This window comes from Filobacillus milosensis, from assembly GCF_004402015.1.
GTDB classification, from domain to species: Bacteria; Bacillota; Bacilli; order Bacillales; family Alkalibacillaceae; genus Filobacillus; species Filobacillus milosensis.
In genome coordinates this window covers 1-55,659 of the sequence record NZ_SOPW01000008.1, presented here as the reverse complement: position 1 = coordinate 55,659, position 55,659 = coordinate 1, and the positions used below count along the sequence as shown (strand labels likewise).

General features: G+C 36.9%; 66 protein-coding genes, 1 pseudogene and 1 riboswitch (1 of these 68 only partly in view). Of the genes and pseudogenes, 33 read left to right on the top strand and 34 right to left on the bottom strand.

Annotation, left to right across the window (positions count from 1 at the left end; all coding sequences use genetic code 11):
• Positions 1 to 653: the 5' portion of a phosphatidate cytidylyltransferase gene (locus E3U55_RS08720; protein WP_134340058.1), read on the bottom strand. Its footprint begins 277 nt before the window's first position; only the first 653 of its 930 coding nucleotides appear in the window; it begins with the start codon at positions 651 to 653; the stop codon falls past the left edge of the window.
• Between the two features lie 74 nt (positions 654 to 727).
• Here E3U55_RS08720 and E3U55_RS08715 point away from each other — a divergent pair, with 74 nt between their 5' ends.
• Together E3U55_RS08715 and E3U55_RS08710 are read left to right on the top strand one after the other, a co-directional pair.
• Complete coding sequence (locus tag E3U55_RS08715; protein ID WP_134340057.1) at positions 728 to 1,288, top strand: C40 family peptidase; 561 nt, start codon at positions 728 to 730, stop codon at positions 1,286 to 1,288.
• A gap of 161 nt (positions 1,289 to 1,449) precedes the next feature.
• On the top strand, positions 1,450 to 2,763 hold the full coding sequence (locus tag E3U55_RS08710) for a DUF2254 domain-containing protein (protein ID WP_134340056.1): 1,314 nt from the start codon (positions 1,450 to 1,452) through the stop codon (positions 2,761 to 2,763).
• Positions 2,764 to 2,810: 47 nt separating this feature from the next.
• Here the strand turns inward: E3U55_RS08710 and E3U55_RS08705 are convergent, their stop codons facing one another.
• Genes E3U55_RS08705 through E3U55_RS08695 form a run of 3 tightly spaced genes read right to left on the bottom strand, consistent with a single transcriptional unit; the run spans position 2,811 to position 6,252 of the window.
• Positions 2,811 to 3,377, bottom strand: coding sequence for an NADPH-dependent FMN reductase (locus E3U55_RS08705; protein WP_134340055.1), 567 nt, complete (start codon positions 3,375 to 3,377; stop codon positions 2,811 to 2,813).
• 12 nt (positions 3,378 to 3,389) lie between these two features.
• On the bottom strand, positions 3,390 to 4,448 hold the full coding sequence (locus E3U55_RS08700) for an LLM class flavin-dependent oxidoreductase (protein WP_134340054.1): 1,059 nt from the start codon (positions 4,446 to 4,448) through the stop codon (positions 3,390 to 3,392).
• A gap of 31 nt (positions 4,449 to 4,479) precedes the next feature.
• Positions 4,480 to 6,252, bottom strand: a complete 1,773-nt coding sequence (locus E3U55_RS08695; RefSeq protein ID WP_194840854.1) for an ABC transporter substrate-binding protein — start codon at positions 6,250 to 6,252, stop codon at positions 4,480 to 4,482.
• 138 nt (positions 6,253 to 6,390) lie between these two features.
• Here E3U55_RS08695 and E3U55_RS08690 point away from each other — a divergent pair, with 138 nt between their 5' ends.
• Together E3U55_RS08690 and E3U55_RS08685 are read left to right on the top strand one after the other, a co-directional pair.
• Positions 6,391 to 7,635, top strand: coding sequence for an MFS transporter (locus tag E3U55_RS08690; RefSeq protein ID WP_134340052.1), 1,245 nt, complete (start codon positions 6,391 to 6,393; stop codon positions 7,633 to 7,635).
• A gap of 378 nt (positions 7,636 to 8,013) precedes the next feature.
• Positions 8,014 to 8,325, top strand: a complete 312-nt coding sequence (locus E3U55_RS08685; protein WP_134340051.1) for an RNHCP domain-containing protein — start codon at positions 8,014 to 8,016, stop codon at positions 8,323 to 8,325.
• A 129-nt stretch (positions 8,326 to 8,454) separates the two neighbouring features.
• Here the strand turns inward: E3U55_RS08685 and E3U55_RS08680 are convergent, their stop codons facing one another.
• Positions 8,455 to 9,384 (bottom strand): manganese-dependent inorganic pyrophosphatase, encoded by a 930-nt coding sequence (locus tag E3U55_RS08680; RefSeq protein ID WP_134340050.1) that lies wholly within the window; start codon positions 9,382 to 9,384, stop codon positions 8,455 to 8,457.
• 165 nt (positions 9,385 to 9,549) lie between these two features.
• On the opposite strand from E3U55_RS08680, the gene E3U55_RS17820 reads away from it, so the two are divergent.
• From E3U55_RS17820 to E3U55_RS08660, 5 genes and pseudogenes are all read left to right on the top strand, one after another.
• Positions 9,550 to 9,681 carry a hypothetical protein gene (locus E3U55_RS17820; protein ID WP_267195386.1) on the top strand — a complete coding sequence of 44 codons (132 nt, stop codon included), beginning with the start codon at positions 9,550 to 9,552 and terminating at the stop codon, positions 9,679 to 9,681.
• A gap of 83 nt (positions 9,682 to 9,764) precedes the next feature.
• Positions 9,765 to 10,640: a hypothetical protein gene (locus E3U55_RS08675; RefSeq protein ID WP_134340049.1), complete on the top strand. Its 876-nt coding sequence runs from the start codon at positions 9,765 to 9,767 to the stop codon at positions 10,638 to 10,640.
• Complete coding sequence (locus E3U55_RS08670) at positions 10,637 to 11,614, top strand: quinone oxidoreductase family protein (protein WP_134340048.1); 978 nt, start codon at positions 10,637 to 10,639, stop codon at positions 11,612 to 11,614. Before E3U55_RS08675 ends, E3U55_RS08670 begins: the two co-directional genes overlap by 4 nt.
• A gap of 69 nt (positions 11,615 to 11,683) precedes the next feature.
• Positions 11,684 to 11,860 (top strand): annotated as a pseudogene (locus E3U55_RS08665) (DUF4025 domain-containing protein); the annotation flags it as partial.
• A 122-nt stretch (positions 11,861 to 11,982) separates the two neighbouring features.
• A complete protein-coding gene (locus E3U55_RS08660) occupies positions 11,983 to 12,960 on the top strand; it encodes an NAD(P)H-quinone oxidoreductase (protein ID WP_134340046.1) in 978 nt (325 codons plus the stop codon).
• 36 nt (positions 12,961 to 12,996) lie between these two features.
• On the opposite strand, the gene E3U55_RS08655 is transcribed toward E3U55_RS08660, so the two are convergent.
• The 3 genes from E3U55_RS08655 to E3U55_RS08645 all read right to left on the bottom strand — a co-directional run bounded on the left by E3U55_RS08655 (position 12,997) and on the right by E3U55_RS08645 (position 15,136).
• Entirely contained in the window at positions 12,997 to 13,326 is a 330-nt protein-coding gene (locus E3U55_RS08655) for a four-helix bundle copper-binding protein (protein WP_134340045.1), read from the bottom strand.
• 107 nt (positions 13,327 to 13,433) lie between these two features.
• Positions 13,434 to 14,654, bottom strand: a complete 1,221-nt coding sequence (locus E3U55_RS08650; RefSeq protein ID WP_134340044.1) for an MFS transporter — start codon at positions 14,652 to 14,654, stop codon at positions 13,434 to 13,436.
• Positions 14,655 to 14,671: 17 nt separating this feature from the next.
• On the bottom strand, positions 14,672 to 15,136 hold the full coding sequence (locus E3U55_RS08645) for a DinB family protein (RefSeq protein WP_134340043.1): 465 nt from the start codon (positions 15,134 to 15,136) through the stop codon (positions 14,672 to 14,674).
• A gap of 110 nt (positions 15,137 to 15,246) precedes the next feature.
• Here E3U55_RS08645 and E3U55_RS08640 point away from each other — a divergent pair, with 110 nt between their 5' ends.
• The 4 genes from E3U55_RS08640 to E3U55_RS17970 all read left to right on the top strand — a co-directional run bounded on the left by E3U55_RS08640 (position 15,247) and on the right by E3U55_RS17970 (position 16,849).
• A complete protein-coding gene (locus tag E3U55_RS08640) occupies positions 15,247 to 15,738 on the top strand; it encodes a GNAT family N-acetyltransferase (RefSeq protein ID WP_134340042.1) in 492 nt (163 codons plus the stop codon).
• Positions 15,728 to 16,129, top strand: coding sequence for an HI0074 family nucleotidyltransferase substrate-binding subunit (locus E3U55_RS08635; RefSeq protein ID WP_134340041.1), 402 nt, complete (start codon positions 15,728 to 15,730; stop codon positions 16,127 to 16,129). Before E3U55_RS08640 ends, E3U55_RS08635 begins: the two co-directional genes overlap by 11 nt.
• 80 nt (positions 16,130 to 16,209) lie before the next feature.
• Entirely contained in the window at positions 16,210 to 16,506 is a 297-nt protein-coding gene (locus E3U55_RS08630) for a hypothetical protein (RefSeq protein ID WP_194840862.1), read from the top strand.
• Between the two features lie 178 nt (positions 16,507 to 16,684).
• Complete coding sequence (locus E3U55_RS17970) at positions 16,685 to 16,849, top strand: DUF2680 domain-containing protein (protein ID WP_407644109.1); 165 nt, start codon at positions 16,685 to 16,687, stop codon at positions 16,847 to 16,849.
• 85 nt (positions 16,850 to 16,934) lie between these two features.
• On the opposite strand, the gene E3U55_RS08620 is transcribed toward E3U55_RS17970, so the two are convergent.
• Entirely contained in the window at positions 16,935 to 17,174 is a 240-nt protein-coding gene (locus tag E3U55_RS08620) for a DUF2164 domain-containing protein (RefSeq protein WP_134340039.1), read from the bottom strand.
• Between the two features lie 76 nt (positions 17,175 to 17,250).
• Here E3U55_RS08620 and E3U55_RS08615 point away from each other — a divergent pair, with 76 nt between their 5' ends.
• Complete coding sequence (locus E3U55_RS08615) at positions 17,251 to 18,057, top strand: hypothetical protein (RefSeq protein ID WP_134340038.1); 807 nt, start codon at positions 17,251 to 17,253, stop codon at positions 18,055 to 18,057.
• Between the two features lie 299 nt (positions 18,058 to 18,356).
• Here E3U55_RS08615 and E3U55_RS08610 read toward each other — a convergent pair whose 3' ends face one another.
• The 13 genes from E3U55_RS08610 to E3U55_RS08550 all read right to left on the bottom strand — a co-directional run bounded on the left by E3U55_RS08610 (position 18,357) and on the right by E3U55_RS08550 (position 28,597).
• Positions 18,357 to 18,758, bottom strand: a complete 402-nt coding sequence (locus E3U55_RS08610) for a secondary thiamine-phosphate synthase enzyme YjbQ (RefSeq protein WP_134340148.1) — start codon at positions 18,756 to 18,758, stop codon at positions 18,357 to 18,359.
• Positions 18,758 to 19,183, bottom strand: a complete 426-nt coding sequence (gene mce, locus E3U55_RS08605) for a methylmalonyl-CoA epimerase (protein ID WP_134340037.1) — start codon at positions 19,181 to 19,183, stop codon at positions 18,758 to 18,760. Before mce ends, E3U55_RS08610 begins: the two co-directional genes overlap by 1 nt.
• Before the next feature lie 13 nt (positions 19,184 to 19,196).
• Complete coding sequence (locus E3U55_RS08600; protein WP_134340036.1) at positions 19,197 to 19,511, bottom strand: hypothetical protein; 315 nt, start codon at positions 19,509 to 19,511, stop codon at positions 19,197 to 19,199.
• Positions 19,512 to 19,655: 144 nt separating this feature from the next.
• Positions 19,656 to 20,063: a hypothetical protein gene (locus tag E3U55_RS08595; protein WP_134340035.1), complete on the bottom strand. Its 408-nt coding sequence runs from the start codon at positions 20,061 to 20,063 to the stop codon at positions 19,656 to 19,658.
• Entirely contained in the window at positions 20,064 to 20,621 is a 558-nt protein-coding gene (locus E3U55_RS08590) for a hypothetical protein (protein WP_134340034.1), read from the bottom strand.
• Between the two features lie 22 nt (positions 20,622 to 20,643).
• On the bottom strand, positions 20,644 to 21,453 hold the full coding sequence (locus E3U55_RS08585; protein ID WP_134340033.1) for a 2-amino-3,7-dideoxy-D-threo-hept-6-ulosonate synthase: 810 nt from the start codon (positions 21,451 to 21,453) through the stop codon (positions 20,644 to 20,646).
• A 20-nt stretch (positions 21,454 to 21,473) separates the two neighbouring features.
• Positions 21,474 to 22,580, bottom strand: a complete 1,107-nt coding sequence (locus E3U55_RS08580; RefSeq protein WP_134340032.1) for a 3-dehydroquinate synthase II — start codon at positions 22,578 to 22,580, stop codon at positions 21,474 to 21,476.
• A 128-nt stretch (positions 22,581 to 22,708) separates the two neighbouring features.
• Positions 22,709 to 23,956, bottom strand: a complete 1,248-nt coding sequence (locus E3U55_RS08575) for a phenylacetate--CoA ligase family protein (protein ID WP_134340031.1) — start codon at positions 23,954 to 23,956, stop codon at positions 22,709 to 22,711.
• Positions 23,957 to 23,976: 20 nt separating this feature from the next.
• Positions 23,977 to 24,732 carry an amidohydrolase family protein gene (locus E3U55_RS08570; protein WP_134340030.1) on the bottom strand — a complete coding sequence of 252 codons (756 nt, stop codon included), beginning with the start codon at positions 24,730 to 24,732 and terminating at the stop codon, positions 23,977 to 23,979.
• Positions 24,729 to 26,072 carry a phenylacetate--CoA ligase family protein gene (locus E3U55_RS08565; protein WP_134340029.1) on the bottom strand — a complete coding sequence of 448 codons (1,344 nt, stop codon included), beginning with the start codon at positions 26,070 to 26,072 and terminating at the stop codon, positions 24,729 to 24,731. Before E3U55_RS08565 ends, E3U55_RS08570 begins: the two co-directional genes overlap by 4 nt.
• A 4-nt stretch (positions 26,073 to 26,076) precedes the next feature.
• Positions 26,077 to 27,180: a tetratricopeptide repeat protein gene (locus tag E3U55_RS08560; RefSeq protein ID WP_134340028.1), complete on the bottom strand. Its 1,104-nt coding sequence runs from the start codon at positions 27,178 to 27,180 to the stop codon at positions 26,077 to 26,079.
• On the bottom strand, positions 27,180 to 27,995 hold the full coding sequence (locus E3U55_RS08555) for a tetratricopeptide repeat protein (RefSeq protein ID WP_134340027.1): 816 nt from the start codon (positions 27,993 to 27,995) through the stop codon (positions 27,180 to 27,182). Before E3U55_RS08555 ends, E3U55_RS08560 begins: the two co-directional genes overlap by 1 nt.
• 20 nt (positions 27,996 to 28,015) lie before the next feature.
• Positions 28,016 to 28,597 carry a tetratricopeptide repeat protein gene (locus E3U55_RS08550; protein ID WP_134340026.1) on the bottom strand — a complete coding sequence of 194 codons (582 nt, stop codon included), beginning with the start codon at positions 28,595 to 28,597 and terminating at the stop codon, positions 28,016 to 28,018.
• A 248-nt stretch (positions 28,598 to 28,845) separates the two neighbouring features.
• Between E3U55_RS08550 and E3U55_RS08545 the strand changes: the two genes are divergently transcribed.
• From E3U55_RS08545 to E3U55_RS08525, 5 genes are all read left to right on the top strand, one after another.
• Entirely contained in the window at positions 28,846 to 29,661 is an 816-nt protein-coding gene (locus tag E3U55_RS08545; RefSeq protein WP_134340025.1) for a putative RNA methyltransferase, read from the top strand.
• Between the two features lie 68 nt (positions 29,662 to 29,729).
• Positions 29,730 to 30,482: an SIMPL domain-containing protein gene (locus E3U55_RS08540; protein ID WP_134340024.1), complete on the top strand. Its 753-nt coding sequence runs from the start codon at positions 29,730 to 29,732 to the stop codon at positions 30,480 to 30,482.
• A gap of 55 nt (positions 30,483 to 30,537) precedes the next feature.
• Complete coding sequence (locus tag E3U55_RS08535; protein ID WP_134340023.1) at positions 30,538 to 31,275, top strand: hypothetical protein; 738 nt, start codon at positions 30,538 to 30,540, stop codon at positions 31,273 to 31,275.
• A 13-nt stretch (positions 31,276 to 31,288) separates the two neighbouring features.
• On the top strand, positions 31,289 to 31,948 hold the full coding sequence (locus E3U55_RS08530) for an RNA polymerase sigma factor (protein ID WP_134340022.1): 660 nt from the start codon (positions 31,289 to 31,291) through the stop codon (positions 31,946 to 31,948).
• Positions 31,949 to 32,024: 76 nt separating this feature from the next.
• Positions 32,025 to 32,387, top strand: coding sequence for a VOC family protein (locus E3U55_RS08525; protein ID WP_134340021.1), 363 nt, complete (start codon positions 32,025 to 32,027; stop codon positions 32,385 to 32,387).
• Positions 32,388 to 32,427: 40 nt separating this feature from the next.
• Here E3U55_RS08525 and E3U55_RS08520 read toward each other — a convergent pair whose 3' ends face one another.
• Both E3U55_RS08520 and E3U55_RS08515 read right to left on the bottom strand, forming a co-directional pair.
• Positions 32,428 to 32,667 (bottom strand): indolepyruvate ferredoxin oxidoreductase subunit alpha, encoded by a 240-nt coding sequence (locus E3U55_RS08520; protein WP_134340020.1) that lies wholly within the window; start codon positions 32,665 to 32,667, stop codon positions 32,428 to 32,430.
• Between the two features lie 574 nt (positions 32,668 to 33,241).
• On the bottom strand, positions 33,242 to 33,613 hold the full coding sequence (locus tag E3U55_RS08515; protein WP_228547516.1) for a VOC family protein: 372 nt from the start codon (positions 33,611 to 33,613) through the stop codon (positions 33,242 to 33,244).
• 250 nt (positions 33,614 to 33,863) lie between these two features.
• Positions 33,864 to 33,974, top strand: a riboswitch (SAM riboswitch).
• Between the two features lie 95 nt (positions 33,975 to 34,069).
• Between E3U55_RS08515 and E3U55_RS08510 the strand changes: the two genes are divergently transcribed.
• Both E3U55_RS08510 and E3U55_RS08505 read left to right on the top strand, forming a co-directional pair.
• On the top strand, positions 34,070 to 35,125 hold the full coding sequence (locus tag E3U55_RS08510) for a homoserine O-acetyltransferase family protein (RefSeq protein ID WP_134340018.1): 1,056 nt from the start codon (positions 34,070 to 34,072) through the stop codon (positions 35,123 to 35,125).
• Positions 35,126 to 35,262: 137 nt separating this feature from the next.
• Positions 35,263 to 36,582: an O-acetylhomoserine aminocarboxypropyltransferase/cysteine synthase family protein gene (locus tag E3U55_RS08505; RefSeq protein WP_134340017.1), complete on the top strand. Its 1,320-nt coding sequence runs from the start codon at positions 35,263 to 35,265 to the stop codon at positions 36,580 to 36,582.
• A gap of 237 nt (positions 36,583 to 36,819) precedes the next feature.
• On the opposite strand, the gene recQ is transcribed toward E3U55_RS08505, so the two are convergent.
• Positions 36,820 to 38,964 carry a DNA helicase RecQ gene (gene recQ, locus E3U55_RS08500; RefSeq protein WP_134340016.1) on the bottom strand — a complete coding sequence of 715 codons (2,145 nt, stop codon included), beginning with the start codon at positions 38,962 to 38,964 and terminating at the stop codon, positions 36,820 to 36,822.
• A 189-nt stretch (positions 38,965 to 39,153) separates the two neighbouring features.
• Between recQ and trhO the strand changes: the two genes are divergently transcribed.
• Positions 39,154 to 40,131 carry an oxygen-dependent tRNA uridine(34) hydroxylase TrhO gene (trhO, locus tag E3U55_RS08495; protein WP_134340015.1) on the top strand — a complete coding sequence of 326 codons (978 nt, stop codon included), beginning with the start codon at positions 39,154 to 39,156 and terminating at the stop codon, positions 40,129 to 40,131.
• A 72-nt stretch (positions 40,132 to 40,203) separates the two neighbouring features.
• Here the strand turns inward: trhO and E3U55_RS08490 are convergent, their stop codons facing one another.
• The 4 genes from E3U55_RS08490 to E3U55_RS08475 all read right to left on the bottom strand — a co-directional run bounded on the left by E3U55_RS08490 (position 40,204) and on the right by E3U55_RS08475 (position 44,268).
• Positions 40,204 to 40,893 (bottom strand): phosphatase PAP2 family protein, encoded by a 690-nt coding sequence (locus tag E3U55_RS08490; protein WP_134340014.1) that lies wholly within the window; start codon positions 40,891 to 40,893, stop codon positions 40,204 to 40,206.
• A gap of 149 nt (positions 40,894 to 41,042) precedes the next feature.
• Entirely contained in the window at positions 41,043 to 42,479 is a 1,437-nt protein-coding gene (locus E3U55_RS08485; protein ID WP_134340013.1) for a PH domain-containing protein, read from the bottom strand.
• The gene (locus E3U55_RS08480; protein WP_134340012.1) at positions 42,469 to 42,951 is read right to left on the bottom strand and encodes a PH domain-containing protein; all 483 of its coding nucleotides are present in this window, start codon (positions 42,949 to 42,951) and stop codon (positions 42,469 to 42,471) included. Before E3U55_RS08480 ends, E3U55_RS08485 begins: the two co-directional genes overlap by 11 nt.
• 96 nt (positions 42,952 to 43,047) lie before the next feature.
• Positions 43,048 to 44,268: an MFS transporter gene (locus E3U55_RS08475; protein WP_134340011.1), complete on the bottom strand. Its 1,221-nt coding sequence runs from the start codon at positions 44,266 to 44,268 to the stop codon at positions 43,048 to 43,050.
• Between the two features lie 107 nt (positions 44,269 to 44,375).
• On the opposite strand from E3U55_RS08475, the gene E3U55_RS08470 reads away from it, so the two are divergent.
• The 5 genes from E3U55_RS08470 (at position 44,376) to E3U55_RS08450 (ending at position 46,799) form a co-directional block, all read left to right on the top strand.
• A complete protein-coding gene (locus E3U55_RS08470) occupies positions 44,376 to 44,735 on the top strand; it encodes a hypothetical protein (protein WP_134340010.1) in 360 nt (119 codons plus the stop codon).
• 76 nt (positions 44,736 to 44,811) lie between these two features.
• Positions 44,812 to 45,459: an SDR family oxidoreductase gene (locus E3U55_RS08465; protein ID WP_134340009.1), complete on the top strand. Its 648-nt coding sequence runs from the start codon at positions 44,812 to 44,814 to the stop codon at positions 45,457 to 45,459.
• 370 nt (positions 45,460 to 45,829) lie between these two features.
• Positions 45,830 to 45,916 carry a YjcZ family sporulation protein gene (locus tag E3U55_RS08460; RefSeq protein WP_134340147.1) on the top strand — a complete coding sequence of 29 codons (87 nt, stop codon included), beginning with the start codon at positions 45,830 to 45,832 and terminating at the stop codon, positions 45,914 to 45,916.
• Between the two features lie 161 nt (positions 45,917 to 46,077).
• Positions 46,078 to 46,530, top strand: a complete 453-nt coding sequence (locus E3U55_RS08455; protein ID WP_134340008.1) for a DinB family protein — start codon at positions 46,078 to 46,080, stop codon at positions 46,528 to 46,530.
• Between the two features lie 8 nt (positions 46,531 to 46,538).
• Positions 46,539 to 46,799, top strand: coding sequence for a hypothetical protein (locus E3U55_RS08450; RefSeq protein WP_134340007.1), 261 nt, complete (start codon positions 46,539 to 46,541; stop codon positions 46,797 to 46,799).
• Positions 46,800 to 46,846: 47 nt separating this feature from the next.
• Here the strand turns inward: E3U55_RS08450 and E3U55_RS08445 are convergent, their stop codons facing one another.
• Entirely contained in the window at positions 46,847 to 48,406 is a 1,560-nt protein-coding gene (locus tag E3U55_RS08445; protein ID WP_134340006.1) for a catalase, read from the bottom strand.
• A gap of 108 nt (positions 48,407 to 48,514) precedes the next feature.
• On the opposite strand from E3U55_RS08445, the gene E3U55_RS08440 reads away from it, so the two are divergent.
• Positions 48,515 to 48,859, top strand: coding sequence for a DUF3888 domain-containing protein (locus E3U55_RS08440; RefSeq protein WP_134340005.1), 345 nt, complete (start codon positions 48,515 to 48,517; stop codon positions 48,857 to 48,859).
• A 128-nt stretch (positions 48,860 to 48,987) separates the two neighbouring features.
• Positions 48,988 to 49,485: a GNAT family N-acetyltransferase gene (locus E3U55_RS08435; RefSeq protein ID WP_134340004.1), complete on the top strand. Its 498-nt coding sequence runs from the start codon at positions 48,988 to 48,990 to the stop codon at positions 49,483 to 49,485.
• A 27-nt stretch (positions 49,486 to 49,512) separates the two neighbouring features.
• Here E3U55_RS08435 and E3U55_RS08430 read toward each other — a convergent pair whose 3' ends face one another.
• The gene (locus E3U55_RS08430) at positions 49,513 to 50,613 is read right to left on the bottom strand and encodes a mechanosensitive ion channel family protein (protein WP_134340003.1); all 1,101 of its coding nucleotides are present in this window, start codon (positions 50,611 to 50,613) and stop codon (positions 49,513 to 49,515) included.
• Between the two features lie 31 nt (positions 50,614 to 50,644).
• Positions 50,645 to 51,148 carry a GNAT family N-acetyltransferase gene (locus E3U55_RS08425; RefSeq protein ID WP_134340002.1) on the bottom strand — a complete coding sequence of 168 codons (504 nt, stop codon included), beginning with the start codon at positions 51,146 to 51,148 and terminating at the stop codon, positions 50,645 to 50,647.
• A gap of 184 nt (positions 51,149 to 51,332) precedes the next feature.
• On the opposite strand from E3U55_RS08425, the gene E3U55_RS08420 reads away from it, so the two are divergent.
• Positions 51,333 to 52,169 carry a 3D domain-containing protein gene (locus E3U55_RS08420; RefSeq protein ID WP_134340001.1) on the top strand — a complete coding sequence of 279 codons (837 nt, stop codon included), beginning with the start codon at positions 51,333 to 51,335 and terminating at the stop codon, positions 52,167 to 52,169.
• A gap of 46 nt (positions 52,170 to 52,215) precedes the next feature.
• On the opposite strand, the gene E3U55_RS08415 is transcribed toward E3U55_RS08420, so the two are convergent.
• The gene (locus tag E3U55_RS08415) at positions 52,216 to 52,872 is read right to left on the bottom strand and encodes a type 1 glutamine amidotransferase domain-containing protein (RefSeq protein WP_134340000.1); all 657 of its coding nucleotides are present in this window, start codon (positions 52,870 to 52,872) and stop codon (positions 52,216 to 52,218) included.
• A 191-nt stretch (positions 52,873 to 53,063) separates the two neighbouring features.
• Here E3U55_RS08415 and E3U55_RS08410 point away from each other — a divergent pair, with 191 nt between their 5' ends.
• From E3U55_RS08410 to E3U55_RS08400, 3 genes are all read left to right on the top strand, one after another.
• Positions 53,064 to 54,188 carry an FAD-dependent oxidoreductase gene (locus tag E3U55_RS08410; protein ID WP_134339999.1) on the top strand — a complete coding sequence of 375 codons (1,125 nt, stop codon included), beginning with the start codon at positions 53,064 to 53,066 and terminating at the stop codon, positions 54,186 to 54,188.
• Between the two features lie 11 nt (positions 54,189 to 54,199).
• The gene (locus tag E3U55_RS08405) at positions 54,200 to 55,060 is read left to right on the top strand and encodes an RNA polymerase sigma-70 factor (protein ID WP_134339998.1); all 861 of its coding nucleotides are present in this window, start codon (positions 54,200 to 54,202) and stop codon (positions 55,058 to 55,060) included.
• A gap of 65 nt (positions 55,061 to 55,125) precedes the next feature.
• Positions 55,126 to 55,506, top strand: a complete 381-nt coding sequence (locus E3U55_RS08400; RefSeq protein WP_134339997.1) for a carbonic anhydrase — start codon at positions 55,126 to 55,128, stop codon at positions 55,504 to 55,506.
• Between the two features lie 68 nt (positions 55,507 to 55,574).
• Here E3U55_RS08400 and E3U55_RS17965 read toward each other — a convergent pair whose 3' ends face one another.
• Positions 55,575 to 55,655 carry a hypothetical protein gene (locus tag E3U55_RS17965; RefSeq protein WP_407644108.1) on the bottom strand — a complete coding sequence of 27 codons (81 nt, stop codon included), beginning with the start codon at positions 55,653 to 55,655 and terminating at the stop codon, positions 55,575 to 55,577.
• Positions 55,656 to 55,659 lie beyond the last annotated feature (4 nt).

Below are 55,659 nucleotides of genomic sequence, written 5' to 3'. Positions count from 1 at the left end.
AATCCTTCCCAGGTGATATTAGGGTTAGCAGTTGGAACAACTTTTCTCTTGCCTATATAAAGAGAAACGATAAACTGTATGACATCATTCAGTTGTGTTAAAACAATGAGATATAATACTAGATTCGGTCCATACTCTGGTGAAGCAATAGGGTAATAAGCTAAGTGGCTTAAACCAAACACCATAAGCATGAGACCCCATTGTGTAAAACTGACAGAGCGAAGAAAACCTAAGGTACCTTTTCCAATGATTCGTGGTAAGGGTAAAAATAAAAAGACATAAATAGGAATAAAGACAATAAACATGCCATACCATCCAATATAAATCCAGTAAAATTGAATCGGAATCATGAGATAGGACCATAAGAATAATCGGCGATCAGATTTTCTTGACTTCATCATCGAAAAATATTCTCTTAAAGCAAAGAGGCATAAAATCATAATAGAAAATAAAGAGACCAGTGGGTTAAACAAGGTTGCAAAACAAAACACGACAAACATGCCCCACCACGTTTTCACACGTGTTAATATATTCGTAAAGTCTTTGTTGGGCTGGCTTTTCTTAAGGACATAGAATACTAGAGTCGCTACGAGTAATACGAAAAAAATGATCGATAACGTCCAAATGGTTTGTGTGATCAGACTCACCTCCATTATTTATAAAACTGCATTCATTTTACAGTAAATAGGTTATAATGGAAAGAAAGATTTTAGGGAGAGGGGATTATATGGGAGAAACTCAAAGTGTATATATTATGTTGTCTGATACAGGCACGCTATTTACAAATCTAATAAAAACCTATACAAAAGCTCCGTATAATCATGCCTCCATCTCGTTTGATCAAGAACTAAAAGACATGTACAGTTTTGGGCGTAAAAATCCCAAGAACCCTTTGCATGGTGGGTTTGTGAAAGAAGATATTTTAACCGGTACATATAGTCGATACAAAAATACAACATGTGTTATATACAAATTAGAAGTGACTCCAAGAGAAGTTGAAAAAATGAAGCGGATTATGGATGTGTTTATTAGAAAAGATGATAAATTTTTATATAATATTTTAGGAGTTGTAGGCGTTTCTATTAAAGAACCTATCGAATTTAGCAATTCTTATTTTTGTTCGCAGTTTGTCTCTGAGGTTTTAAAGCGTTCAGGGATTAAATTGTGGGATAAACTCCCTGCAATGGTGACACCAGAGGACTTTCGCAAAAGTAATCAACTAGAGTTAATTTATGAAGGGAAGTTGTTTGATTTTGACCCGGTGAAAAAACAGATAATAAATCACTAAGTAATCAGGTGGCTATTGGTAGCTGCCTGTTTTTTATTGGGAGAAGTGTGCACAATAGGGTTAGTTCATGTGGAAAAAATTGCACTTAACATAAAGAGTTAAAAGTTAATGGTTAGAGGGTATACACCAACTATGTCAAAGACAAGAAAGAAGGACTTCTGATGAATAAAGGCAAAGTTTGGATTCAAGTAAGAGATAGTTTCTGGTTCTTACCAGCTATATATAGCATTTTTTCATTATTAGCTGTAGCGGTTATTAGTTATATGGATCAATGGGTTTTATCTGCAATAAAAAACGATATTCCAGCCATCTTTTTAACCGAAAAGGCAGTTGCTCAGACTATTTATGGCTCTATGGTTACAGCTATTTTAACAATGACAACGATCAGCTTCTCTACCATTATGGTCGTGTTGTCTACTTATAGCACGCAATTTTCGCCGCGTACGTTGCAAGACTTTATGAAAAGTCGCGTAACACAACACGTTTTAAGTGTTTTCTCATTCGGTTTTATTTTTTCACTCGTAAACTTGTTTTTATTAGGTAAAGATAAAAGTTCCGAATTGTTTAGTCCATTTTTCACGATATTAGTTTCAATTGTTTGTTTAGCGTTCTTCTTACTATTCATTCATCATTCATCTCGATTTTTGAAAGTTAATAATTTAATTGGTACGATTCGTTCAAGTACTTCCAATCTCATTCAGAAAACCTTTAAGGAAAAAGAGTATCACGAATATTGTGAGTGGAGCGATTCAGATCTAAATCAACTAGAGAAAGATGCAGCCAAAGTGATTAAAGCCAAAAAATCAGGTTATGTACAAAGTATTCAATTTAAATCTTTAATCGATTGGGCACAACAAAATGATGTGGTACTTGAGGCAAACATTTTCGTTGGTGAGTATATTCAAAATGGGATGGACTTATTTTATTATTGGGGCAAAGAAGATGATGAAAAAGTCGATTTAGATGGGTGTCTTCAATGCGTTCTGGTAGGTAATGAGAGAGTGGATACTCAAGATGTTGAATTTTCCATTCAGAAGCTGGTCGAAATTGCGGTCCGTGCAATTTCCCCGAGTTTAAATGACCCACACACTGCGACAAACTGTATTAATCGCATAGGGTCATTACTAATAGAGTTAGGCTCTGTATATGAACCCATCCGTTATTTCGCAGACGATGATGAGAATCTACGAATAATAGTGGAGCCATTAACTTTTCAAGAGTATTTATATAAGAGTTTTTATCAGATTCGACTCTATGGTTATCACGATATTTCAGTGATGAATAGTGTGATTGAAGTTCTTTATAAGATGGCGCATGTTCATGGTGAAAAAATCGAGAAAGACGTTTGGCGATTTGGCAAATATATGATTAAGGCTGTTGATGTTGAAAAGATGGACGAGTTAGATTTTAATCATTTTAATAATCAAGTTCAAAAATTAGCAACAGCCTGCGGTGAGGAAATTCAACTTAGATAAAGATAAAGTCAGATAACACTTAGAGGTTATCTGACTTTTTTTATATATTAAAAATCATATTTAGCATCTTCTTCTTCGCGAATGCGTTGGTAAGTCTGGGTCAGTACAACAGTATCCTCGACTAATCGCTCAATTCGGAAAAGAACATCGTGATTTATAATTTCCTTTCGCTGAAAGTCTTCTTCTTCAATAAAGACGTATGATTGAACGATTTGAGCTTTCATATAGCCCAGAATAGGCTTGAGTTGATTCTCTAATATTAAGTAATGCTTTGGTGAACCAGCAGTAGCTAACATGCTGACCACTTTATCTCGAAAAGCATTAACAGGTAGTAGATCAAAGATATTTTTTAATGTAGCTGGAATGGATGCCTGGAAAATAGGAGTGCCTATAATAATGGCATCAGCTTCCATGATCGTTTGAGTGACATACCCCGTATCCCCGTCATACTCCAGATAGTTTCTCCCATCACTGAATTGTATATCATAATCAGCGAGATCAATTAATGTAAAATTATGATCTGCATATTTATCTTTTATTGTGTTTGCCGTGTAGTCTATGGCCGTTCTTGTTTTAGAACCGACACGGGAACCCGATAAAGCAACAATGTTCATTTAAATGGCCTCCTATCCTTTTGCCGTATGTTTTTTAATCGCTGGTAAAATTTCTGTTCCAATAATATCGATATTACGTTTTAATTGGTCAAATGGCATACCACCGAAATCCATTTGAGCGATATAACGCTGATGGCCGAATAGTTCATGCTGATACAGAATCTTCTCAATGATCTCTTGAGGACTTCCGATATTCATGACATCACGAGGGTCTGCGCCTTGGGCAAAGTGTTGTTTCGGGAATCCTTGGCCATTTGTTTTCTTCATGCCTTCGTTAATATGAGGATATAGCTCTTTTAATGCCTGTTGAGACGTTTCAGCAGCATAGAAAAATCCAGCCGTAGACACAGGAAAGTCTGCGGGGTCATAACCACTGCCTTGTAATGCATCGCGATAAGCATCGATCGAACGCTTGAACACAGTTGCGGGTCCCCCTAAATGTGCTAAGTACATCGGTACTCCAGCATACCCTGCTTTTCTAGCGCTTGCAGGTGTCCCACCCACGGCACGCCATATTGGTAATGACCCGTCTTTTGGTCGAGGTAACACCTTGGCATTTCGAAGGGGAGCGCGATACTGACCTTCCCAGTTTACAATCTCGTTTTCGTTGATTTGCAGTAGAAGGTCAAACTTTTCTTCATATAGTTCTTCATAATCCCTTAAGCTATATCCGAGTAAATCAAAGTTTCCAACTCGAGATGCACGGCCAGCTACAATTTCTGCTCGACCTTTTGAAATCAGGTCCAGTGTTGCAAAATCTTCATATGCTCTTACCGGATCGAGTGTACTGATGATTGTAGATGAGCTTGAGATTTTAATTTTTTCAGTTGCCTGTGCAATCGCAGAAAGAACGACTGTGTGAGCTTGTGTGGTGAAATACTCCTGATGACTCTCACCGACACTAAAGAAATCAATGCCAGCCTGTTCAGCTAACTGAGCCAGTTCAATGATTTCATGAATACGCTGTTCGGCAGAAATACGTTCACCTGTTTGCGGGTTAGGCAAGTGATCGCCTAATGTATATAAACCAAATTCAAGTCCGTTGTTTGGATTGATGCGGAATTGTTCCATTATAGAGTCAACCTTTCTAGTTTTCTTGATATTAAGATTTGTACCATAATTTATGATAACGCAAGCGCGTATTTAAGTTAACTTCTACGCCTTGTAGTCTTTCATCTGCTTCAATACAAATATGATATTTACGTTGATATAAGAAGATCATGTAATAGTGATCAAGCAGATATTCTTCAACAATCCTTAAGTTATGGCAAGCTACTTCGGTATTAGGGCTGTTCCATACTGTTTCCAACATAGATTCTATATGTACTCTTACGTCTGTAGGTACTGTATTAAGAATAAAGCTGTTAGGGGAAGTGAAAGCATTCATTAAGGAAACAAGTCGGTCTTCACCTAATTCCATACCAGCTATGATGATATCTGTTTGTCGAAGATTTCTCTTATTAGCTAATTCTTTAATATCAACCACTTTAGTCTCTAAATGTATACCGATGTCTTTAAATACTTCCTTTAAAGCAGTTAGTTCATATTTAAAATACGCATTATGGCTTAGACAAGTAGACGTTAAGGTTAGCTTTTCTCCTTCGAACCCTTGTTTCTTAAACCATTCTTTAGCTTTTTGGGTGTCCGAACTCTGTCTTAGAACACCTGAGTTTTCATTGAAAAAACTATCAGGAAACCATACATCATGACTTGGATGTTCTTTAAAAAGCTTTGTTCGATCTAAAGCTTTTGATAACATTTCTGGAAAATCTGGATGCCTGTGCAATCCAGGTTTTTGGTGATTAATTGTTAGGTATACACCACCCATGGAAGGGCGAAACCAATCTAGCGTCTTAACTTTATTAGTATCATTATTTACAATACGGTAATAAACCTGTCTCCTGGAATGGTTAGGTCTCTTAGGGATACTGTAGAGTTCTATTTGGTCTAGCATCGGTCGGAAGCCATAATAGTGATCAAAAGCTTCTAATATAAGGTGACCTTCTTCATGCTTAATCATACGATAGGGGCCAGTTCCTACCGGTAACATACGAAATGCTTCAGGATTTTGTTTATAAGTTTGAACAGGTATAATACTCGCTTTATAACCTGTGAAAAGATGCAAGAATAATTGATTTGGTTTTGATAGTTTAAACTCTACAATATTAATCGTAGGGGTGTTGATGTCAGTGATTCCTTTAACCATGTCTTGCTTCCAATTCGCACTTTGTTTATGCTTCCACATTAGTACATTTTCTTTAATTGTATGAGAAGTTAAGGGCTCGCCGTTATGAAAATAAATCCCTTTTCTCAAATAAATTCTCCATACTCTTCCGTTTGAAGATGCTTCCCAATCATGAGCTAATTCGGGTATGAAAGATTGACTTTCAAAGTTGTAATCGACTAAACGATTGTATATATGTTCTGCAATATGGCTTTCATGCCTTGTAGTTGTCTCCCAAGGGATGAGTGAATTCATGGTGTAATAGTATGGATAGCTTAATACATCTAATCCTTTATTATGTTTATGAGCTGGTGTCCAGTGAAACTGATTTTCTAGCCATTGTACAAACGGTGTTTCAAGGTTAGATTGATTCTCCATCCATCTTAGAGCCTTAGAAATGTTACCTTGCTTAATCCAGTTCTGAACTTCTTGCTCTTCAATTTCTTTAGGCTTCTTGAGAAGTTTAATAGTGGAAGCTTTTCCTCGACCTGGATTAGGCGACCAATTAATCCATTCTTTCTCACTCAACTTTTTTATGATGGTTTTTGTGTGACGAACTGAACAATCCAACTCATTGGCTATCTCGGTTATGTAGATATCCTTTGCATCACAGCCCCATTTATTAAAAAGGGTGAAGTAATGTTCCTTCATTTTCATCCTCTTTTCATCCCTTTCTCATTAAAAGGTGAAGTAAGTCTTGGTTGAAATTCCGTTCTTTTAATTCCTGTTTTATCTTTGTAACATAGAATGAAAGATTAATCTACAATTTTGGAAAAGTTGGGGGATATAATGAATTCAAATATTGCACAAACTCAATTAGAGTCAGAAAGAGAGAGTTCGATATGGAAAAATAAACAGTTTTTGTTTTTATGGACAGGAAGTTCAATTAATAGTTTGACGTTTCATGTATTTGTATTAGCCATTCCTATTATCATTTATGAGTTAACCCAATCAACTTTAGCGATGAGTGCAATGCGAGCAATTCAATTTATACCTAATGTACTATTAGGTATAGTTATTGGAGTCATCGTTGATCGCTTAAACCGGAAAAGGTTGATGCTGAATGCGTTAACAACTCAAATTGTGATAATAGCTAGTTTTGTTATTTTATTATTTAGTAATAGTTTGCAATTATGGCACTTATATTTGCTAGGGTTTGTACTCTATTCAAGTAGCTATGCCTTTGGGAATGCCTATCACACTATTTTGCCGTTGATAATGCCTAAGGGGCAATTAACTACTGCGAATTCTGCGTTATCATTTGTTAGTACATTAATTAATTTAGTTGGTCCGGCTTTTGCTGGGTTTGTCTTACTTTATATGAGTTATACAGTTGGTTTAACGGTGACATTAGCGGGGATGTTAGTTTTACTTATATTAACTAGTTTTGTGCAAATTCCTCATCAGGAGAAGGACACTCGAAAGCTTGACCGTCAAGGGATTTGGCTAGATATAAAAGAAGGATGGCAGCAATTAGTTGCAACAAAGGAATTATGGATTGCAACATTAATGGTACTTGTTTCAAATTTTGCATCTTCATTGTCAGGTGCAGTTTTAATTTTCTACGCATTAGATTCATTTAAAATTAATTCTGGTGAACTCGGATTTATTTTTTCTGCAAGTGCTGTAGGTGGTTTTATTGCAGCTTTTGTCGCTAAAAAAAGTAGGGAGTGGGCTTCAAGAGGGCAGCTTTTCATTACAGCTTACTATTTTGCTGTTGCAGGTCAGTTTATACTCTTTCTATCCATGAATTGGTACTGGTTAGCAATCGGAATGTTCTTACTAGGAATTCAAGTGACTTTCTTTAATATTCATTACTTAACCTTACGACAAGAAGCCACACCTAATCATTTGCTTGGTCGAGTAGCAGGCACTTCTTCAATGATTATGAAACTAGCAGCACCATTCGGTTATTTAGTTGCTGGTCTACTAGGAGAAGTTATTCCTGTACACTATATTTTCTTAGGGTCAACAATAATCTACTTGGCCGTAATCTTAGTAGCTATTAGAACACCGCTTTATAAAATGAAATAATAATGATTGTGAGAAAATTTGGTATAATATGTATGATACATGAAACACAGTCAATTAGGAGTGATTGTTTGAAAGGTCCTTTTTTAACTGCTAGTGCCATTTAGGGGACGAATGCCTTAAGTCAGTGATTGAGGATGAACACATACTGGTGGGAGGTGGCTTGTCTGCCTGACAGTGGTTGATACAATTCTAAAGTCAATCGTGGTTCGGATCTTGAGATGAAAGATGCTCAAGTGAAGTCGGAACCAGAGGTAATCGCTGAGTAGGTCTCAGCGGTGAATACGTCACTTCTCTTCAAAAGCCTGAAGCTACATACGTAGTAAAAACCAAACGGAACCCTTTTCTCCAAGATAAAAAATAATCTTGGAGGAATGGCACATGAGTAGGGATTTAGAAAACACAGCTTTTCAATGTGAACATTGTGGTTCACAAATTAAACCTTTAACTAACGGAAGTTTCCGAAATCATTGTCCTTTTTGCTTATATTCGAAGCATATGGATAACATGCCTGGAGATCGTAAAAGTGATTGTAAGGGACTTATGGAACCAATTGGTTTTGATTATTCGAGTAAAAAAGGCTATCAACTAATCCACAAATGTAGGAATTGTGGTAAAGTCGGCAAAAATAAGGTTGCCGTAAATTCTGTACAAGAAGACAATTTAATTGAATTTATTAAAACAACTGTTTGAACTATGACTGTCTTTTACATGTATCAATGTTTAAAGAGGTCTCATAATGGGGCCTCTTTATCTTCTGTTCATATATTTAGAATGTAAAAAAGATGAGCACGCAGCTCATCTTTTTTTAAATTAACCTTTTTATTTAGTAAACGCTTCAGTCAATGGTGGTACGATTTGTTTCTTACGTGACACGACACCTTTTAATGTCGCTTGACCATCTTGGAGTTGAGAATTGAATGCTTTCTCAACTTTATCTGAATGATCACCTAAAGCAATAACTGTTGAGTCGTTCGTTAAAATATCGGTAATTGCAAAAACAAATAGGCCCAAGCCTTTTTCGTTGATAGTATTTGTCATTGCATTTTCAATTTCATTTCGACGTTCTAGTACTTCATTTGTATCTACAGTATTTACTTGGCCAATTTCAACTTTCTGACTGCCCATTGTAAATTCTTTCGCATCTAGTGAAATAAGTTCTTCAGCAGATTTTTGGCTTAAGTCTGCTCCTGCTTTAAGCATATCTAAACCATACTCTTCAGCATTAACGCCTGCAATGTCAGCTAGTTCTTTAGCTGCTGCTACGTCTTCGTCTGTACAAGTTGGAGACTTGAATAAAAGTGAGTCAGAAATAATGGCTGATAGCATTAATCCTGCTACTTCTTTTTTAACCTCTACGCCTTTTTCTTTATAAAGCTTTAATAGGATTGTAGCTGTACATCCTACTGGCTCAACGCGCATCATTAATGGATCACTAGTCTCGAAATTGCTTACACGGTGGTGGTCAACAACTTCAGCAATACGAACATCAGCAATGTCTTCTGCACTTTGTTGGAATTCGTTATGGTCGACAAGAATAACTGTGTTGGCTTCTTTTGAAGCTTGCTCTACTAATCGAGGAGCCTCAACTTTGAAATAGTCTAAGGCGTATTGTGTCTCAGCATTTACTTCGCCAAGTCTTGTTGCTTCAACATTAAAGCCTAATTCTTTTTTTAGATCAGCATAAGCAATAGCTGCTGTAATTGAATCTGTATCAGGATTTTTGTGTCCGAAAACTAACATCTTTTCCATGATTATTACTCCTTTATTTAATCTTCTACATAGAATAATAACAGATTTTTAACCGTTCTTCCTAATCTCATCCCTTTTTTAACAAGAAAATTTTTAAGATTGGACTTATCGGAATAAGACATGCATTCATTCTCATACTTCTTATTAAGAGGAGTGGGGAAACTGATGATGAGACAAATAGATTGGCAGCTTGTTTCCTTCGTAGGTGCGTCTTTATTAAAGGAGTATTGGCTATATTATCGACTGCCACAGATTTATTATTGGGAAAGTCATATAGAATATCGAAAGAAAAAATGAATTTGTAAAAAATAACCTTAAGGGATATGATGTCTCTGACGGTTATTTTTTATTTTTTCAGATTTATTTTGGGGGATGATAATGTGACATTAAAGATGTCAAATGATGGTCTAAAGCGATCTAAAGACTTCATTATGAACGAAGGAAGAAAGTTAGAGCAAGAGATATATAGGTTTGAATTCGAAGGTGGAACTAAGGAGGCTGTGATCTCTGCTTTAGAAGAGTATCAAAATTCTGATGGTGGTTTTAGCGGTTATGGTGAAGGTGACTGGGATGAATCAAATGCAATGGATACGAATATGGCTTTTCAAACGTTAGTGCATATCGGTGCAACTGGTGATGAGCCAGTGGTTCAAAAGGCAGTCAAATATATATTGAGTACGTATGATTTTGAATTAGATTACTGGCATCAAAATCCTACCAATCAACCTGTTGGTGAGACAATGCTAAATGAGTTATGGGCTAACCCGGGCGCTGAGTTAATAGGCTATTTATACGATTATCAGAAATTAGTTGATAATGAGTTTTTAAATCATGTAACAGAAGTAGCTATTAAGAAGTTACAATATCTAACTAAGGCTGGTTGGTTTCCTACACTTTGTTTTCTAAGGTTAAGTGAACGGCTGGACGAGCCTCGAAGGGAACAGGTCTTAATTTATATTAAAAGTATTATCTTAGATGTTGTAGAGACTAACCCAGAAGTGTGGGAAAAATTTTATTATCCCAAACCATATTGGTATGCACCCACACCAGGTAGCCCACTTTACCCAATGCTACATGAGGATGCAATTGCGTGCCTCGAACACGAAATTAATCAACAAACAGAACAAGGTAATTTCCCGTTGAATTGGGATGCTGGTGAGGGTGAAGCAGCCTGGAAAAGTATATGGACGATGGATATTCTTATAGCTTTAAATAAATATGACATGATTGAAGTAGGGGAGGAAGTTAGTCAATGAAATCTATTGTTGTGAATAATTTTGGTGGGCCAGAAGTATTGGAATATATGGATGTAGAAGTTCCTGATATAAATGAAAGTCAGGTATTGATTAAGGTTGAGAAAACGAGTGTGAATTTTGCGGATATTAAAAGTAGGTATGGTAACAAGGGGAAGAAAACACCTTTTACCCCTGGTTTGGATTGCGCAGGAGTAGTGGAGCAGGTTGGTAGTCAGGTCAAGGATATACACAAAGGGCAGCGAGTAATAGCTTTCCCTTCAAGCGGAGCTTATTCAGAGTATGTCGTGGCAGATGAAAATTTAACCTTTCCTATTTCTGATCAATTAAGTTTTAGTGATGCTGCTGCAAGCCCAACTGTATCATTTTTAGCTTACAAGCTGATAAACGACATAGGTAGACTTGAAGAAGGTGAGAATGTCCTCATCCATTCAGCTTCAGGCGGGGTAGGCACAACTGCTATACAGTTAGCTAAAATTGCTGGGGCTAAAACGATTATAGGTACAGTAGGTGATTTAAAGAAGGCCGATATTGCAAAAGAAGTAGGAGCTGACTATGTCATCAGTCATGAAGACCATAATTTTGCTGAACAAGTTAATGAATTAACTAATGGTGAAGGTGTGGATGTCGTATTAGACTCTATATCAGGTCGCGTGTCTGAAGAAAGTCTTAATTGCTTAGCGGACTATGGTCGGTTAGTGCATTTTGGCAATTCAAGTGATGAAGTTGGCAACATTCAAACAAAAGATTTACATGCCAGTTGCCGTCAAGTACTTGGGTTTAGTTTAGGTACAACCCGAAAAAAGCGCCCTCATTTATTAAAAGAAGTAGCAAAGAACGTTTTTAACCTTATGCTTGAAGGCCATTTAAAAGTGAAGGTAGGGCATGAATATAAACTTAGTGATGTCCAATCAGCTCATAAACTAATGGAAAGCAGGAAAAGTGTAGGTAAAATCCTATTAGATGCTAAAAGTTAAAACCATGAGTACTAACCTCCTAACTGAACATAATAATCGTAGTAATGAAACAGGAGGGTTAGTATGGTAAAGAAGAAAAAGAACTCAGAGCAAGAGGACTCAAATAAGATTGCAGAAAAGGGTTTTGAAGCGTCTGATTACGAAGGTAATACTCAACTTGAACAGGGCCTAGCAGAAACTCATGAACAGGTTTCAGATGTATTACATGAGGGAACCATTGATCGTAAGCATGGAAAAGAGGATTAAAGGGAAAAGCAGAAGTGAATAACTTCTGCTTTTCTATGAAATAATGCCCTCATAAGTTTATTCGCTATTTTTATCTCATGAGCTTATAAATGAAAAACAACCTAAAAATGGAGGGGATTCATGTGAAAGGAATCATTGTTAAAAATCCTGGTGGACCAGAGCAGCTAGAGTTTTCAAAATTACCTATTCCTAAAGCGAAAGAGGGCGAGATCCTCATTAAAGTTGAAGCGGCAGCGGTGAATCGAACCGACATTGTGACTCGCTATGGGAAGGGCGGTTATAATTCCAACCCTGTGTTAGGTGTAGAAGTTGCTGGGACAGTAGCTGATTCAAATGACTCGGGCTTTGAAGTAGGTGATCGAGTGATGGGTCTAGTTAACGGTGGTGGATATGCAGAGTATGCAGTTATGCCAGCTAATCGAGCGATGACAATCCCTGAGTCACTCGATTTTGAACAGGCAGCTGCGATACCAGAAGTTTTTCTAACGGCTTATCAAACATTGTTTTGGATTGGAAAACTAAAAGAAGAAGAAACGGTGTTGATTCACGCTGGTGGAAGCGGTGTGGGTACAGCAGCTATACAATTGGCTAAGCAATTGCGCAAGGCTAAAGTAATCGTTACTGCAGGATCCGTTCAAAAGCTTGATTTTTGTGGACAACTAGGCGCAGATGTTTTAATTAACTACAAAGAGCAGTCCTTTGATGAAGGAGTTCAAAAGTCAACTGAAGACGGAGTAGACTTAATTCTCGACTTTATAGGAGCCAGTTATTGGGAGAAAAATTTAGCCAGTATTAAAAAAGGTGGACGCTGGGTGCTAATAGGTATGCTAGGTGGAAGCCAGCTTGAGAAGGTAAACCTTGTTGACTTGATGGCTAAATATGTACAAATTAATGGAACATTGCTGACACCAAGAAGTGATGAATATAAAGCTGAACTCTCAAATGAATTCATGAAAGTGGCTGGTCCTTTAATCGAGAACAATCAAATCAAACCAGTTATAGACTGTGTCTTTCCATTAGAAGAAGTGGCAGATGCGCATCGGTATATGGAAGATAATAAAAATACTGGAAAAATAATATTAAAGGTAAATCACCATTAAAAAAGCTCCAGTTTATAAACTGGAGCTTTAGTTATATTAGGCAATTAGCTTCTCACATTCATCGGCACATTTCTTACATGCATCAGCACATTTTTGGCAATGGTCATGATCATGCTTAGCACATTCATCACCACATGCGCGGCATGCAGCTACACATAATTGGGCATATTCTTTAACGAAGTCTGTTCCTTGTGTTAAGGCTTGTTCAAAGTTGGCGCAAATATCTGCACATTCACGATCCAAACGAACACAATCTCTCATATGTGCTAAATCATCTTCTTTTAAACAAGATGAGTAACAGTGATTACAAGCTTCCATACATTCATGTAGAACTTCAATTACTTTTGAATACTTTTCGTGACTCATATCAATATACCTCCTACATTATGGATATATTGATATATTGCCTCTCCACTGTGATTCTAAACATTATATTTTGCCTAACTTTACAGAAAAATGTGGAAATTGGTCATTTATGAAGCCAGCTTTTCTTCAGTGGGTTGATTGTCTATGAATTTAAAATAAGGGACTAGTATACCGATTAATGATGTTAAGCATATGACGCTTCCTATTAGAAAGTATAATGGCCGAATACCATATATTTCGCTAAGAATACCGCCAGCCAGTACGCCTAATGGAATAGCACCGCGAACAATGAGCATTCTGACCGAAACGACTTTACCCATAAGGTGATCTGGCACAACTTTTTGTAAAATCGTGATGTTATGAATGCTAAAAAAGGCAATCATGACACCGCCAATCATTTCAGTGATTATGGCTAATCCAATACTGTGATTAAAACCTAGTGCTACAAATGTTAATCCACCTATAAATAACGAACCAAGCATCAGAATACGGCGACTACTGATTTTTATTTTTCCAACTAATAGAGATCCAATGACATATCCAGCTGGAAATCCTGCCATAAATAATCCGTAATGCAACTCACTTCCTGATAGTACCTCTGTGATATACGGAAGGGTGACCACCATCGTAACACCGACACCGAACTGCACAAAAGCAAGGAAAACTCCAAGCCAAACAATAATCTTTTGTGTGAAAAAATAAGTCGTCCCTTCTAGAAATTCCTTAACCCAAGGCTTTCTGATTTGTCTTGGACCTCTTCTTTCTTTAACTTGTAAAAGTAATAAACCACTTACGCTTAACAGAGAGCTAATCATCATTAGCGTCCATTCGACCCCTATATACTCTATAACTAGACCCGCAGTTAAAGGAGCTACAAACATCATAAGACGCATGGTGCCTTCTAAGTAACCATTGGCTGTCTGAAGTTGATCTTTTTTCACAATGGTAGGTGTAATAGCTTGATTGGCTGGTATATATAAAGGCGTGATTAACCCGATAACGACCTGAACCGTATAAATATGCCACACTTCAAGCTGGCCGAAAAACAAAGCGAAAAGTGGCAAGAGAAAAATGCCTGCTCTTGTCCACTGTGTTAATATCATGATCCATTTACGACTCCAGCGATCGATGTATGGGCCAATCACTAATTGCAGGATGAGAGAGGGTACATAATATAAAATCCACATGCTACCAAGAGCTAATGTGGATCCTGTGAGTTGATAGACTAATATTGAATTACAAAACGTTCCAAATGCTCCAGCAAGTTCAGACGCACCATTTCCAATCCAAACAGAGGTGAAAGAGCGGTTTTTCCATAATGGTTTCATTAAACACACATCCTATTTTAATTATTTCTAATACATTTTTTTAGGTCGTTGATTGCTTGTGTGTGCATTCCCTCATGAAAGACTGTTCGAATCAACACTTGTTCAATGGTGTACATGCCCATTTCGGTAGGCTGAAATTCCTCTTCAAGGCGGTCTCCATAAAGTTTTTTTATTTTATATGTCTGATCTTTAAGTAAAAGCTTAAGTTCTTCAAACGATGGGGTTTCTGCATTAAAATCAGACGGGGTAGTACCGAAACCGAACGATTGATTAAATCTCTCAGAGTATAGATTATCTTTTGTCAAAATCTTAATCCACATATATTGATCTAAGTAAATGTGCCCCAAGTTCCATCTAATATTATTGTTAAAGCCCTCGGGGATGACTTCTGCTTCTTCTTTAGTGACATTGATCACACTGTTTAATAGTTCCTGTCGATATGTTTCTAGTTGGTTAAAAAGAACTTCATGTCTTTTTTTCATAAAAAATACCCCCTTGTGTTATTCATAATTATATCAATTAAAGGTCTGCATTGAAGAAAAACTTTAAAAAGTTTACGCTAAATATAGATTGTATAAAAGGAGTGGTTGTAATGGCAGAAGTAGTTTTAGCACACTATAGACCAGAATATTTAGAAGCACTAAAAGCTTTTTACTTACCTGATGAACAAAAACAATTTACGGCAATGCCAGAAGATATAGTAGATGCTAATGAGGGGCAATATCCAATTGTCATCCTTGCTGAAGGTGTACCGGTCGGGTGTTTCTTAATTCAACATACAGATCGAGTTAAAGAATACTCTGATAATCCGAACGCGATGCTACTCACAGCTCTATCCATGGACCTAACATACCAAGGTAAAGGTTACGCAAAGGCTGGAATGAGTGAGTTAATGCATTTTATTCCGAGTGAATTTCCGAAGTGTGATGAAATCATATTAGCTGTTAACCATAAAAATGTAGCAGCACAAAAGTTATATGAAAAAGTAGGATTTCGAGATACAGGGAGAAGGAAATTTGGACGTAAAGGCGAACAATACCTTATGGATTTATCATTAAAAAGGAGTCTTTCCTATGGAAAATAATCAAGAAATTAGATGGAGACAGTTTTTCGATAACTATGAAACAGTTTATAAAAAACTTCTCGTACATAGCGATGCAATGTTAGAAAGTGAGCTTGAACAAGCGGGGTATATTCATTTTTTTGAAATGACTATGGAACATGCCAATAAAGTGATTTATTCGTATTTAGAGGCGAAGGGCATCATGGTTGAAACGCCACGTCAAGCAGTTAAAGAAATGAAAAAGCTTGGGCTTATTACCAATGAACGTGTTTGGTTTAAAGCTCAAAATCGAAGAAATTTAACCTTATATATTCACAATGATGAACTGGCAAATGAGTTGGTTGGTGACATTGATCATACGTATATACCTGAATTAAAAGCGTTTTATGAAAAAATAAATGAACAAGTGTAATTAATGGAAGCATTTGTTAATCATACTCACACCAATTTTTAACAAACTAAGAGAGACTAATTTGAAAAGGGGTGTGAGTGATGCGAATGCGAATGAATAATATTGAATGGTTACCGATGTTGGCATCAATCGGTATTGGTGTTGCGGCATACACGATGATGACAGGCCGCGGTGGACAGCTTCAAAGCTTTTTGCCAATGTTAACGAGCATGATGGGCCAGCAAGGTCAGCAGCCGCAGCAAGGTCAAATGCAACAACAGCAAGCTGGTCAACAAAAGCAAGGCCAAAATCAACAAGGTGCCGGTGCGATGGGTCAATTGGCACAACAGGCTCAACAGCAAAATCAAAAAAATCAACAACAACCAAATATTCATTAAGCGAACGGAGGCGGGGAGACCTGCTTCTGTTTTTTTATTAGGAGATTGGACACTATTTTTATAAAATTGGCCACTAAACTCCAGAGATTGGACACTAATTGAGAGTATCGGCCACTAAATTTTCGGTATTGGACACTAATGATGCTGATACCTTCAAAGTCTATAGAAGCAGAACCAGATCAACCAATTAACTGACGAACAAAAGGAAGAGATGACTGCATTACAGAAGGAAGCCTTTGAACACCACAAGAAAATCGTTAATAAGTATGTGAAATATGGAGTTTACTCCGAAGAAAAAGTGCCAAAATACTGGGCCACATTGAAGAAATGCACGAGAAGTTAGAGGCAAATGGTTATATTCCGAAATGGCATAAAAAACATCAAAAGGGACACGAGTAAATGAAAAGCCAGCACGCTATGTGTTGGCTTTATTTCGTGTTTCTTTCTAATGCTCGAATGTCCTCATCCATATTCATGACTTTCTGTTCAAAAACATCTTTTGCATCGTGTAAGCCTTTATTGTAAAAGTGAGGCCCGACCTCTTCGGCCATGAAGTGGAAGAAATTTTCTGCTGCTAAATCTCCAATCTCCTCAGAGCGTTCATTATAAAAATACTCTTTAATCTGTTCAATCAGGTGTTGTTTTTGCTCTTTTTTTAAATTAATCATCGATCGTTCCTCCAAACGTGAGAATGTTATTATTTATATGCTATCATGAAATAAATACATATGAATGGGTGATTGTTTGAGTTTGACGTTTTCAGATATATCGACATGGTTTTTAATTGCTGTCGCCGTCGTATTTATATCTAATTTTATTAAATATAAAGGGCGATTAAAAAACTTCGATTGGTTCGTATTGGTATTAATCGTAGCTTTAAACGTTTCTTTTCTGATGTTAAGTTTCTTTGATCCCTATACATTTGGACTGCTTTGGAAAAAGTTCTTCGTTCTTACAGTTGCAGCAGTCATCATTAATGTTTTATTAAATAAGGTTATACAAGATCGATTAGAAGAGAAAGATGAAGCAGTTAACTGGCGCGAGGATCGTAAGTTTATGATAAGTCTGTCAGTAGTAAGCGCGGTGTTTATAGTCGGTTTTATTAGTTACTCTATTTGGTATACCACACCCCGAGATGTAAACCAAACGATTGAAGGGATTCAATTTCAACTAGGGGAAGAAAGTGTTGAAAAGCCTGTTACTATAAAAATAAACGGTGAGTTAAGTCGAAGCTTGAGTGGTGGAGGCATATATGGTGGTAAATTTGTGATTACAGGAGAAGATGTACAAATCCCAAGTGAAGATTCAGGTGTCACCATTGATTATAGAGGACAGAAAAATGGAATTCTCTTATATAGAAATTATCAACCCGGGCGTCACGAAACAGTTGGAACTATTGTTGTAAATAATCAATTTGAAGAAATAGCTATTATGCTTTATAACCATGGAAGTTGGAGTAGTGAAGATGGTCAAATAATCTCGGCACCAGCAAATAATCGAAAAGAAGCATTGGAGCTAGCAAGAGAATTAACAGGGTATGAGTTGAAATAAATAAAGACTTGAGTCATATAGAGATAGGCAATCAATATTTTAATATTGTGTTAAATAAGTAAAGCTAGAAAATGTCCCCTAAAGAAGAGTACAGCCTCCTTTAGGGGACATTTTTATCTACTTTGATTAATTTATTATCTAGTTTATTAAGTTTATTATGTAGTTTATTAAGTTTATTATCTACTTTTTAATTTTTATTATCTAGTTTCTACGGTTTATTATCCACTTCAGGAATTTTATTATCTAGTTTGTAAAATTAATTATCTACTTTTAGAGTTTTATTATATACTTTGCAGAAATTAACCTTCTACAATTTTCACGTAAAAATTCCGATTTCGCGGACCGTCAAACTCGCAAAAATAAATACCTTGCCATGTGCCGAGCACTAACTTTCCGCCATCGATAATTACATGCTGTGATGCGCCAACTGTGCTTGCTTTCATATGAGCGGCAGTGTTTCCTTCCATGTGGCGATCTAATTTATGCTCCCAAGGATAGATTTCATCAAAACGGCGAAGCATGTCAGTTTTGACGTCTGGGTCTGCATTCTCGTTAATTGTGATGCCACCAGTCGTATGGGAGCAGTAGATAACCGCTACGCCTTTATCTACATCTTTTTTAGTAATAAAATTTTGGACTTTATGTGTCACATCAATCATTTGATCATGCTTGTCAGTTTGTATACTAAACTTTTTTAACATCATGTATCACCTTCCTCAGGGTAATCACAGTATTCAATAATAGTTCCATCTGTATCAGCTGGATTCAGATAAATTAAACGTCTGCCATGTTTATTGACTCGGCGTGTTTCTTCCATGACACGTATGCCTTTTTGCTTTAAGTCATCAATAGCCATTTCAAGGTCATCCACACGATAAGCGATGTGGTGGACGCCTTTTCCTTTTTGCTTGATGAAGCGGGCGATTGGAGATGTTGTATTGTTTGTCGGAGCAAGGAGCTCAGTAGTGGTTCCGTTTACGTCCATGACTGCAATCTCACTTTCAACTCCAGACTTTTCACTTCTATACCGGTCAATGAGTTTAGCACCAAGTACATTTTGGTAAAAATTAATGCTTTCATCCAATTGCCGAACTGCTACACCGATATGATCTAATGTTTTCTTCAAGGTAACACCCCTCTTAATAACCGAATCGTCCAATCCGTTTGTGATGTTTATAAATATTGAATGATTTACTATTCATTCCATTATCATTATATAAAACTATATAAGTACCTTCATTTGTTTTAACTTCAAAAAATTTATCACCTATGTAAGAAACATCTTCGATTGAATCGACTTCTGACTCAAATACGTTACTCCATATGGCTGGTTCAGAAATCCTTTTCTCAACTTGATCTGTATATCTCAGTTCGTAGTATAAGTCCTTTGGATTCAATACTAACAACACACAGCCAATCAAAACAACTATTCCCCATTTTAACCACTTGTTCATTTCGTCACTCCCCTTGTTTTACATCTTAGCAGATATATTTGGAAATATTCGCATGAAAACCCATGGTGATTATAACTTTTAAAATAAAAACTCCCGACTCATGTCGGGAGTGTAACGAACATACAATAAGGCTAATATAATATATTAACGTCTACGCCTTTTTGATTTTTTCTTTTGTCTTAGTTCTTCTTTTGGAGGATCAGTCACTGTAGTATCTTCAGTAGTTTCTACAGAAGAGGTCTCAATAGGTTCTGATGATAAAATCTCTTCAACGATTTCTTTTTCTTTTTTGCTTTTTTTCTTCTTATTGTTATTCATTAAAGTAGGGTTCATTTGCATGTACGGATTATAACCGGCTGTTGGTTGCATATGCATAGATGGGTTATAGTTCGTATATGCGTTCATCTGAGTGTAATTCGTATATTGTCCTGAATTATGCCCGCCGTTAACATATTGAGCATATTGAGGGGGAATATACTTCATATACGAATTTCCGCCTGATGATTGGCCGTATTGGCCGGGTGTATAACTTGAATATTGGTTATACATCATTTATCCCTCCTTTTTTCTTTTTTTCTTCTTCTTACCTAGTGACCTATCAAATTTCGGATTTACGCTCAATAATTTCTTTTCAATGAGTTTGGCTTGATCAGAATTATTTGAACGCTTATAAGCATTACTCAATTCATAAAGGATGTCTTCGTATTGATCTTGTGGAAAGATGGACGAGTCTTTTTCATATCTTGTCTTGAGATACTCTAAGTCTTCAATAGCTTGGTCTGTACGTTTAAAGTATTTTTCAGGAATTCGACTATTAACATAGGCTCTTAATAAGCGGACCTCTATGTGGTTGGGTACTTGATTTACAACTCGGTCTAATATTTCTAACCCGTGATTGGCTACCTTAATACGTTCCTTATTTTTACTTGCATCCCTGCCTACTAGAGTCACTGTACTGCCGTAATAAGCTTGAATTAAAGGGTCGCTTGGTTTAGCTTTTTGTAGTTTTTTAAACATTTGGTATGCAATTTCTACTGCTGCTTCATCACCTTCAACACCTTTATCATGATTCTGTTTAGCTTTAACGAAATCGGGATGTGCTGTCGACATATCACCTACCTCCCAACATTATTTATAAAATTAGATCTCCTTGGTCAAGGAAGCCTTGGATTTCTTCGCGAGTGAGTTTATTGTCCATAATATATCGTAATTGTTTAGCAACAAGAGTAGGGTTCTTTGATTGATACACATTTCTTCCAATCGATACACCGCCTGCGCCAGACTGAATGGCATCAGCGACCATAGCTAGAAAGTCGTAATGTGAATCCAGTTTAGATCCACCTGCTATGACAACTGGTATATTGACAGAGCTTGTAACTTCTCTAAAGGACTCGGGGTCACCTGAGTAGTTGACTTTAACGATGTCTGCTCCTAACTCTTCTGCAATTCGTGCCGCGTGCTTAATTTTTCCTGCATCAAATTCATTTTCAGGGTTACCATCCCTTACATACATCATGGCGAGTAACGGCATGCCCCATTGATCACATTCTTCTGCTACCATTCCTAAGTGTTGAAGCATATGCCCTTCATGTTCACTTCCTAAATTGACATGAACAGAGATAGCGGATGCTCCAATTCGAATGGCGTGTTCTACTGTGGAGACAAGTTCTTTTCTATTAGATTCTTGTGATAGATTAGTAGAAGCAGAGAGGTGGACCATGATTTCTCCTAGTGATGGTGAATCGATATCTGCTAAATCTCGAACTAATCCTTTATGAACAACAATCGCATCGGCATAACCGTCATATACAGCTTTTGCTGCAGCTTTAATATCGACGATTCCTTCAATGGGCCCCATGGTTATGCCGTGGTCCATAGCAACGACAAATAATTTATCTGAGTGTTTGTATAAACGTTTTAAACGAATATCTTTTCCTTTCATTGATTTAACCTCCTAGCATTTTATACTTCTGTGATGGTTTCATTGACTTTAATTCCTACGTGCCTGCCGGGCTCACAAACATAAGCTAGAAGTTCATCGCCAACCTCGACTTTATTGGCATTTCTAGGCTTACCATCAGCGCCCATTACTCTGATATGCCAATCATCTTGAACGATAACATTAAGTTCAGTGCCTTCTACAACGCCTTTAATAAGAAGGAGAGGTCTAACTTCTTTTTTTATTCTCCCTACGGTTAATTCACGTGTTTCACCTGCTGTATTTACACATAAAACTTTGCTTCCAACTGCAAGATCGGAAATATATTCAGATGTATCATTTGGCATCCAAACGTATGAGTGGACAGCTCCAGCATTGACTCGGAATGGACGCAAATTCATATATGGGAGGTAATGTGTTTCTGAACAAACAAAAATGCCTCCACTTGAAGTCGATCCAACTAACATGCCTTCGTCTTGTGTCATGATGTCAGTCGTGTCGATACATCCGCGTACTCCCATCCCAACGTGTTTAACTTCTGTTACTTTCATTGGGTGTAAATTTAGTTTGCTAGATTCGCCTTTTTTCAGATAGTCGACTAGCTTCATCGTTTCTTCAAGCTCATCTGAAGTAAACATCACGCCATCACTGCCTGTTTCTAAGCAACCTAGTGCAAGCTCTACGTCGTCGAAATTAGTTGTCTTTCTAAGAAGAACCGTATTTCTTTCTTGAAGCTTTGCAATGATTAGTTCTAGTGGAATATTGGTTGGTAAATCAAAATCTACGGCAGCATAATCAAACTTAAGTGCGTCTTTCCATGATTGCTCAAGTGCTTCTTTATCATTTACTTCTAAATAGACGCATGTTTGATAACCTTTTTCTTTAGCTCTTTCTAATAAATCTTGATCAGTTGAAAAAACACATTCACCTTGAGGTATATTTTCCAAATCACTTTCTTCAGATATATCAGTGACGAATTCAGTTTTCTGAGGGAAGTGGTGCTCATCTCGCTGATCAGGACTCACGATGATTTTGGTGATTAATGAGTTGTTTACAAGTCCCCAAATATCTTGGCGAGAAGCTGGAACGACTCGCCCATCAAAGAATACTTCTCTTTGAAGTTCTGACATGGGTAACACTCCTTTCAAATATAAGATTGATAGATTAAATAGAATCTATATATTAAACAACTTATGGTTGTTAATGCTTGCCCGTTTCATTGTCTGTACCTGTTCTTATTAATTATTTTTAAAACAGGCTATTTGTAGTGAATATACTCTTTTTTACGCCATTCTTCAGGGGTATAAAAATACTTTGGTTTGCCTTTAAGACCAACGGAGAGTAACTGTTCTCGGTCATACAGTGTTCCTTTAGGGACAAGTTGGATATTTAATGGAAGGTTGAACTTAGCTTCGAGTAGTTTGGTTTGTGTCGGATTAAGGTGATCAAAAGGCTGTTCTTTTTCTATTAAAATATTCAGTTGCCCCATATCTGTACTTGCACACCAGAAGCGTTGACAAGGGAGATGAGCGATAATTTCCTCAACGTCCCACAAGTCTAAAGGCCTTTGGTTAACAAAAAGTGTGTCTTTATGACGGCCTCGAATCTCAAATCTTTGTGACCGACCACAAGGACATGGTTCTTCAACAATTCTTGCTTTGTCACCTGTTAAATATCTAATCATCGGTGTCGCCTTTTTCTTTAAAGTCGTGATTACTAAATGACCAAATTGACCAGATTGAACTTCTTTTGTAAGCGTGTCATCTAATATTTCGAACACAAAGTCTCCTTCAATAGCGTGTGTTTGAAAATGCTCACAATCAACTATTGCTGTGCCAATTTCAGTCATGCCATAAAACTCATACACCGGTACTCCCCAAATGTCTTCAATAAGTTGACGGCGATAGGGGGAGAGTGTTTCTCCTGCTGTAAATATAGCTCTCAAGTTCGGAAAATCACCTTTGGGGTTTAACCCCAAAATTTCAGCCGTTTCAGCAATAATGACAGCCTGTAGTGATAGGCAGGATAAAATGGTCACATCCAGTTTCTTTAGTAAATTAACAACCTTGGTAAAAGGGATCGTAGCAGTACCGCTTGCAGGGACCACGCACGCTTTTTTAGATTGAGCGGCTCGATGCATCATGTGCGCAGCACCGGATAAATTGTACGGGAAACGAACAAGAACGATATCTTTAGAGTTTATATCAATACTACACGAAATAATTTGTTTGACATTATAGTTAATGTCTTCACGCGTAAACCAAGATGAAACGGGCTCTCCTGTGGTACCTGACGATTCATGATATTGATACAGTTCTTCGGTATCACTACAAAGTAATCCACTCGGTGATTGTTCTCTTAAATGCTCTTTCGTTGTTACTGGAATGGTTTTAAGTTGATCAAGCGACACAAAAGGCCCATCAGAAAGCCGGTTAGCGTAAAAGTCCGACTTCCTGGCGTGATTTAGCATTTCATTTAAGTCTCTTAATTTTTCGCTTGTATTCATCGTCTCTAACTCCCTAAGAGCTAATAAAGCTTTAATAGCTGTTTGATATTCTGACCTAAAATAAGATCTCGCTCGTCATCTGTCAGCTTGAGTAGTAGAATGTTCTGAAGTTCTAAGGCAGGGTGTGAGAGTGGAAATTCTGAACCGAATATTAATTTACTTGCTCCAACTTTATTGGCGACTTCCTGGATGTGAAGGTGGCTTCCTTGAGATGTTTCTAAAAAGAAATTATCCATTAAAGCACCTTCCATCGCTTCAGTATCAGCGGGCCCGAACCCCATATGACCTAAAATAAAATTAGTTTCTGGGAATTCTTTGGCCAAAGCAATTAATCGTTTAGTTGATGCACCTGGACTAAAGAGAGTGTGCGTATACAATGGATAGTCGTAGTGTCCACAAAGTTCTGCTAAACCCTTTACTGTTTGGCTTGCAAGCGAGAAATGGTGAGACATGGGGGATAACTTTAATCCCTTAAAACCGTTCTTAAATGCTTTTTCTAATTTCTCAATGGCATCTGAATCATGAGGATTCACACAATAAAAGGCAGTTAAAGTCTCTGGGTTTTCAGTGATTGCATCTGATAAATACTCATTGTTAGGCGGCTCTTTTGAAGGTTTTTCTTTGCCGATGATATAATCCGTAAGCTTACGGACATCTAACATCCCTCCTGGTACAACAACCCCCTGATCAATTCCGGCCTCTTTTAATTGCTTAAAATACAACTCGACATTACCGTATGAAGTTGGAGATAAATGAGCGTGTGCATCTATGATCATGGTTTATCCTCCTCATGAACGACACGAACCGTTTTTCCTTTCGAGCGTGGCATTTGATCAACAAATTCGAACTTAAAAGGAATGCCCAAGTCGAACTCTAACTTACTAGATAAAGATTCAGCTAGATCTTCAGAAGGTGTGACATTATTCTGAAGTTCACATCGAATTTTGATATAATCTCTATTTGGATTAACCACAAATTCAAACCAATATCCGACTTCAGGTAATCTCATTAACATTTCTTCGAGATAAATAGGTGAGTGAGATTCACCTTGGAAATCGATATGGTCGACTAATCGTCCACGTAACTGTAAACGAGGCAGTGCACAACCGCAAGAGCATACATCTCGTTCTATAAATCCTAGATCTTTTGTACGGAAACGAATCAGCGGTGAATCGTACTTAACGGTTGATGTCACCACAATTTCACCCACTTCTCCAGGCTCTAGTACCTCTCCCGTTTCAGGATCGATGATTTCGATAATCGCATGACCCATTGGGATGTGGTAACCGTTATGCGCTTCGCATTCAACTCCAAGTCCGCCACATTCAAGTGATCCGTAATAAAAATTGGCCTGTGTACCCCAGATTTCTTCAACGCGATCTCTAAATGAAGGAGAACACCCTTCACCGGTTAACCAAATGGTTTTAAGCGGTAGACTTTTTAAATCAAATGACATTTCTTCAGCTGCTTCAGCAAGCTGAATCGCCCAAGACGGTGTTGTAATAATAACAGTAGGCTTTAAATCTCTCATCATTCTTACTGTTTTTTCTGAAGTAGAATAAGCCCCACCTTTACCGGTTGCAACAACTGTTGCCCCACAGCCTTCTAAAAATGTTTTGTGGAACGCTAAACCTGATGCACTCATTTCGTAAGGGAGAGAGTTTATACAGATGTCATCACTCTCAATTGGGAATAATTTTGGGTAGCCTGGTGAAAGTTCATGTAAATAATAATCCTCCCAGGTATACATCATATAAATTTCCTCACCACCAGTCGTTCCAGTTGAAACTTGGACTAGTGATATGTCTTCTTTGTCACAAGCGAGTAAAGCATACGGGTTACCTCTCAGTTCTTCCTTGGACGTTAAAGGTAATTTGCTTAAGTCTTTGAGTTCTTTAATATTTTCAGGTTTTACACCTAACTGATCCATTTTCTTCTGGTAAAAATCACAATGTTTATAAGCGCGATTGGTGATTTCTATTAGTGATTCTTTCTGGAATTCCTCAATTTTTTGAATTGGCATTATATCAGGGAATTCCGTATCACTTGAGAAATATTTAACCAGAGGCTCAGGCTTTGAAATACTTCTTAACTTTTTTTCAAAAAGTGAATTCATTTAATTACACCCTTTCTATTAATAAAATTTCATGCTCAATGGACGGGTTATCTCTTAAAAGTTCACCCCAAACGATTTTTGACATCCAGCTTTTATTGAACTTTTCATAAGCTAATCCTAATTGGAAGAGGATTTCGTGATAAGTTTCTTTTGAAAAAACGGAGTGATCTTTTTGATAAGCCGACTTTAATTTTTCAAAGTCTTGAATGACTTGATCTCCAAAGTCAAAAAATGCTCTAGGGAATGCATTTATTAGGAATGCTCTTAAAATAAGGATTTCTAAGTTGTCAGGATCTTTTTCTAGCGCTTTTTTTATTTCCATATAACCTTCCATCGCTTGAGAGAATTGTTCCTTAGGTTTTTTCTGGCTTCTCGCTAGCAAAGCTGTTGAACTTCCAAAATAAGCCTGCACAATCGGATCCTTTGAGTTTGCTTGGTATTCACGACTCCATAAATCATAGGATAAGTTGACTGCTTGCTCATTCCCCTTAGCGCCTAAGAGATGAATCCTTTTAGCTTCATCTCTTATGGGAGCTGAATAATCTACTAATTGATAATCATATTTTTGTTTATTATTTTGTTGGTCAATCATGTTTTCAAACCTTTGTGGTGGGTCCAATACTAATAAGTCATCCCATACTTCTTGCGCTTCCTCTTCATCTCCCATTCGTAAATTCGCAACTCCGAGATCATATAGAAGTTGAAAGTAAATTTCTTTTGAAAAAATAGTAGAATCATCTTTGTATGAGTTAATAAGATATTCAAGGTCGACAATTGCAGTGGTGGTTCTGTGGAAGAATGCTTCAGGAAGACGAAGCGCATGGTAGCCTCTTAAATAACGATACTTAATTACTTTCGGATTAACATTTACGACGCTATCAAACAATTTCATGGCTGATATAGCTTTACCAATCATATCTGAAGCATCATCAGAATATCTCGATTGAAGTGATAAGCAGTCGGCATAGTGTATCTTATAATCAAGATTGGTTGGGTTTTCTGAATGTGCACTTTGAAAATACTCGTATGCCTTTTGAGCGGCTTGCTGATCACCGGATAAAGCATGAAGATATAATTCTAGTTCATGCCCGTTTAATTTATAGTTCATCATGAACGCCTCGCCTTAGAGCGTCTGCCAGGTTTACGGTCTCTTTTAAAATTAAAAAATTCCTCTTCTTCAACCATCTCTTGTTGAGGCTTAGTTTTTGGTTTTGTATCTATTAAGGACTGATCCTTTGAGTCTTGTTGAGGAGCTACAGCATCATCACTTTTTTCTTCGTTCTCAATTAACGCTTTGAATTCATCATCCGGGTCTAATCTAAGAAGCTTGCCGAATATTTTACTGGCCTCTTGATGATTATCTAGTCTTTTGTAAGATACACCCAAATCGTAGAGAATTTGCCAATACATTTTTTCTGAAAAAATGCTAGAGTCATTTTCACGTTGTTCAATTAGATAATTAAAGTCTTCTGCAGCAGTAGAAGTTCTTTGAAAGTACATTTCTGGAATGTTATAACTCACGTAACCTCTTAACATTCGTATCTCTATATTTTCAGGTTCTTTTTCAACAATTTCATCTAAAATTTTCATCCCTTTCCGAACTAATCGGAAGCGGTCCATAGTGTCTGAGGCATCTCGACCTAATAAAGCAATTACACTGCCATAATAGGCTTCAACTAGATTGTTTGAAGGGACTTTCTTCTTTACTTCTTTGAGTAATTTAAACACTTTTTTGACTGCTTTTTCATCACCGTTAACTGCTTTCTCATGAAGCTTTTTTGCTTCACCGAACATCGTTTGCCATGACTCCCCCTCTTGTTTCCACATCTCTTGGTTTTCCTTCCACGATTCATTAACTTCAGAAGGAATATATTGTTTCCAGGCGTCTTTAGGGTCTGGGCCATTCGAGTTGTCGTTTTTCATTGTTCTAACCTCCTTAAATTTTATTTTAATTCGTCTAATTGAACGCCCTCTTGTTCTAAAAGCTTTTCATAGCGTTTTTTTTCACTTGTGGTGTTTAACAGCTTAACCCATGTTTTGTTTGCTTTTTTTGTTTTACCCATTGTTTGGTAGGCGTTTCCTAAATCAAACAATAGTTTGTCGTATAGCTTTTTAGTAATGGACGTTTTGTTGCTCTCATATGCGTTTATTAAATAGTTAAAATCTTTGACGGCTGTCTCCGTCCGACCAAAAATGTCATCAGGAATCTTTAAACAAACATATCCTCTTAACGTACGAATATCCTCATCATTGGGACTCTTATCTACAACCTGATCTAGTAGAGATAGTCCTTCTTCTGCATATTCAATTCGTTCAATTGGGTCTAAGTTTTCATCTCGGCCTAATAAAGCTACGGTACTGCCATAATACGCTTCGATTAAATTGTTTTCTGGGGCTAGGGCTCTAACTTCTTTTAAAAGTTGATGTGCTTTTTTGACTGCCTGATCATTACCTTCAATTCCTTGATCATGTAATTTAATGGCTCTTTTGAAAAGTTCTTGCCAAGACTTTTGGTTATTGCTCATTTTCCCCCTCCTATTCTATAAATTAAGATAGTTAAGCTGAATACTATTAAACTATTCAAACTCTATCATTTGGATAAGGCGAATAAGGATTTAAGGAATAAATAAGAAAACAACCTATGACAGATGACTTTCTACATTAAATAGGAGGTCGTAGAGTAGGGGAGAACGCACAAGGGTATAACTATAATGGGTGTTAATTTTCTAGGAAATTGATACACTGAATGTAACAATATTTACGGAGTGTTTTGATGAAAAAAATAGATCGTTTCAAAGGTTATTTGAAGCAAAACGACAATTTCTTTAGCTGTCCAATTTGTCATAGCAGTATGAGGGTTGAAGAGAGTAGTGTGGTTTGTGATCAAAATCATTCGTTTGATATAGCGAAGAAAGGCTACGTTAATTTTTTGACTCAACCCGTCCAAACTAAATACGATAAAGACTTGTTTGATAACAGACAGAAAGTTATTGATAGTGGTATGTATCAACCAGTACATGAAACTATTAGTAAAATGATTGAAGGGCCTGTAACTATGATTGATCTTGGCTGTGGGGAAGGCTCTCATTTAGCGAAAATTCAAGACACACTAGATTCATCTGTAATCGCGGCGGGCATTGATCTATCTAAAGAAGGCATCATGAAAGCTGCGAAAAATCATTTAGATACAATGTGGTGTGTAGGCGACTTAGCCAAGACGCCTTTTAGAGATTCAGCTTTTGATGTTGCTTTAAACATTTTATCGCCTGCTAATTATGATGAGTTCAAACGATTGATGGCAGATGACGGCTTGTTAATTAAAGTCGTACCAAATCAGGGCTATTTAAAAGAGCTTCGTCAAAGATTTAATAAAAATGAAGATTATAATAATGAAGAAACTGTTAAACGATTTAAAGAAAGTATGATTCATGTCAGACAAGAACGAGTCGCATATCAATTTAAAATGGATTCAAAGCTTTTCCAATCTTTAATTAAAATGACGCCGCTAACCTGGAATCAAGATGTGGAAAATATAGAACCTATTGACGAAATAACAATCGATTTGGATATTTTAGTCGGAAAGATATAAAATTGTAACCTTCTCATAATATAAACGACTGATTAAGTATAGTTAATAATTTTATGAGGGGGATTTAAGTGAAGAAAACAGTTTTAAAAACACTAGGTTTAGCAGGTGCTTTAGTTTTAGCTGGGCTATTTTTTCAAAATTTCATGAGTGAAAGTACACAACAAGATGAAGGTATTGCGCATGCTGATGAAGATAGGTCATTAGGGACAATCGTGGTAAACGGTGAAGGTGAAGTGACCGCAGAGCCTGATTTAGCGGTGCTACGATTAGGTTTTGAAGCTACAAAAGATTCAGCGGATGAGGCTCAATCAACAGTTAGTAAACAAATGGAGTCTATCAAAAAAGCTCTAATTGATCATGGTGTAGACAAAGAGTCATTTGAGACTGTACGTTTTCATGTCTATCCATACAAGCATTATGAAAAAGAGGTTGAAAAATTTAGAGCTCAACATATCATCAGTTTTGAAACGAGTGAGATTGACAAGGTTGGCGACTTATTAGATGTTGCATCGAAAGCAGGTGCTAATATTGTTGAACCCGTTAGATTTTCACTAGAAGACCCAACGGAACTCGAACACCAAGCGCTTCAAAAAGCCATTGAAAAAACTAAAGGTAAAGCTGAAGCTATGGCTAAAACTGCAGGTAAATCAAAAGGGGAAGTACTTCAAATTTCTGAACAAGGTGCTCATATAAACATGCCAGTTCAAAATTATAGTGAAGAAATGGCAATGGATCAAGCAGAGAGCAGCTCAAAGACAGTTATTGAAGCTGGTGAAGTTAGAGTAGTTCAACGAGTTACTGTGGTTTATAAATTGGATTAATTACCGATGGGCCTGTCACTTGTGACGGGCTCATTTTATTATGGAGGTGTTATATATGAAACAGATTTTTGCTTATGAGTCAGTTGAAGATCATAATCGTTATGAAGAAATAACTAAACAGTTAATGAATTCATTAACAAGTTATGAAAAATTACTAATGGAAAAGTTTTCTTTAAATGAAAAGCCAAAAGGAATTGTTTGGACTACAAAGGAACTTGCAACAACCGTATTTTCTAATGTACCAATCCCTGCATTTACAAATCGAGATTTAATTTACATATCTCCAGATTTGAAAGAGTGGAAAGAGTTGTTTATTAATCAACTTGCAGGAAGAAATTTACCTCATATTAGTGAATACTATCAAAGCATTAATTTTAAAGAAATCCTTACAATATTAGGCCACGAACTGACTCATCACATTGATTTGTTTGTGGACGATTTTGATGATGACAGAGATGAAGCGATTTGGTTCGAAGAGGGGATGTGTGAGTTTTTACCAAGAAAATTCATGTTGAGTGATGAAGAGTTTGATAAGATTACTAATATTGAACAACAGCTAGTCGAGACATTTAAAAATCAATATGGTAACCATTCCCTGGAGGAATTTGGAGCTATGTCATATGAAGGTAGTCTTACAAGCATCATGTATGATTACTGGAGGAGCTTTTTAGCGGTAAAAAAACTAGTGGAAGAAGCGGGTGGTAATGTACTGAAAGTTTTTGAGCGATATCATGAGTGGCACCAGTCAGGGCGTGGTGTAACTTTAACAGAGTTTTTTAACATTGATCTCTAAGGGGAAATCTACTATGTTTGAGGAGACTATTTCACAATACCAAACGGATTTATCTAATTATTGTCGAATGCTAACAGGGACACCCTGGGATGCTGAGGACCTTTATCAAGAAACGCTTTTAAAGACTTATCACAATAAGGACAAACTATTGAATCACCCTAATCCAAAAGCTTACCTTTTAAAAGTAGCCTCAACGACTTGGATTGATATTTGCAGGAAAAACAAAGTAGTTCTCGATTCGATTGAAGGAATAGAGCGTTTATCTGCTGAAGGCGAAGAAGAAGATGCGATTATAGTTGAAGAAATGATTGAAGAGTTCTCCGCCTCACTACATCCTAAACAGGCCGTCACTATACTACTAGTAGATGTATTTAAATATACAGCTAAAGAGACGGCTGAAATGATAGACACGACTACAGGGGCAGTAAAGAGTTTACTACATAGAGGACGGGGCAATCTAGCGAAAAAGAAAAAGGTAAAAGATGAGATGAGATCGCCAAATGAACTTATTGATGCTTTTAAAAAAGCAATTACTTTGAATGACCCAAGTATTATTAGTGCGGCATACAAAAGTGTTTGCCGAGCTGGTATGGATGTTCAGTATTTAAAAGAAAATAAGAGCTTTATGCTTTATGATCCTGAGGGGAATGTTATTGGAATTATTAATCGTTAAAAGATTTCAATTAACCGTATCTTTTTATAATAGATTTTCGTTTATTAAATGAAAAATGATAGAAAGGGGAATTTATATGCCGGTTAAAAATCGTATTAGTCGTTGTTTTATTCATCTCGTTGATTTTAAAAACTCCAAAGAATGGTATAAGAAAATGTTTAATTTTAAGGTTGCATCAGAGAGTAATAGCCATATAGTGTTTAAAATGGATGAGGGACCATCCTTAACTCTACTTCAAGCTCAAGTAGATCATATTACTCCACTTCCTTATTCAGTGTTCTTTTTTGAAACGGATGATGTTGAAAAAACGTTTCAAGAATTTAAGAACAAAGGTGCTAAAGTAGATGATATAGAGCCATTTGGCGTTGATATGCGAGGTTGTCATGTATATGACCCTGAAGGAAACATGATCTTAGCATGTACGCTTGGTGAAGAATAAAAATGAACACTCGCTAACTGTGAGTGTTCATTTAACTTTTTTACTTATTTCCAAAAAACTTCTCAGCTTCTTCAAGATATTTTTCTTCCCCTGGCATGAGTTCAAAGTCCTCAACTATAGCTGCAACTGGACATACAGATACACACGCTCCACAATTAATGCAAATATCAGGGTCTATGTAAAACTGATCCTTGCCTTCTTCAATACAATCAACCGGACAAACCTCAACACATTCGGCCGCTTTTTCTCCCTGACAAGGACTCGTGATGACAAAAGCCATATAGGTTCCTCCTTTAATAACTCTCATACTATAACAATAATGATAGAAGTAGGGAGTTGTCAAAAGAATGAATTGAATATTAAGCACAATTTTATATAAATAAAGACAAACGCTCTGGAACAATCTATTAATTTTAATAGTATAGAACAAGCAGTTAATAAGAAGTAGTGTCATCCACTCCTGTCGTCAATGACGAGAAAGGGGTGAGGCCAATGGGTGTATACAGGTGAGCCTTTGTTTCACTTATATTAGTGGCCATATTGCTTTATGATGGTTACTATATAATCCCTCTCATTTTCGTGCATCAAAAGGATCACATTTAAAGGTCGTCGGTAGAAATAAATACTAAAGTCCCTTCAGAACTACGACTTGTTTAAACTGCTGAACAGGGTGTCTTCCTCCGGCACCCTGGGATACATACCAAAGAATGGGCTGACGTTGTATAAGGGGAAGTGAAAAGGTCGTTCGTGGATAGCGGAAAGTCTATTATATTTTTAATGTTACGAGGATTAGTTAAAGGGTTGCTTAATTTATTTAAATGGGTATATTAAAAAGCCTAGAATAAAATCTAGGCCTAGTCTTGACATACCATCATCATGTTGTCATCTAAATCTTTAAAAACAAAAAATTGATTATGCTGAACCTCGGTTACTAACTCAACACCATTTTCTTTCATATATTGATAAGACTCATGGATGTTATCCGTTCCAAATTGAATAACTGGCACATTTATTCTAGGCAGTTTACCATTTCCATCTCGCCACATAGGCATTGAATCCAGAATTAAGCCTGCACCTTCCATATGATCCGCTACAAATATATGATCGAAATGAAACTCCCCTTCGGTAATTCCTAACATTTTCGAATACCACTCTTGAGCTTTTTTTACGTCGGTAACTGGTATAAATACAAGGTTAATTTTGCTTTTAATAGGACTTTTGATCATCATTATTCCTCCTAATCTTATTACATATATAATTCTATAAAATCCACAAAATTCCTTTTATATATTTTGAGAAATTTTGTGTTGTAACTGCACTTGAGTTTTGGCTGTTACGTTGATTAAAAAATATTATTTACCGTGCATAACGTTTATAAGTGCGCATATAATCGAATTACACTTTTAAAATAATATTGACAGGGTTAATTGTCAGTGCTAACATATTTCTTAATATAAAAATTGAATATAAGTTTTGCTCTTATCTAGAGTGGCTGAGGGACTGGCCCGTTGACGCCCGGCAACCTTCAAACATCGGTTTGAAAGGTGCTAATTCCTGCAAAGCATTATTTGCTTTGAGAGATGAGAGGGACAAATGACATTATATATGTATATTTGGCCTCTCTGCTCAAAGCAGAGAGGCCATTTTTAATTGTATTTATATTTGAAAGGAGGGGTGTGGAAATGGCAGGCAGTATCCCATATTATACAGGAACAATCAAAATACCTAATTTTATATTAGAGTCTGGTGAACAGTTCGATGAAGTCCAACTGGCTTATGAGAGAAGTGGCCATGAAAATGGACCTGTGTTACTTGTATGCCATGCGTTAACTGGGGACCAACATTCTGTAGGCACAGATCATGAACCAGGGTGGTGGAACGGTTTAATACATGACGGAGGATATATTGATTTGTCTTACTACCAAGTCATTACCTTTAATGTTTTAGGTGGATGTAATGGATCGACTGGTCCGAGTGCATTAGGTGAGGACGGGATTCCATATAAACTTGATTTTCCAAAATTGACAATAAGAGATTTAGTAGAAGTACAATTTGTTGCGCTAAATATGTTAGGTGTAAGTCATTTAAAGGCGGTTATTGGTGGTTCGCTAGGAGGCATGCAGGTGCTTGAGTGGGGGTTAATGTATCCAGAATTTATGGATGCAATTTTCCCTATTGCGGTAACCTCTCAATTTAGTGATTACGCTATAGCTTTTAATCATATTGCGATGAAAGCAATTGAGCAGGATTTAGAAAGAAATCAAGGTGAGCTTGCGACAGATGGTATGAGTTTAGCCCGGATGGTAGGAATGGTGAGTTATCGATCGGATGACTTGTATAGTAAGAGGTTTGCTCGTGGTGAAATTGATGGTGTCTACGATGTGGAGTCGTACCTCGATCATCAAGGTGATAAGTTGGCGAGGCGATTTAACCCGATTAGTTATTTAAGGTTACTTGAGGCCATGAATGGTCACGATATTGGCAGGAACCGAGGAGGTTATCGTAAGACAATCTCGCAGTATCGTGCACCGGTTTTTGCTTTAGGGTTTAAGAAAGATTTATTGTTCCCAATTTCAGAAATAAGTCGATTCGTTTCTGGTATTCAGGAATGTGGTGGTTATGCTGAATTTTATGAAGTCGACACGATTTTTGGTCATGATGGATTTCTAGTTGAGTTTCATAAATGGGGACCTTTCATTCAAGAGAAGTTAGCGTCTTTAACTGCAAAGGCTGTTTAAACTAACGTGCGCGCCTGTCAGAGTATATGAGCGATTACAAGAATAAATGCGCGCTCATCAAGAGATATGTGCGTTCATAAAATTTTATGCGCGCTCAGGAATGAGAAGAATTAAAAATTATAAAGGGAGCGGTTCAAATGAGTAATCAGAAGAATTTTCGTTTAGAAACAGTAGGCATTCATGGTGGTTTGGAGGCAGACCCAGCCACTGGTTCACGAGCGTTACCGATTTATCAAACGAATTCCTATCAATTCAATAATACAGAGCATGCAGCAGACTTATTTGCATTGAAAGAGCAAGGTTTTATTTATTCTCGTATTGGCAACCCTACTGTCGGAGCGTTAGAAGAGCGAGTCGCACAGTTAGAAGGGGGAATTGGTGCGTTGGGATTAGCTAGTGGAATGGCAGCAATCTCAGCAGCGATCTTTAATATAGCAGAAGCTGGTGATGAGGTTGTTGCGGCATCCACTTTATACGGTGGGACGTACAATTTATTTTCAACAACTTTACCGAAACATGGTATTCAAACACATTTTGTCGACCCGAAAGATCCTGAAAACTTCAGGAGTGCGATTACGCCAAAGACAAAAGCCATTTTCGCCGAAACAATTGGTAATCCTGGATTGACGGTTCTAGATATTGAAAAAGTTGCTGAAATTGCGCATGAAGCGGGAGTGCCTTTAATTGTAGATAATACGTTTGCCACGCCATACCTTTGCCGTCCCATCGATTTTGGTGCGGACATAGTGGTTCATTCTGCAACCAAATGGCTAGGTGGTAATGGAACAACACTTGGTGGCATTATTGTTGATAGTGGAAAGTTCGACTGGAATTCAGAAAAATTCCCAGGGTTTACTCAGCCTGATCCTAGTTATAATGGAATTGTTTATGCAGAAGCTTTACCTGAGGCAGCTTTTATCACAAAAGCGCGAGTACAATTGTTGCGAGATACAGGTGCAGCATTAAGTCCATTTAATGCTTTCCAAATTGCATTAGGCATTGAAACCCTGCACGTTCGTTTGAAGGAGCATGTGGCAAATACTCGTAAAATTGTAGAATATCTTGAAAATCACCCGGGAGTGGAGTGGGTGCTTTACCCTGAGCAAGAAAGCCATCCATCTCATCAATTGGCGAAAAAATATTTGCCTAAAGGTGCAGGGTCTATTGTGGTATTCGGGATAAAAGGTGGCCGTGAAGCGGGGGCAGACGTGATTAATAATGTTAAGTTATGGTCACACTTAGCCAATGTGGGCGATGCCAAAAGCTTAATCATCCACCCAGCAAGCACTACACATCAGCAGCTAAGTGATGAAGAAATTAAATCGACAGGCGTGACGGAGGACCTGATTCGTTTATCAGTCGGTATTGAACATATCGACGACTTGTTGGAAGACTTGGAGCAAGCAATCAAAACCGCAACAAGAGAAGAATCTAATAGTAGTTTTGTTCAAGCATGATAATAAAAAAAGTAAAGAGGCGGAGCCAAAATAATATAGTATGTTAAAAGATAAATATTAAATAGAAAAGAATGTATTCAGCGTAGTCAAAATACGGAGACTCCTGCGGGAACAGCACGAGTCTTGAGACCCCGCAGGCAGCGCTATTCTGCCGAGGAGGCTCAAGCCGTGCCCGCGGAAAGCGGAGTATTTTGACGGAGCGAAATAGTAAATTAGCTTATGTCCCAGCCTCTTCAACTAAACAATCTCATGCTTAGTTAAAACAGCCCTAATCATCATATAGGTTATGTCCTCAGATAACTGCTCTTTGATCGATTTTAGTTTAACGGGCTCATCAGATTCATCATCTATTTGATTTAATATCATTTGTTCTTCTTCCTTATTGAAAAACTGTTCTAAGTCCAACTCATAACCTTCTCTATATGCTTTAAATAGATGGTTTTCAATCGTGAGAGTTGTTAAACCTCTTTCTTTAGCGATGTCTTTAATGGATTGACCGTTCTGAAAAAGCTGAAAGGAAACAAGGTGACTTGGCTGGTCATCTTGTTTTGATTTCTTTTTCAAAATAGTTGTACCTTCACTGTGATTGTTTTCTACCTTAAGTTCACCTTCATGTTTTTTACGGAATTCAATCAGTTTTTCTAAGAATGCCTCACCAAAAAGTTCATACTTCTTTTCGCCAATTCCTTTAATTTGGAGCGTGGCTGATTCCGTGTCTGGTACATACTTTGCCAGCTCTTTTAACGTTGAGTCTGCAAAAATCATGAAAGGCGGAACACCTTGTTCTTGTGCAATCTCTCGTCTTAACTCTCTTAACACTTCAAATAGATCATCTGAATACGTGTGACTTTGCTTAGATTCAGCCTTGATTGGCACCCAAACCTGCTCTTCACCTTTTAGAACCATGACAGATTTAGCGGTCAAATTTAATACTGGAAATTGTGCATCAGTGATTTTGAGATAGCCATCTGCAACTAGATAATTAATAAGGTTCACAATTTCTTTTTCTTTATATTGTTTTAGAAGGCCATAGGTCGATAACGTTTGAAAATTGAAGTCTTTAACCTTTTGACTCTTAGAACCTTTAAGAACTTTAGCTGTTAGACTGACACCGAATCGCTCATTCATTCGCTTCACACAAGACAGCACCATTTGGGCTTCTTTCGTGACATCTTCTTTTTGATCACCTTGACGACAGTTACTGCATTTACCACATGGTTCAGGATTAATGTCATCACTAAAATATTCCAAAATATATTGCTGCAAACATTGGTTCGTATGGCAGTAGTTGATCATGTCCTGTAACTTTTGATATTCACTGTTTTTCTTATTTTCATCTGATGATTGTTCAATTAAGAATTTCTGTAATTGAATATCTTGAGCTGAAAATAATAGATGACATTCACTTTCAATGCCGTCACGTCCAGCACGGCCTGCCTCCTGATAGTAAGATTCCAGGTTCATCGGCAGTGAATAGTGAAGAATATATCTTACATTGGATTTGTTAATCCCCATGCCAAATGCGTTGGTTGCGACCATAACTGCAATATCATCGTTAATAAAAGCCGTTTGAGCTTCCTGGCGTTCAGCTTCAGACATACCGGCGTGGTAGCGTTCGACTTTAAATTTCTTTTCATTTAATAATGTATATACTTGATCTGTTAATTTACGAGTCGGTGTGTAAACAATGCCTGAATCATTCGCATGATTTTTCACATAGTCGATGATAAAATCCTTTTTATTAACGCCTTTTAGCACATTGAATGACAGGTTCTCTCTAGTAAAACCAGTAATGACCGTATGTTTTGGTTCGATATTTAAGATTGATTGTATATCCGTAATGACTTGAGTGGTAGCTGTTGCAGTTAAAGCCATGATTGGAGGTTGTTGTGATAAACTTTCTATACGGGAAATGATGGAGCGGTAGCTTGGCCTGAAGTCATGCCCCCATTGTGAAATACAATGTGCTTCATCAAAAGCAATCAACGATATAGATATTTTATTTAGCGCGTTAGTAAAGGCTGCGGATTCAAATCGTTCAGGGGCAACGAAGATCATGTTATATTCTCCGTTAACCATCTTTTGAAGGACTTGTTCTTGTTCAACTGGACTTAAAGAACTGTTTAAATAGGCCGCCTCAACTCCAAGCGTTCTCATAGAATCGACTTGATCTTTCATTAATGAAATAAGTGGAGAGATAATAATACTTGTACCGTTCATGACGAGGCTTGGAATTTGGTAACAAATTGATTTTCCTCCACCCGTAGGCATCACGGCTAAGGTGCTGTCATGATTGAATACATGATTAATTACTTCTTCTTGACCAGGGCGAAAACTGGAATAACCGAATAATTCATTTAATTTATTTAGAGCTTGATTCATTTGTACTCATCCTTCATTTGTTTCTCAATTTCATCATAATTTGTTTTTCAATAAAAATAAAGACTGTTAATAGGGTGTTCCTAAATTTTTCAATTGAAAAGAAAGTCATTTTGTTGTAAAATTTATGCTTGGAAAAATCATTCTACGTACTTATACGTAAGAAAATTCAATTATGAGGTGGTTTTATTTATGGGAGATAAAACTTATCGCGTATTACTGTATTATAAGTACGTTCACATCGACAATCCGGAAGAATTGACAAACGATCATTTGAAATTCTGTAAGGATCTCGGTTTAAAAGGACGTATTTTAATCGCGGAAGAAGGTATTAATGGTACAGTGTCTGGTACCATCGAACAAACAGACAAATATATGGAAGAGCTTCGTCAGGATCCACGTTTTGAAGATATGGTATTCAAGATTGACGAAGCTGATGGACATGCTTTTAAAAAAATGCATGTGCGTCATCGTCCAGAAATTGTAAGTCTTCGCTTAGAAGATGATATCGATCCAAACGAATTAACGGGTAACTATTTAGAGCCTAAAGAGTTCAAAAAGTTATTACAAGATGAAGACACAATCGTGTTGGATGCGCGTAATGACTATGAATATGACCTAGGCCATTTCCGTGGCGCGATTCGTCCGGATATTAAAACATTTAAGGATCTACCTGAATGGGTTCAAGAAAATAAAGAGATGCTTGAAGGTAAACGCATTCTAACTTACTGTACTGGCGGGATTCGCTGTGAGAAGTTTTCTGGTTGGTTGAAAAAAGAAGGCTTTGAAGATGTTAACCAACTTCATGGTGGTATTGCGACTTATGCAAAAGACCCAGAAGTTCAAGGTGAGCTTTGGGACGGTAAGATGTACGTGTTCGATGAACGTATTAGTGTACCCGTAAACCAAAAAGAACATGTTGTTGTTGGTCGTGACTACTTCACAGATGAACCTTGCGAACGCTATGTAAACTGTGCAAACCCTGAATGTAATAAACAAATTATCTGCTCTGAAGAAAACGAACACTTCTTCATGCGCGGATGTACTCACGAATGTCGTACTTCTAAGCGCAATCTATATATCGAAGAACATGATCTTTCAGAAGAAGAAGTTCAAGAGCAATTAAGAAAAATTGAAGAATACGAAGCACAACAAATACAACGTGCTTAATATAAGGAAATCCACATGCTAAAGGCATGTGGATTTTATTTTCACCCAATATATCTACAAGGGGCAGTGATTTTATATCTCCTTTTTTGTTTTCTTATTTGTGTGCCATAAGGTAATTTCCAGAATTGATATACAACTAACAAGCCAAATAAGCCCGAGACTCAATCCTCCCAAAACATCTGTAAAGTAATGAACCCCGAGCGGAAGTCGGCTTACTGCAATGGCTAATATCAATAACATCAACAACACATTGATTAACCATTTTGCTATTTTATTAAATCGGCTTCGCATAACTAAGTAAATAATAAATCCGTAAAACACTACTGGCGCGGTTGAGTGCCCACTTGGAAAGCTATATCCTGTCCCGTCGTATTGTTCGATTATGTTAGGGCGTTTGCGGCTAAAAGCTGCTTTCAAACCTGTAACCAAAGCGGAAACCCCAATCATTGCAATGGCAAAATAGACAATTCTCCATTTATATCGATTATAAAAATACCATAAAATCCCGACCATTATGAAGGAGCCCACTGTTAACGCCCATACTGAACCAAGTTCTGTCACCCATCCAAAGAATGTGATCAGTTCAGGGGATGAAATGTCATTGAAAAAGTTTGATGCCCATAGGTCAATCTTGAATTTTTCTTCCTCTAGGACTGTCTCACCTAATTCAGTAAAAAAATAAAATCCTCCACCAATTATCAATAGTGCGAGTAAAATTAAAATATAAGTTCTAGCAGGGATTGATTTAAGTGTATTTAACATATTTGTGGTAGCTCCTTTTTCCTTTGTAATAGTACGTTTTCCCTAATATTGTCCTTTAAAAACTCGTATTTAAAAGTTTTAGTTTGAATTTTATCCCCAAAAAACAGGACTTAGAATATCTAAGTCCTGTTAATGTGCATCAGACTAAGTCAGGTTTGTGCATCACCTTGGAACCAGTCATAAATCTCATCATTGCTATCGGAATCTAATTCTTTAACCCACAGATGGCGACCTGACATTTTGCTTAATATAGATACCTTGAAAGTTTTTAGGTTTTGTTTGTGATGTAAGAAATGGTGTTTAGTTTCTATCGCCTGAATCCGTTTACTGGGAATAATGACTGTCTCTTTAGTAAATCTTCGAAAACGAATAGTTAAAAACTTTTGGTCTAAGTTATAGCCTGCATCACGATGGTTTAATAGTCCCAAAATAATAGCCAGTAAAATTAAGGTCATCATATATATCCATACACTCGGAATAAAGAATAATGATGATCCAACGACAATCAATGTTGGAAGAATGAGTGATCTTAATAAATAATAAGGAATAGACCGTTTTGGAACAGGGTGAATGTCATTAGTCACATCTGCATATTCAGGCAAAATTCGGTTTAGAAACAGTTGGATTTTAGACTTTTTTAATACTGGAAATAGCAATGTGTGAGTATCAGCCGTTTGACCAATTTCTCCACCTGCAATAACCACGTATACGGTAGCTAAACCAAAGGGCTGCCTGGTTAAACTCTCTTCAATACCAACAGCTTGAATTCTTTTTAAAGGAATAGTCATTTGTTTTTTCTCTAGTAGTCCTCTAGTAATAAATAGCTCTTTATCGTAACGAATGATTTTAAATTGGCCATATTTAATAAAAACACCTAATATTCCCAAAAGCCATAAACTAAGCACAATTAGAAGAACAAGAAATACAATTGTTTCTAACGCCTGGGAAAATAACCAAGTTGTGGTCGCATTAAATAATTGATTGGGAATCAAATTTTCAAGCTGACTAAATAATAATCCAAATAAACCAAGAATTACCCCGATACTGCCAGAGGTGGCTCCAGCAATTAACAATTCACGATTGGAAACTAATCGATGTGGTTCATTAGATAGTTCTTTACTTTCATCAAAAACCGCCGTTTGTTGTTTCATTCCTTTGAGTACATCTTGAATATGTCTCCCCTCAGTCATCGTAACTGCACTTAAATTTGCATCCACATCCTTGTCACTACCAGCCGTTTCAATGTCGACTTTCGTAAGTCCAAAAGGGCGGTGAATAATACTCTGAGACAGGTCAATAGATTGAATACGATGCTTAGAAATATATCGATTTTTCTTTATCAAAATACCTTTTTGAATGTGTAACTGTTCTGAATCAACTTCATAAGAAAAGCGACGCCAACTGATCAATGCATATATGATAAAAGCAATAGTTAGAACACCCAAGCCTAAAATTGTCCACCCTAAAAACCCATCACCTATGGCGAGTACAATAATCGGTAATAAACCGTAAAAAGCATTTTTATAAGCTTTAAATAACGTGAAAATAATAGATAGAGGGTGTAAGTGTTTAGGATTAGACATCATCTTGTTCCACCCTTGCTAACTCAGAAATTAAATCTCTTAAATTAGCTGCTTCTTCTTCACGTAAGGCTGGAATCTCGTGGGTAGTGGCAGCCGTTGTAATAGTAAGAGTCGCTAATTGATAGTTTGATAAAATAAGACCTTGCTTCGTGTCCACATGTTGTACTCGGGCCATAGGAATGACGCTTTGAGTGACGATGAGTATTCCATGTTGTATGTAAATCTCTTGATCTAAAATCTCGTATTTCCACCTACGCCAACGTAACTTAGGGATCACAAAAGGTGTTACGATGACATCAATGATTGTAACGATAATTAAAATAATAGGAATCCATATGGATATAAAGTCAACAAAATGTTCTAAAATAAACGCCCCGATGGTGATTGCGATAGGTATAAACAAAAATAGAAAAGCTGTTAATCTCCAGGCCTTTATCGCTTCTTCAGCAATTCTATGTTTTGGAGGCTGTCGCATGATAGTTCTCTCCTTTTTATGTACAAAATGAACTACTTCATTATAACAAAATTACCCAAAAAAGCACTCGCGTTAAAAAACGCGGAGTGCTTTTAATTACTTCATTGTTTCTTTCATTCGTATGGCTCTTAATCCTGCTAATAAAGGCAAAACAGCAACTAAACCAATGGCCCATTCGACATCAAATAAGTCTGTGAATAATCCTGCAAACAGTGCGCCAAATGCATAACCACTATCTCGCCAAAAGCGGTAATAGCCTAATGAGGTAGCGCGCCATTTCGGGTGAGAGGCATCACCAACTCCTGCAATAATTGTAGGATAGACCATGGCTGTCCCAATTCCTAGTAAAACAGCGGCTACTAACCAGAGGACATAAGTGTCCACCAGTACAAACATCCATAATGATAAAGCTTGAACAAACATACCGCTAACGATTAATCCCTTCCGACCAATTCGGTCACTCCATATACCTGTAACCAGCTGAAAAACACCCCATGCTGCAGGATAAACAGCTACAACAGTTCCAACCTGCCCGACAGTTAATCCGCCAGCTGTTAAGAAAACAGGGAACAACCCCCAAGCCATACCATCCTTTAAATTGGTAGTAAGTCCGGCAAAAGTAAGGGTAGATAACTCTCTATCTTTATAAGTAGTTTTCTTGAACACTTCTTTAGCATCAAAATCTTCTTTTTCATCACCATTATGTTGTTTCGCTTGGGCTTGAACGTGCTTATCAGTGTCTTGAGCAAATAATGAAAGGATAAATCCAACAATAACGATGCCAATCCCAATGTAAAATGGTTCAGGTCGAAGTGATGTTTGAGACGCAACATAACCAGAAATGGCAGCCATCACCCCAACACCGAGGTAACCCGCAAATTCATTAAATCCAACTGCAATCCCACGTTGGTTCCCCTTTGCTAAATCAATTTTCATATTAAGTGTCATCGACCACGTGAGACCTTGGTTAACACCTAGTAAAACATTAGCAAAAACAATCACCCACCAAGCTTGAGCGAATATAACGAGAAGAGGTACTAAAAGCCCAATTCCCCAACCGATTAATAAAACTTGTCGTCTTCCTATACGATCAGCAAGTCCACCAGCAAAAAAGTTCATAATCGCTTTAGAAAAACCAAAGCTCACAATAAATGATAAAGCAGCGCTTGCTGAAGCCAGGCCGAAAATGTCTTCACCAATGATCGGCAAAACCGTTCGCTCTATACCGACCATGAAACCAACAAATAAATTAATGAATACGAGTAATGTAAATTGAATGATGTTTTGTTTTATTCCTATTTGTGTCTGAAATGCCATCTTGATAACTCCTTTATGAACTACCGTTTCATTATAAGGTTAATAAAATGCGTTGTCAGTAAAGGTGTTTATACTTTTGTCGATATTACTATTTAGGAGGGTTTCTTATGGAATCATTTATAATTTTTCTTCCTTATATCTTATGTTTATTTCTAATCATTTTTGTGACAAAGCTTTTGGTTAATATTTTTAGAAAGGACTTTAATAAGGCTAAGGAATCAATGTTGGGTATATTTTATGTGTTAGCGTTTATTCCAATGGTCTACAGCTTTTTAACTATCATTAATAACCTTTTAGTTTCAATTATTTTAACTTTAGCTATTATTTCCATGACTTTATACTATAGAATAAAAAAATTAAAAGTGTTTAGAGGATTATTAATCATTCAAATGTTATTAGTCTTGGGAGTCATAATATATGTCATACTTTTTGTTGATTTGTTTGGTCCAGTGATGATATATAGTTAAAAACAAGTTCTTTGATACGCCGTTTCTTTTATGAAATACTTTTAATTAGGTTCTATTTTATAAAGGAGCTGATATGGTGAAAGTTTTAGTTGTAGGAGCAAATGGACAAATAGGAAAGCAAGCAACAGAGATGTTGCAAGAAAGTGATGAACATCATGTAAGAGCAATGGTTCGTAAAGAAGATCAGCTTAATGAATTTAAAGAAAAAGGAATAGAAGCTGTATTAGCAGATTTAGAAGGTCCTGTTGATCAACTCACTCAGGCTGCTGATGGTTGTGATGCTGTTATTTTCGCAGCAGGTTCTGGCGGCAAAACAGGAGCAGATAAAACGTTACTCATCGATTTGGATGGGGCAGTAAAAATGGTAGAAGCTGCTGAAAAAGCAGGTGTGAAGCGCTTCTTAATGGTTAGTGCGTTACAAGCACATAATCGTGAGAACTGGAATGAAAAGATTTGCCATTACTATGTAGCTAAACATTACGCAGATATAGCATTAGTTCAAAGCTCATTAAACCATACGATTGTCAGACCAGGTGGTTTACTGAATGAAGAAGGTACTGGAAAAATAAGAGTGGCCGAAAACTTGCCTGAACGAGCAACGGTCCCTCGTGAAGATGTAGCACGTGTATTAGTTGCATCAATAAATGAAGAACAAACATTCAATCGTGGCTTTGATTTGCTTTCTGGTGAGGAATCAGTAAAAGAAGCACTAAAAAAATTATAAGACAAAAATAGCATCCTAATCAACTTGGTTAGGGTGCTTATTATTTGTGCAGTTAAAGTTTATTGATGATTCTACGAATCGCTACAGGCGGAAGCTTTCCGCGGGCACGGCCTCAACTTCCCAAAACTCACTCCCGTTCGTTTTGCGTGATTTTCGGCTCGCGCTTTTCCCGCAGGAGTCACCGCCTTTCGCTCTACGTAGAACACATAATATTAATTACAATTTCTTTCTGTGCTTTATCAACTTTAAAGTATAACAGCGCAACTATTGTAAGCACATAACAATTTATATTTTTTATTCTGGCACTTGCCCACCCACAGGCTAAACTTTTACATAGAATGAAATATAATCATAAAAGGAGGTGCTCCTTATGGGTGGAGGATATAACGATAGCTTCGTGTTAATCGTTGTACTATTTATTCTTTTAATTATTGTTGGTGCATCTTTCTACTGCTAAAGTAAGAAGCCAATGTGGTTAATAAAAAATAAGTTTTAAATAAAGAAGAGGTGGTGACACCTCTTTTTTATAATGTAATCATTTTTTAAAATTAAATTGGTGGATAGAAAACTAATGTAAAACAGATAATAAATATCGCAAGTAAATAAGGGGTGAAGCTGATGCCTAACGTTCAAAAATTTTTATCTGATTGGTTAAATCATAGAGAAAAGTTAGAGAAGTTACTTGAATTAGTAGATGGTGAGCAAATTTATTATAAGCCTTGGGATGAAGCGATGCCTTTAGGTGTAATGGCTTTGCATATTTCAACTACAGGGTTAATGTTCGCAAAAATGGTAAAGACAGAGACATACGAAGCACCAGATATGCCTGAGTTTGAAACGGCTAAAGAGGTGAGGGAAAAGGTTAAAGATTTGACTGAAGAAACTAAACAAGTGCTTGAAGAGATTTCAAATGAAGAATTGGAAGAACAAAATCAGGCTGAACTCCCAAATTTACAAGGCACCAAATTCGAATATTTACAGGCAATGTACGAGCATGAAATTCATCATAAGGGTCAGCTTTTTTTATATGCACGTATGCTAGGACTACAAGGTATTCCATATTTTAAGTAGGTGGTTACATGAATGTTGAAGGCCAATTGATTTCAGGAGAATTTGATTCGAGCCGCCAAGAATTTTTAATAAAAGAAATAAAAAATTTAACGACAGAATCTACAGTCAATGAGAATGAATTAGGCCTCATCCATGATTATTTACTAGCGCATCAAGATGAAGATGGCGGTCAAATTCTGTCTTTGAATGATCAGTTATTAGTTCAGTTAAACCAAAGTGAGGTACAACAGATTCTTCAGGATTTAGAGGATATAAGAAAGTTGTTTTGAAGTCATAAAAAAGTTAACCCTGCTGTTTATTCAGCAGGGTTTCCTCATTAATAAGGGTCTGATACATGACCCATCTCATCGGCCTCGTGCACGGCTTCATCCGTTTTATCCATAGGTTTTATTTGTTCAAGTCCTTCTTTTACTCGACGACCATAATCTTTATCTGCTTGTGTAAAATGTTCAATCATTTTATCTTGAATAGGTTTACGACATTGAGATAAAGCTCCAACTAGGTTATTAATTAGTTCTTCACGTTCCCAATCGTTTAAGCGGCGATAGGTTTCACCAGCCTGTCCGTAGTTGTTTTGTCTTTCAATAGGTTGGCGAACAATATGTCCTTCGACGTGTGGCGTATGTTCCGTACCTGGGTTTTTCGTTTCTTTTAAACCATTAATTAATGAAGGTTCATAATTTATGTGAGGATTTTTCTCCTCAGCATAATCCATTCGATAATCCATTAAGCCTCCATTTTGATTGGTTGCTACTCGCTTAATTGGACTATTAATCGGTAATTGTAAGTAATTTGGACCTACGCGATAACGTTGTGTGTCAGAGTAAGAATAAGTGCGCCCTTGAAGGAGCTTATCATCAGAAAAATCTAACCCATCCACTAAAACACCCGTTCCAAATGCTGATTGTTCAACCTCGGCATGGAAATTGTCTGGATTTTTATTTAACACCATTTTCCCGACCTTATGCCAAGGAAATTGATCCTTGTACCAAAGTTTGGTGGGATCCAGTGGGTCAAAATCAAGCTCTGGATGCTCACGCTCACCCTCTTCCATGATTTGAACGTATAGCTCCCATTCAGGGTAGTTACCATCTTCAATAGCATCATAAAGATCCTGCGTCGCGTGGTTAAAGTTCATGCCTTGAATTTTATCAGCTTCTTTTTGTGATAAGTTTTTAATACCTTGCACAGGCTCCCAGTGGTATTTTACTAACACAGCATTTCCTTCTTTATTAATCCAGCGATAGGCGTGTACACCAGACCCTTGCATGTGACGATAATTTGCCGGAATACCCCAAGGTGAGAATAGAAACGTAATCATGTGTGTAGCCTCGGGTGATTGACAAATGAAGTCAAATTGTCTTTCGGGATCTTGGATATTCGTGACAGGATCAGGCTGAAAAGAGTGGACGAAATCTGGGAACTTTAATGGATCACGGATAAAGAAAATCTTTAAGTTGTTCCCAACTAAATCCCAGTTTCCGTCTTCTGTGTAAAATTTGACGGCAAACCCTCGAGGATCACGCAATGTTTCAGGCGAGTGTTTACCATGGTTTACAGTTGAAAAACGAACAAAAACAGGTGTTCGTTTTCCTTTTTCAAAAACCTTGGCTCTTGTGTATTTTGATATTGGCTCGCCATTCACCTCGCCATATGATTCGAAGTAGCCATGCGCCCCAGCTCCGCGTGCGTGTACAATACGTTCAGGTATTTTTTCACGATCAAAGTGACTAATCTTCTCTAGGAAATCATAGTTTTCAAGAACTAATGGTCCTCGGTCACCCACTGATCGTGTATTTTGGTTATCGGTTACAGGGTGTCCTTGTTGATTAGTTAACTCTTGTTTTTCTTCTTTGTCTTTTGGATGCTCTCTCAATTCTTTGTCCTCCTTTCAGACTTCAGTGTTATTGTTACCGCCTAAAAATAAAAAATGTATAAGAGGGGAACGCTATTTTGTAATTAATGAATATAAAGGAGCGATTGGATGAAGAAAATGATTGGCAGTCTTCTTGTTGTTAGCTTGCTAAGCTTTGGTACCATACAAGCTGAGACTAATAAAGTACATGAAGCGATTGTTATCGAATTGCTTACTCCGACAATTGAAGAGGCAATTGAAAAGTTTTACGGTATGACGAGGCAGTACGACCAGGAAGAACTAGTTGAAATAAAAAGTCCAAAAGAATGTGATAGCTGCTATGAAGCAGTCATAGATATTAGAACATATATAGGAGCCCAAGAACCTCCTTATGGAATGGACAGGTTGGTTTTAGATATTCGAGGAGGAGACGTTACGGTTATAGATTATCAACATGAGGAAGTTAAAAAGTAGAGGAATATCCACAGAACTCAGTTTCTGTGGTGTTTTTTATGCGTAAAATTCTGAGAATATGCGTAAATCATGTACTAGGACAATCATGTATAATACCAATAAGTCAATTTGTACAGGAGGGGGAAAAGTTGAACATAAGACAAGCTGTAATTAATGATGCTGAAAATTTAGCACATCTAATCAGTCAAGTTGAACGAGAGTCAGAATTTATGCTGTATGAAGCGGGTGAACGAAATACTTCGAAAGAACTTCAGGAAAAAATGATTAATTACTTTAACCTACAAAACAATCTCGCTATTTTTGTAGCTGAAGAAGATCATCAATTACACGGCTATCTGTTAGTCATGGGGGGTCAAGCTAACAAAAATAAACATTCTGCTTACATAGTGATTGGCATTCGAAGTCAATCGACAGGGCAAGGGGTTGGCACGCAACTGTTTCAAGAAATGGAGAAATGGGCTAAAGAGGTTGGCTTACATCGATTAGAACTCACGGTCATCCAACATAATGAATCAGCCTTCCACTTATATAAGAAGGTAGGTTTTGAAGTAGAAGGGGTTAAAAAGGATTCATTATATATTGATGAGCAATATGTTGATGAATATTATATGGCTAAATTAATATAAAAAGAATCGCGGAATGCCCGCGATTCTTTATTCTTCTTCAGGTTTATTTGTTACGGCCGTATCACCGTTATCTAAATAAATTGTACGAGAAGGGAAAGCAACTGATACACCTTCTTCTTCTAGAATCTCCATGATTCTAAAATTAATATTCTGCTTAACTTCTAAGAACTCTCCCCAAGCAGTAGTTTTTGTAAAGAAATATAAGAATATATCTAAACTACTGTCATTATATTTATCAAAAGTCACGAAAATCGTTTCTTGATGGATATCTTCGTGATTGGTTAAAAGCTCATTAATTCGTTCAACAACTTCTTCTAATTTATGTTTAGGTGTGTTGTATTCCACACCAAGATTAAACGTAATTTGTCTTTTGCCCATTTTACTCCAGTTCGTTATGGCTTCATTAGATAATGTAGCGTTTGGAACAGTGACTAATCCTTCAGCAAACGTTCTTATAATTGTACTTCTGAATGAGATATCTTCAACAATTCCGTTAACACTTGAAGTCTGAATCCAGTCACCTAAAGTAAAGGGTTTCTCAGTTATAATTACTACCCCGCCAAAGAAGTTTTTTAGTACTTCTTGCGCGGCTAGAGCAAATGCAAGTCCCCCAAGTCCGAGACCTGCAACAAAACCACCTACGTTATAATCAAACTCTGAAAGAATGACACTTATAGTCAAAGCAATAATAATGAAGCGAAGAGCCTTTGAAACAAATGGGATTAATATTTGATCCACTTCAAAGCCAACGCCATCATTAAGCTTCATGAATAATAAAGATGATGAAGATGATAAATTATAAAGTCCCCAAGCGATTAGAATAATCCAGGATGAGCTTATAATCCTTCCAAAGATTTCATTCTCTACACTTAAAAATGGGAAATAATCAACCGCTAAATAAAGACCAATGATTACAAATGCCCATCTCAACGGTTTTTCATAAGCTTCAAGAATCTGTTTTAATACGTCCGTTTTATTTGTATTAAAAATTTTAACTAAAAAATAAAAAACAAATTTTTCAAAGACTTTTCTTAATAAATGGAAAGCTAAGAGAATTCCAAGTGCAATTCCTATGTCTATCCAATTTTCGTAACTTACGTATTCCCAAAATCTCCAGTTATAATACATTCAGATTACCCTTTCAAATTAAACAAAACATTTAAATTTGAGGTAACGACATCCACCCATATACAGCTTCTTTGACTCTTTGGCCTTCTAAATCAACTTCTACAGAGTCAATTTTTTCAGCGCCTAATGTTTCATAGAAATGGCATTGTGAATCTTCTTCAAAAACTGATACGAGTAGTGATGCAATGTTTTGTTTGCTTAAATCCTCAATAAGAGTTCTTATTAGCATTTTGCCCAAGCCGAGGCCTTGATAGCCGCTTAAAATATATAACGCATAAATTTCACCTTGGTAATCCATATAGTTATTCGAACGTGTTAATCCACCATGGACAAAACCTACGATTTGATCTCGATCTTCTACTACCCATACTTTATCATGTAGAAGTATTTTTTTCCAGAGGTCTTCGCGTTGTTCGCAGTCCAGCTCTTCCATTAAATGAGGAGGTATTAGATTTTCATAGCTAGATCTCCATGATTCGACGTGCACCCATGCAATACCTTTATAATCCGAAAGCAGCGCTTCTCTAATAATCATTTTGAACACTCCTTCTAAATATCTTTGTAATCTATATACCCACTTTTTGAAAAAAGTAATTATTAATATTACAAACTACGTCGAAAATTGTCATATATGTTACCCACACTTAAACTTACTGTAAACACAAAGCGGGTTGGCACATGTTACCATGCCCATGCAAGTTAATAAGGAGGAATGACTGATGAGAAAAACCATCATATCGCTTGCGAGTGGTATTATATTATCGGGCTTCGCTTTTACTACTTCAGTATCAGCTGAGGCAGAGTACGAAATTCAAAAAGGTGATAGTCTAAGTGAGTTGGCCCAAGAATATGGGACAAGTACGGAGAATCTAATGGACAATAACAATCTATCTTCCTATGTCATTATGCCAGGAGAAAAAATTGAAATAGATAACAAAAAACAAGTAGAAGTAATGAAAGGCGACACGCTAAGCGAACTCGCGCGTGACTTAGAAGTAGATGTAAAAGAAATTAAAGAATGGAATAACCTGGATTCAAGCTTGATTTTAGTTGGACAAGATTTAGAACTTCAATTGCCGCTTGATGCTTTAAAAGATTTTAATGAGTTTAAAGAAGAACGAAAACAAGAGGCTAAAGAAGTTCAACAAACTTCAGCTTCTTCAGAAGAAAAAGCTGTATCAAGCAATAACCAAAGAAGTAAACAGAACACAGCTTCTAAAGATAATGCACATCAAGCAAGCCAAACAAACAATCAAAGTGAAGATGGAGAAACAATCTCGGTAACTGCAACAGCTTACACGGCTGATTGCTCAGGTTGCTCAGGCATCACTGCAACAGGAATTAACCTGAATGCTAATCCGAATATGAAAGTAATCGCAGTAGATCCTAACATCATTCCACTAGGCACAAAAGTTTATGTTGAAGGTTATGGAGTAGCGATTGCTGCAGATACAGGCGGTGCCATTAATGGCAATAAAATTGATGTACACGTTCCAACAAAAGCAGAAGCTTATGAATGGGGCGTTAAAACAGTAGAAGTAGAAATACTAGATTAAAAGAAATCCCTTTTCGCGATTTTTTGCGAAAAGGGATTTTCTATGCTTAGCTTTCTAATGCTTCAACCACTTTCTCAGCAGTGGAGCGACTGGATTGAGGGTTTTGCCCTGTAACTAAGTTACCATCTTTAACAGAGTGGTCTTCCCAGTTATCTCCGTTTTTAAAGTTTGCACCTTTTTTACGCAGCTTTGTTTCTAGCATGAAAGGCATATGCTCATCCAATTGCATTTCTTTCTCCTCGGAGTCAGTAAAAGCTGATACTTTTTTACCTTTAACCAATGGAGTCCCATCTTTATATGTGACATTCACAAGGCCAGATGGACCGTGACAAACTGATCCAATAACTTTCCCGTCTTCTGCGAATTGTTGCAAGACGTATTGAAGTGTTTCACTATCAGGGAAGTCAAACATAGTTCCATGTCCACCAGGTAAGAAAATGCCATCGAAACCTTCAGCATCTTTCTTCGTTAGTTGCTTTGTATTTTCTAATTCTTTCTCTGCCTCTTTCCACTCAGAACGGTCTTCAAGGCTATTAGGGTCAAGTGGTACTTCGCCACCTTTAACACTGGTCACTTTCACGTCATAACTTTTTTCTTTAAAAACATTATAAGGAACAGCAAATTCTTCAAGCCATAAACCGGTCTTATGATCATCAGTAATTTTAGTATGGTTGGTTACTACCATTAGAATTTTTTTACTCATATAGAATACCTCCTGGATTTATCATTCTTAGGTTGTTTGTAAAAACACCTCAGTAATTGTGTAGGTGTTGCATATATAATTATTCCCTGCACATATTCACTTAAACAGAATGAAGAAGTTTGATATTAATTTTTAATATATTGATTAATGTTGTCACAACTCATCAGTCTATCTCGTCATGAATATAAAGGATTAAGCGAGGAGAATATTTCAATCTTGGTCCTCATGCTTTTTATAAAAAAGGAATCGCTAGACCTATACTACAGGAATTAGGTATTCAAACCTCAGGGAAATCTCCTAAAACGGATGGCCAATTAATTGAAAGTGAACGATCCTATATTGCTCCTTTCTCACCTAAAGGGCTGCTTACATCAAACTATATAGATTGGAAAGAACGGTTGAAATGGATTCAAATAATGGTGACATTAAATACTGAAAATATGCAAGAAATAGAAGGGTTGACCTACCAGGAGTGGGTTGAAAATAAAACTAAATTAAAAAAAGTCCAATCACTGTTATATATATTGGGGCGTTTAGCCACATATTGTGAAGCTCCTAAAGAGGCAAGTGCGAAGGTAATGGTGTCTCATTTACAAAGGGTGATGCGTGGAATCATTTATGTAGATGGAGGCTGGCAGACCATAGTAAATCAACTACTTGATCAAGCGTGTGGATTAGGGTTGCAAATTAGAGATCAAAGTCCAGTTAGAGATATACGGAAACAAAAAGAAGGTCAGTTCGAAATAAACATAGCAAATTCTGATAGAATCATTGCTAACCAAGTACTATATACGGGGAATCCACATGATTTAAATGAAATGATAGACGACAACCCATTAAAGAATCTAATTGAGGATATTACTCCAGTTAAAGCTGGTTCTCTTGATGTCGCATTAGAAAATCTACCTGACTCTAAACAGACATTTGCAATGGGAATAGACAATCCATTTTATTTTTCATTGCATTCAAAATATGCAGATCTATCATATGATGGTAAAAGTTACATCTTACATGTGTTAAAATACCATTACCCCAATGAAAAAGTAGACAGTAGAAAAGTGAAAAAAGAGTTAGAGGAATTCTTAGATCGTATACAACCTGGTTGGCGGGAGCTTGTCATCGCTAGTCGTTGCTTACCTAATATCACGGTCAATCATCGCCTGCCCAAAGTAGAAGAAGAATCGAAACTTACTTCACCTGAAACCGCCATCTCTAATCTTTATATAGCTGGTGACTGGGCATCCCCTTTGGCGATTTTATCTGAAGGGGCTGTGCATAGTGGTAAAAAAGCAGCTATGGCGATGTTGTCAAAGTAAGGTGGGAGAACATGAGAATCAGTAGTGAGGAATTTATACATTACAGACCTCTATTATTTTCTTTAGGGTATAGAATGGTAGGGACTATATCTGATACAGAAGACCTTATTCAAGAAACTTATATGAAAATATATGAAGTAGATATAACTAAAGTCGAAAATAAAAAGGCGTATTTATGTAAAACCATGACAAACCTTTGCTTGGACTTTTTAAAATCTGCTAGATATAGAAGAGAAGAATACATTGGAGAATGGAACCCGGAACCATTAATAATTAACCAGACAACTGACAATGACCCTTCAGATATTGTCATTCAAAAAGAGGGGTTGTCCATTGCTTATCTAAGAATGATGGAAAACTTAAAACCTAATGAACGGGCAGTAATCATATTAAGAGAAGTCTTTGAATTTTCCTACCAAGAGATTGCAGAAGTTATAGAAATGACCAAAAGTAATAGTCGAAAGATTTACAGTCGAGCTAAACAAAAGTTAAACAAAGTTGAACATGAATCGTTAAACTACGAGCAAAATAAAGGCGTTGTAAATCGCTTTATTCATTCTGTCCAATTTCAAAATAAAGAAGATGTGCTAAAACTTATATCAGATCAAGTTACATTATATTCTGATGGCGGTGGTAAAGTTCAATCTGCCACTCGTCCTGTGAGTACATCTCCAAAAGTATTAGCATTCTTTTCAGGGTTATCGGAGAAAATACCTGATGATTATTATTACGAAATTCAGAATGTGAATGGACAGCCGGCCGTACTGAATTTTTTGGAAGGACATCTTCAAAGTATTATAAGTTTTTATATAGTCGAAGGTGAGATTAAAGAAATATATATTACGTTAAACCCTGAAAAACTTCCTAAATAAATGAATTATTGATTATTAGGTTAAATTGTTTATAATAAAATTAAAAAGTGAAGGGAGCTAATATAATGGCACAAGGAACATTCGTAACAGCAATTAACTGTATGGACGGACGAGTTCAAGAACCTGTAATTAATTGGATGAAGGAAAAATATCAAGTAGATTATGTGGATATGGTGACAGAAGCTGGTCCAAACAAATACCTTTTAGACGGTACTGAAGAGCAAGTTGAATCGATGAAAAAGAAAGTAGAGATTTCTTTCCATAAACATGGCTCAAAGGTCGTTGCCATTGCAGGCCATCATGATTGTGCAGGCAACCCGATCGATAAAGAGGAAAAAATAGCTCAAATTAATCAAGCTAAGAAGAAAATCCAAACCTGGGGATTAGAAGTTGAGATTATCGGTTTATATGTAAACGAAAACTGGGAAGTAGAGCAAGTCGATTAATATATCTTAAATAAAGCACCCACATGTCATAATGAACTGACCCAGGGAAATGAGACAAGAAAAAACACCTATGCTGCCACGGTCCTGTATTCAACAGGGCTGTGGCAATTTAATTTTGAAAAAGGTCGTATATAATTGTAATAATACATGTAA

Coding starts and splice junctions, on each gene's coding strand:
- E3U55_RS08525 (WP_134340021.1), top strand. CDS start 32,025: ATGCCGGTTAAAAATCGTATTAGTCGTTGTTTTATTCATCTCGTTGAT.
- E3U55_RS08440 (WP_134340005.1), top strand. CDS start 48,515: ATGAAGAAAATGATTGGCAGTCTTCTTGTTGTTAGCTTGCTAAGCTTT.
- E3U55_RS08570 (WP_134340030.1), bottom strand. CDS start 24,732: ATGATCATAGATGCACACGCTCATTTATCTCCAACTTCATACGGTAAT.
- E3U55_RS08450 (WP_134340007.1), top strand. CDS start 46,539: ATGAATGTTGAAGGCCAATTGATTTCAGGAGAATTTGATTCGAGCCGC.
- E3U55_RS08485 (WP_134340013.1), bottom strand. CDS start 42,479: ATGATGTCTAATCCTAAACACTTACACCCTCTATCTATTATTTTCACG.
- E3U55_RS08620 (WP_134340039.1), bottom strand. CDS start 17,174: ATGATTAATTTAAAAAAAGAGCAAAAACAACACCTGATTGAACAGATT.
- E3U55_RS08560 (WP_134340028.1), bottom strand. CDS start 27,180: ATGAACTATAAATTAAACGGGCATGAACTAGAATTATATCTTCATGCT.
- E3U55_RS08695 (WP_194840854.1), bottom strand. CDS start 6,252: ATGAAGGAACATTACTTCACCCTTTTTAATAAATGGGGCTGTGATGCA.
- E3U55_RS08510 (WP_134340018.1), top strand. CDS start 34,070: ATGGCAGGCAGTATCCCATATTATACAGGAACAATCAAAATACCTAAT.
- E3U55_RS08650 (WP_134340044.1), bottom strand. CDS start 14,654: ATGAAACCATTATGGAAAAACCGCTCTTTCACCTCTGTTTGGATTGGA.
- E3U55_RS08535 (WP_134340023.1), top strand. CDS start 30,538: ATGAAACAGATTTTTGCTTATGAGTCAGTTGAAGATCATAATCGTTAT.
- trhO (WP_134340015.1), top strand. CDS start 39,154: ATGGGAGATAAAACTTATCGCGTATTACTGTATTATAAGTACGTTCAC.
- E3U55_RS08680 (WP_134340050.1), bottom strand. CDS start 9,384: ATGGAAAAGATGTTAGTTTTCGGACACAAAAATCCTGATACAGATTCA.
- E3U55_RS08710 (WP_134340056.1), top strand. CDS start 1,450: ATGAATAAAGGCAAAGTTTGGATTCAAGTAAGAGATAGTTTCTGGTTC.
- E3U55_RS08430 (WP_134340003.1), bottom strand. CDS start 50,613: ATGTATTATAACTGGAGATTTTGGGAATACGTAAGTTACGAAAATTGG.
- E3U55_RS17965 (WP_407644108.1), bottom strand. CDS start 55,655: ATGTATTATTACAATTATATACGACCTTTTTCAAAATTAAATTGCCAC.
- E3U55_RS17820 (WP_267195386.1), top strand. CDS start 9,550: ATGATGAGACAAATAGATTGGCAGCTTGTTTCCTTCGTAGGTGCGTCT.
- E3U55_RS08455 (WP_134340008.1), top strand. CDS start 46,078: ATGCCTAACGTTCAAAAATTTTTATCTGATTGGTTAAATCATAGAGAA.
- E3U55_RS08530 (WP_134340022.1), top strand. CDS start 31,289: ATGTTTGAGGAGACTATTTCACAATACCAAACGGATTTATCTAATTAT.
- E3U55_RS08610 (WP_134340148.1), bottom strand. CDS start 18,758: ATGTTAAAAAAGTTTAGTATACAAACTGACAAGCATGATCAAATGATT.
- E3U55_RS08580 (WP_134340032.1), bottom strand. CDS start 22,580: ATGTCAGAACTTCAAAGAGAAGTATTCTTTGATGGGCGAGTCGTTCCA.
- E3U55_RS08645 (WP_134340043.1), bottom strand. CDS start 15,136: ATGAAAAAAAGACATGAAGTTCTTTTTAACCAACTAGAAACATATCGA.
- E3U55_RS08420 (WP_134340001.1), top strand. CDS start 51,333: ATGAGAAAAACCATCATATCGCTTGCGAGTGGTATTATATTATCGGGC.
- E3U55_RS08490 (WP_134340014.1), bottom strand. CDS start 40,893: ATGTTAAATACACTTAAATCAATCCCTGCTAGAACTTATATTTTAATT.
- E3U55_RS08475 (WP_134340011.1), bottom strand. CDS start 44,268: ATGGCATTTCAGACACAAATAGGAATAAAACAAAACATCATTCAATTT.
- E3U55_RS08505 (WP_134340017.1), top strand. CDS start 35,263: ATGAGTAATCAGAAGAATTTTCGTTTAGAAACAGTAGGCATTCATGGT.
- E3U55_RS08715 (WP_134340057.1), top strand. CDS start 728: ATGGGAGAAACTCAAAGTGTATATATTATGTTGTCTGATACAGGCACG.
- E3U55_RS08585 (WP_134340033.1), bottom strand. CDS start 21,453: ATGAAAGGAAAAGATATTCGTTTAAAACGTTTATACAAACACTCAGAT.
- E3U55_RS08415 (WP_134340000.1), bottom strand. CDS start 52,872: ATGAGTAAAAAAATTCTAATGGTAGTAACCAACCATACTAAAATTACT.
- E3U55_RS08700 (WP_134340054.1), bottom strand. CDS start 4,448: ATGGAACAATTCCGCATCAATCCAAACAACGGACTTGAATTTGGTTTA.
- E3U55_RS08635 (WP_134340041.1), top strand. CDS start 15,728: ATGGAAAATAATCAAGAAATTAGATGGAGACAGTTTTTCGATAACTAT.
- E3U55_RS08400 (WP_134339997.1), top strand. CDS start 55,126: ATGGCACAAGGAACATTCGTAACAGCAATTAACTGTATGGACGGACGA.
- E3U55_RS08640 (WP_134340042.1), top strand. CDS start 15,247: ATGGCAGAAGTAGTTTTAGCACACTATAGACCAGAATATTTAGAAGCA.
- E3U55_RS08600 (WP_134340036.1), bottom strand. CDS start 19,511: ATGAACAAGTGGTTAAAATGGGGAATAGTTGTTTTGATTGGCTGTGTG.
- E3U55_RS08545 (WP_134340025.1), top strand. CDS start 28,846: ATGAAAAAAATAGATCGTTTCAAAGGTTATTTGAAGCAAAACGACAAT.
- E3U55_RS08690 (WP_134340052.1), top strand. CDS start 6,391: ATGAATTCAAATATTGCACAAACTCAATTAGAGTCAGAAAGAGAGAGT.
- E3U55_RS08575 (WP_134340031.1), bottom strand. CDS start 23,956: ATGAATACAAGCGAAAAATTAAGAGACTTAAATGAAATGCTAAATCAC.
- E3U55_RS08565 (WP_134340029.1), bottom strand. CDS start 26,072: ATGAATTCACTTTTTGAAAAAAAGTTAAGAAGTATTTCAAAGCCTGAG.
- E3U55_RS08655 (WP_134340045.1), bottom strand. CDS start 13,326: ATGAGTCACGAAAAGTATTCAAAAGTAATTGAAGTTCTACATGAATGT.
- E3U55_RS08460 (WP_134340147.1), top strand. CDS start 45,830: ATGGGTGGAGGATATAACGATAGCTTCGTGTTAATCGTTGTACTATTT.
- E3U55_RS08405 (WP_134339998.1), top strand. CDS start 54,200: ATGAGAATCAGTAGTGAGGAATTTATACATTACAGACCTCTATTATTT.
- E3U55_RS08670 (WP_134340048.1), top strand. CDS start 10,637: ATGAAATCTATTGTTGTGAATAATTTTGGTGGGCCAGAAGTATTGGAA.
- E3U55_RS08685 (WP_134340051.1), top strand. CDS start 8,014: ATGAGTAGGGATTTAGAAAACACAGCTTTTCAATGTGAACATTGTGGT.
- E3U55_RS08705 (WP_134340055.1), bottom strand. CDS start 3,377: ATGAACATTGTTGCTTTATCGGGTTCCCGTGTCGGTTCTAAAACAAGA.
- recQ (WP_134340016.1), bottom strand. CDS start 38,964: ATGAATCAAGCTCTAAATAAATTAAATGAATTATTCGGTTATTCCAGT.
- E3U55_RS08595 (WP_134340035.1), bottom strand. CDS start 20,063: ATGATGTATAACCAATATTCAAGTTATACACCCGGCCAATACGGCCAA.
- E3U55_RS08550 (WP_134340026.1), bottom strand. CDS start 28,597: ATGAGCAATAACCAAAAGTCTTGGCAAGAACTTTTCAAAAGAGCCATT.
- E3U55_RS08480 (WP_134340012.1), bottom strand. CDS start 42,951: ATGCGACAGCCTCCAAAACATAGAATTGCTGAAGAAGCGATAAAGGCC.
- E3U55_RS08630 (WP_194840862.1), top strand. CDS start 16,210: ATGCGAATGCGAATGAATAATATTGAATGGTTACCGATGTTGGCATCA.
- E3U55_RS08520 (WP_134340020.1), bottom strand. CDS start 32,667: ATGGCTTTTGTCATCACGAGTCCTTGTCAGGGAGAAAAAGCGGCCGAA.
- E3U55_RS08555 (WP_134340027.1), bottom strand. CDS start 27,995: ATGAAAAACGACAACTCGAATGGCCCAGACCCTAAAGACGCCTGGAAA.
- E3U55_RS08590 (WP_134340034.1), bottom strand. CDS start 20,621: ATGTCGACAGCACATCCCGATTTCGTTAAAGCTAAACAGAATCATGAT.
- E3U55_RS08470 (WP_134340010.1), top strand. CDS start 44,376: ATGGAATCATTTATAATTTTTCTTCCTTATATCTTATGTTTATTTCTA.
- E3U55_RS08515 (WP_228547516.1), bottom strand. CDS start 33,613: ATGATCAAAAGTCCTATTAAAAGCAAAATTAACCTTGTATTTATACCA.
- E3U55_RS08425 (WP_134340002.1), bottom strand. CDS start 51,148: ATGATTATTAGAGAAGCGCTGCTTTCGGATTATAAAGGTATTGCATGG.